Source organism: Butyricimonas sp. (assembly GCF_019423355.1).
In the GTDB taxonomy this organism is placed as follows: Bacteria; Bacteroidota; Bacteroidia; order Bacteroidales; family Marinifilaceae; genus Butyricimonas; species Butyricimonas faecihominis.
In genome coordinates this window covers 1-57,671 of sequence record NZ_JAHZBP010000014.1, presented here as the reverse complement: position 1 = coordinate 57,671, position 57,671 = coordinate 1, and the positions used below count along the sequence as shown (strand labels likewise).

Below are 57,671 nucleotides of genomic sequence, written 5' to 3'. Positions count from 1 at the left end.
TTCAAAATGTTTGCTGACGGCCAGCGTGGAAAGTAATACCATGAGGACTACGGCGAAGAGATCTTCCACGACAAGAATTCCGAAGACGACTCCCGCGAAACGCTGATTACGGAGACCCATGTCGTCAAACGCTTTGAAAATGATGGTGGTGGATGACATCGAGAGCATTCCCCCGAGGAAGAGGCTATTCATGTGGCCCCATCCGAGTGACAGCCCGGTGATGTAACCCAGCATCATCATGGCGCCCACGATGGTGAGGGCGCTGATCATGGCGGTTCCCCCGATGTTCATGAGTTTCTTGAAACTAAAGTCAAGTCCCAAGGCAAACAGGAGGAAAATGACCCCGATGTCAGCCCAGATATGAATATTCTCGGCATCCATGATCATGGGACCGCCAAACGTGTAGGGGCCTGCGATAATACCTGCCATGATATAGCCCAGCACGACAGGTTGTTTTAGCCATTTAAAGAGGATGGTTATCAATCCGGCGGAAAATAAGATAATCGCCAAATCCGATATTAGGACAGGAATGTCTGACATGATGTTTATTTTTGCGGGAGCAAAGTTAATGATTTTTGATTTGGATGAATAAATATCAATTATCTTTGTGTGGATATGAGAAAAAAAATCAACATTCAAAAAGAGTCCGTGTTGGGGGCCGTACTCACGACGATTGTCGCGGGGATGTTGCTTTCCGTGGTACAGGTTGTCGTGAAACCACCGTTGTTGTTGGGGGAGAGATTGTTGCCGGGAGGGGGATGGGTTCAACTTGTGTTGGCTGCTCTTTTTGGGGGATGGTTATATTTGCAGATGTTCGACCGGAAACGACGGGGTGTGTGGCGGAGACGTATTTGGCTACTCTTCTCGATCGTGTTCTTTAGCCAGTTATTTTTAGGGATTTTCGTGGATAGTGTGTTTCTGATGTCGGGAAAACTTCATTTTCCCATCCCCGGACTGATCCCGGCAGGGGTATTTTACCGGGGAGAGGTGTCATTCATGCCGTTCCTATTTCTAGTGACGATTCTATTGTCCGGGGGAGCGTGGTGCAGCCAGCTCTGTTATTTCGGGGCGTGGGATAGTCTGGCAGCGGGAAAAGATGGAAAATGGGAGGTTCCTTCTTCTAAAATGAGGTCCCGAACGCGTTGGACGGTATTGTTTGTATTTATAGGTGTTGCTTCCGCGTTGAGAGGTTTCGGGGTTCCGGTGATTTATTCCACGGGGATTGCTGTTTTTGCCGGGTGCGTGGGGATCATGATTATTTGGTTCGTGTCTAAAAGGCGTCATGTTGCCATGCATTGCTCTTCCTATTGTCCGGCGGGGACGTTGGTCATGTACTTGAAATACGTGTCTCCATGGCGATTGCATCTGAACGATCGTTGCCGGCATTGCATGGCTTGTATGCGGGTGTGTCGGTATGGGGCTCTGTCGAAAGCAGACGTGCTGAAAGGGCGTCCGGCAATCAACTGTACCTTGTGTGGGGATTGCCTTGCGGGGTGCCGTCACGATGCCTTAGAGTATCATTTCTGGGGAATTTCTCCTATATTGGCGGAACGTCTTTGGTTAGGGACTACACTGGTACTTTTCACGTGTTTCCTTTCTATTGCCCGGGTTTAAATATGTGGAAAAAAAGATTGTATATTTTGTTTTTTTTAACGTACATATCCGCGTAGGGATACTACATTTGTGTGCTAATCAATAAAAAATATGAAAATAGACCGATTTCTTCAATTATTTGTGGTAAAGGAAAAAAAGTTTTACCCTTTGTATATCGAGCAAGCCGCTAATATAGAGGCTGCAGCCAAACTTTTGGTGGAGTTATTACAAGAGCAAGACCCTGAAAAACAGAAAGCGCTGTACAAGGACATCAAGGAGTACGAGCATAGTGGAGATATGATCACCGCTAAGTTGTACGAGGAATTGAACAAGACGTTTGTTACCCCTTTCGATCGCGAGGACATCAATCTGTTGAGTGGACGTATGGATACGTTCCTCGATTTTATTCACGATGCAGCGAAACGAATGTTGATGTACCGTCCGAAGAGTGTGAACCAGTTGTTGATTGCAATGGGACAATGTATAGTGGAAGATGCTCGTATCTTGAAGGATATTATGAATGGATTGGAGTATATCCAGAAAAAACCGCAGGAGATTAACGAGAAATGTGTTCGAATCAAACAGATCGAGCATGACGTGGATGATTTGTATGAACAATTTATGAGTGATGTTTTCGCGAACGAGAAGGACGCTATCGAACTCGTGAAACTGAAGAATATCGGTCAGGTGTTGGAAGACGCTACCGACCGGGCAAAGGACGTGGGTGATATAGTGAGAGGTATTATTATTAAATTTGCCTGATCGCTATGTTGACAATCGTTCTTTTAGCTATTGTGATCGCTCTTCTTTTCGACTTTTTGAACGGAATGAATGATGCGGCCAATTCGATCGCTACGATCGTGGCGACACGTGTATTTTCTCCCACGATGGCTGTTTGCTGGGCAGCATTCTGGAACTTTGCCGCTATCTTTATTTTTGGGGTGAGCGTGGCTCACACGATGGGCGAAGGAATCGTGGATCCCTCGAAAATCAATGAATATCTTATTCTGGCAGCTTTAATCGGTTCGGTGATCTGGGTTTGGTTGTGTACTCATTTCGGTATGCCGATCAGTGTGTCTCACGCTTTGATCGGGGGATTGATCGGTCCGGTATGGTTCACGTTCGGGGGTGATGCTCTGGTTGCTTCCGGGATATTCAAGATTGCCATCTTTATCGTGCTGTCCCCTTTGATCGGTATGATACTGGGATTCTTCATGATGTGTCTCACGATGCTCGTGTTTCATAAAAAACACCCGATGAAAGTGGAAGGGCTGTTTAAGGGATTGCAGTTGTTTTCTTCCGCTATATTCAGTTTGGGCCATGGTGCTAACGACGCGCAGAAAACGATGGGTATCATTGCCATTCTGTTATATAGTGTTGCTGGAAGTAATACTTTCGTGAGTGATTACTTGTACGAGAATACAGGAGAGTTTCATGTTCCCGCTTGGTTGATTGTTACTTGTTATTCGGTGATCGCTTTAGGTACGATTATCGGGGGAAAGAAGGTGATCAAGACTTTGGGTGACGGGTTGGCCCGGTTGAAACCGGTGCAGGGATTCTGCGCCGAGACGTCCGGAGCCTTGACATTGATGGGAACGGCCGTGCTGGGAATACCCGTGAGTACGACTCACACGATTACCGGCTCTATTATCGGGGTTGGAATCACGAAAGGGGTTGCTTCTGTTCGGTGGGCTACGGCCACGAATATCGTGGCTGCTTGGATTCTTACGATTCCGGCAACCATCGTGATGTCCGGTCTTGTTTACTGGGTGATGGGGTTGTTCCTGACCTTGCCGGAATAAGTATATAAAGTTTGTAAAGTCTATAAAGTTCATAAGGTTCTACTTTATGAACTTTTTTATGCATAATATCATAACTTTTTGGGGCTCTATCAAGTTTAAATAGATAGATTAACCTAAATTTTATAAGTTATGATGTTTATATGGTATATTTTGATTGGTATTCTTGCCGGGTATCTGGCAGGAAAAATTGTCCGGGGAGGTGGAATGGGTTTGTTGGTGAACCTGATTGTGGGAATCATTGGTGGCGTGTTGGGAGGCTGGCTTTTCGGCATCATGGGAATATGGACGACGGGTGTTATCGGGAGTTTGATCACGGCGACCGTGGGGGCGATTGTTTTGTTGGCGATTGTTTCGCTGTTCAGTAAAAGAAATTCGTAGATAATGAAAGAGAAGGTCCGAGGTATTTATATACTTTTATGCTTTTGCGTGTTTACGCCCTTGGTGTTGCAAGCCCAGACAGACGAGGAAAAGAAGATATTGCAAGAACGGGAGGAGATGAGCAAGCAGAAAAAAGGCGGTTCCGTGGTGGTTGATGAGAGGACTGCATTGGAGTTGTTTGATAACACACCGAGTTTTGGTATTTTCCGGGATAATTATTTCGTTACGGGGGTGCCTACGAACCGGAAGATTGACAAGCACAGTGCGGATGCCAAGTTTCAGATCAGTATCCGGCAACGCCTGACGAAAAGTATTTTACCTTTCAAGACCTTCTTGTATTTAACTTACACGCAGCGTTCGTTTTGGGATATTTACGGGAAGTCCAGTCCATTTCTGGATAATAATTTTAATCCGGGTCTTAGTTTGAGCAAAGCGTTGATCTATCGTAATCAATTGATGGGAATAGCGGTTCTTTCTTTTGAACACGAGTCGAACGGCCGGGATTCGTTGGCCTCTCGCAGTTGGAATTACATTTCTCTTTCGGGTTCGTGGTTTATTGATTACCGCTTTTCTGCCCAGATGAAATTATGGGCTGGATGGGTCGATAAAGAAGGAAATCCCGATTTGTTGAAGTATAAAGGCTATGGATTCATGGCGTTTAACTACCAGAGTGCCGACGAGCGCCTATGGTGTTCGGCCCTGATTAATCCCCGCCGGAAGTTTATTAACATGAACACGACGTTGGAGATCAATTTCAAGCCTTCACCGAAAGCTAACGAGTATTTCTTTTTACAATACTATAACGGGTATGCGGAGAATCTTCTGGAATACGATCGTTACGTGTCAATAGTGCGAGTGGGTATTTGTATCAAGCCGGTTTTGAGAAATTACTACTAAGTTCATAAAGTCCTTACTGATTTTAGATTTCCACTCACAAGCCCACGCTTTTCCAACTTTTTCTTCCCGTTTTCGTATATTCTATTAACAATTAAATAATAAAGCGTTATGTACAAGTTAATATTGGTACGGCATGGAGAAAGTGTCTGGAACAAGGAAAACAGGTTTACCGGGTGGACGGATGTCGACTTGAGTGAACGGGGCGAAGAGGAAGCACGCCGGGCGGGAGAACTGATTAAGAAACATGATCTTTTCTTTGATGTAGCTTATTCTTCCGTGTTGAAACGTGCGATTCGTACGCAGCATATTTTGGCAGAAGTTGTCGATCGGGTGTGGGTACCCGAAGTTCATCACTGGCGTTTGAACGAGCGACATTACGGGGCATTACAGGGATTAAATAAAGCGGATACGGCAAAGAAATACGGGGAGGAACAAGTGCATATATGGCGAAGGAGTTTTGATGTGACACCGCCATTGTTGGAGCCGGATGATTCTCGTTGCGCCGTTTTCGAGGATAAGTACAGGGATGTTGATCCGGCCGTTCTTCCTTTGGGGGAATCATTGGCATTGACGATCACGCGGGTCCTCCCGTTCTGGCAGGATTATATCGCACCTTCGTTGCTTTCTGGGAAGACGGTTCTGGTAACGGCCCACGGGAATAGCCTGCGGGCGTTGATCAAATATCTGGATGATATTAGCGACGAGGAGATCGTCAAGTTGGAAATACCGACGGGTATACCCCAATTGTATGAGCTGGATGAGCAATTGCATCCATTGTCTCGTAAATATCTGGAATAGATTTCCACGTGTGAAGTGAACCCTAAAAGTAATACCCGGCTTTTGGGGTTCACTTCTTTTTTGTAAGTTTGAGGCAAATTGTAAAATGAATCGTATGAAAATTATAACTTATAACGTGAATGGGTTACGGGCCGCTTTGTCCAAAGGTTTTACACAATGGCTGGAGGAAGAACAGCCGGATGTCGTGTGTTTACAGGAAACGAAGGCCCAGCCGGATCAGATACCTACACTGGAATTCGAGGCGTTAGGTTACAAGTCGTACTTTTTTTCAGCCAAGAAAAAGGGGTATAGTGGGGTTGCCATCCTGACCCGGGTGGCACCCGACCACGTGGAGTACGGGATGGGTATTCCGGCTTATGATGACGAGGGGCGTTTTATCCGTGCCGATTACGGTGATCTTTCTGTCGTGAGCGTGTACCATCCGTCCGGGACTACCGGCGACGAACGGCAGGCATTTAAGATGAAATGGTTAGAGGATTTTCAGCATTATATCGGGGAGCTGAAAAAGGTACGGCCGAATCTGATCTTGTGCGGGGACTACAATATATGTCACCGGCCGATAGATATTCACGATCCGGTGCGGAATGCCACGAATAGCGGGTTCTTACCGGAAGAACGGGAATGGATCGGGGGATTTATTGATACCGGTTTTATCGACACGTTCCGTTACTTCCACCCCGAAGAGGCCGGGAAGTATTCTTGGTGGAGTTACCGGTTTAACGCCCGGGCAAATAACAAGGGATGGCGAATTGATTACTGCATGGCGAGCGAAAGTCTTAAATCCCGGCTGAAAGATGCTTATATTTTGCCGGAAGTGCATCACTCGGATCATTGTCCTTGCGTGCTGGTGATAGGGGAGGTTAAAAGTTAAAAGCTAAAAACTAAAAGCTAAAAGTTTAGAGTTTGGAATGAATGAAAAAAGGGCTGATCACTGATCAGCCCTTGTAAATGAATACCCTTGGTTAAGAAGGTGTATGTGAGGATCGGCGTTTGTTACAACCGAAGGGTATTCAAGGATAGCCCTTTAATTTTTTTAGAAGAATGCCCCCGGTTAGAAGGTGTATGTGAGGATCGGCGTTTGTTACAACCGGGGACATTCAAGGATAGCCTTTTAATTTTTTAGAAGAATGCCCCCGGTAAGAGGTGTATGTGGGGATCGGCGTTTGTTATACCGGGGGGCATTCAGGAATTATTTTTAGTCTGGTTTAGTCATAGTTTTAATTTCTTTATTTAATCACCTTGTACGTGATCTTGTAATCCACTCGTCTCAATTCCGGGAAGAAATGTTTCATCATGTACCTGTATGGTTTCCCGTTGTTCAAATCCATGAGGCGCTTCTCTCTTCCCTCGAACACGCTGTAGTTTTCCATAATCGAGAGTACTTGCTCTTCATTTGGCATCCCGTACAGGAGAATCAATCTCTTTAATCCGATCCAGTCTTCCCCTCGCCAATCCACGTGGTAAAGGTTTTCCGGGAATGAATACCTGCGGAGCAAGTAATTCCTCAGCGCTCTCGTGCGATCTCTGGATAACACCTCGTTCTGCGCGTATGATCCCTCTGGTGACGCGTAGCCGGTGAGGTAAATTCCCGTGATCTCGTAGTCGGGATTGCTCGTGATAGAATCTAGCGTTACCCTGATTTTGTCCAGCTCCTTCTGATTTCTTCTGAAATCGGGGAGAATGTAAGTTTGGTTTAGCGGGAAGTCCAGGTATGCTGAACCTTCCTTGTAATATATGTTTTTCTCATCTTCTTCCTTTTCGATAGAAACTATCTTCACGGTTGTTTCCTCTTGGTTTTCCAGCTTGATAGTCTGCGCTAGCATCTTGATGGAAATTAGTCGTTTTTCCCCACCACATTCACAGAAGTTCTCCCGTAAATTCAGTTTAGCGTCCTTCATCCACGTCTCATAAGGAACAACCACGTTATAGGCAATTCTCTCCCGGCTCCATTGATTAACGATAACCGTCGTGTAAATCGGGAAAGGGGGTTGTCCGTGATTGAAAGCCAGCGCCCGTTGATAGGCTTTTTCCCGTCTTTTCCCGTTAATCACGATGGACGGGAGTTCCTCGGATGCTTTTTCAGTTTCAACCACCGGGGTCAGGATGAAAGATTGGTTTTTATGCACGGGTAAACCGTTCAAATTCACGTTCATCTCGATATAAACGCTGTCTCCCCGTTGCTCGAAACGGTTTTGTATAATTTTCACCTCTCCCAAATATACTTCCTGAGCCTTGAGTTCCGTGAAGAACAACCCGACAGTCAACAAGAATATAGTATATATAAACGCTCTTTTCATCACCTTACTTATTTTATAATATATATAAAATTGATCCCTACTTTCGTGGGGCCGATATAATCTTTCGTACCCTTTTTAATATATGGTCCACAGGTTTGGTATTCATACTTGTCGTATTCGATACGTGCATAGCCTACCCCGATCGTGGCTTCTAAGTTCCATCGTTTCCCGAGAATCCATTGGTGGCCGTACGCGATTCCGGCCCCGTAGAGAGTCCCTTCGTAACGGTATTTTCTCAGTCCCAGCATCTTGATTCCGCCCATGTTGAACTCGCCGTAAAAAGCGTGTAGTCCCCAAAAATGGCCGTTGAAGCGTTCGCAGGTCCAGTAGCGAAACTCCGGTTGTATCAGCCAATGCTTTACTTTTTTATTATCTCCAAAACTCCAAGGATTGTAAGTCCCTAGTAAATCCACCGTCGTTTTTCGCCCCAGCCCGATTTCTGCCCCGACGTTAATGGTCGTCGTCAACCAGTAAATGGCATTTGTTTTCACTCCGACTAGAGGAGCGTCGTAAAACTTTTTTTCTTGTCCGTGAGATCTGCCTATCACCATAAATAGAATCAGACCTGCTACGATTATTACTTTCCTCATCATATCCCTGCTTACTTTGTTTTTTGTTATTACAAAAGTATCTGATGAAACGTTTGGATTGGTGACCATAAAGGTGTATTTTAGAAGTAAATCTTTTCTAATGAAGGAATTACATTTTTATTTTGACTTGTTTTCCGAGATTTTTATTAAATTTGTAAGATATTTATTTCGTATTTCGCAACAGAAATAAATACAGACTCGTATAATAAATCAAATAGTTGTATTAATCAAAACTCAAATCATGACAACTTATAATTACAATAGCGAGTTAATCAAAGCTATGAATGAAAAATTACCGAATGGTACTAATTTGGCGAATACGCTAATAGATATGTTATATTTAGGTAAAGAGGCCGTGTATCGTAGATTACGAGGGGAAGTACCCTTCACGTTGGCAGAGGCTGCCGCGATCTCCCAGAAAATGGGAGTGTCGCTGGATAAGCTGGCCGGGACGAACGTGGATTCGAATGCTATATTTGATCTGAATATTATACGTCAGACCGATCCGTTGGAGACCTATTACTCTATCGTGGATAATTACGTGAAAATTTTCCGGGACTTGAACCATGACCCCGCCTCGGAGCTTTGTACTTCCTCGAATATGATTCCTCAGACTTTTTATTTAAAATATGAACTCTTGTCTAAATTCCGGATGTTTAAATGGATATATCAATTTGAAAAGATTGATATAGAGAAACATTTCGAGGATATAGAGATCGTCGACAAATTGTTGGAAAAGCAGCGGGAGTTCGTGCGGGAATCTCAGGAGTTTCAGCACACGGAGTATATATGGGATAGTAAATTATTCATTTACCTGATCAATGATATCAAGTATTTTGCCAGTGTGCATTTGATCTCTCAGGAATATGTTCAGAAATTGAAAAAGGAATTACTCCAGTTGCTCGATGAGCTGGAAGAGATTGCCACGAGAGGGACGTTCAGGACGGGACAGGAGGTATGTATATATATATCTAATATAAACTTCGAGGCTACCTATAGTTATATAGCGTCTCCTGCCTACCATATCAGTTTGGTTCGGGTTTTCGCGATCAACTCTTTCGCGACGCGTGACGAGCAAGTTTTTAACAGTGTGAAAGAATGGATTCATTCGTTGAAGAAATTTTCTACCTTGATATCCCAAAGTGGGGAAATGCAACGTATCAAATTCTTTAAAATGCAGCGGGAAATCGTCGAGGGATTGTGTGTTTAGGCTGGTTCAATTTTTGAAAGTGTATTTTTGTCTCCGTTTCGATTAGTGAAATGATGATCGGGGATTAGAATTGTTTATTGCACAAAATAAATTAAAATGTAAAACATAGTACGATATTAGAAAATTAGTATATCGTTGATACCCTGAATGTAGCACAGAATTGTGAAGAATATACTTCATATTTGTACTGTTGAGTGAGCGAGATGCCACTTGTATGGTATGAATTTTAAACGTGCGAATCAATGGGACAAAAATACAATTATAATTCGAACCGCGTCGGGTGAGTAATCACCGGACGCGGTTTCGTGATATGTGGCAATAAACTCTATTTATTAATTAAAAACCATTTACAATGAACAAACGAGAATTAATTGAAAAAGTGGCCGAGAAAAACGGAACCAGTAAAGTAGAAGCAGCTAAGGCTGTAAACGCTGTAATCGGAACCATGGCTGAGACGTTAAAAAAAGGTGAAAAAATATCCTTGTTAGAATTAGGATCTTTCGCTATCAGAGAACGTAAAGAACGTAACGGTTATAACCCGAATAGCAAGGAAAACATGGTGATTCCGGCTAAGAAAGTAGTTAAATTTTCTATAGGTAAATACTTTTTTGATTAAGGAATAATACCCCTATGAAGAATGCCGTGGTAAATGAATTAATCAGCACGATGCGCGAGGTTACCCCTAAAGAGGGTAATCTTGCTAATGTCCTCATGGATATATTGTGCATGAGTAAGGAGGCGATTTACCGGAGATTAAGGGGGGAGGTTGCTTTTACGTTCAGTGAAGTTGCGATCATCGCCGGTCAATTGGGCATATCGTTAGATAAGATTATCGGTAACAGTATGTCCAGTGGGGCGATGTTCGATCTGAACGTGCTTAATCTGGCGGATCCCATGGATACCTATTACGAGATTCTGGTGCGTTACCAGAGGCTTTTTCGTTATGTGAAGACGGATCCGACGACGGAGGTAGTGACCGCGTCGAACACGATTCCTTATACATTTTACGCCCCTTACGAACATTTGTCAAAGTTCCGGATTGGCAGATGGTTATATCAGAACGAACGCTTGAGAACTCCCGCATCCTTGTCCGATATCGTTCTTCCGGAAAAATTGTTGAAAGTTCAGAAAGAATTGCTTGAGGATGTAAGGCTTGTCAGGAAGACTTGCTTTATTCTGGATGAGAATCTTTTCAGTTCATTCGTGAAAGAGATTAAGTATTTCTCGGAATTGGGACTGGTTTCGACAACAGACGTGGAGGACATGAAGAAGGAGTTACACCAGCTTTTACGCGAGTTGGAAGTATTGTCTGAAAAAGGGTCATTCCACAATGGAAACGGCTTGTCGGTTTATCTTTCTAACGTGAATTTTGAAGCGACATACAGTTACGTGGAAAAGGCCGGATTCCAGATATGTTTTTTGCGGGTTTACTCGATCAACTCGATGGATTCGCGAGACAGTAAAATATGTGATTACCAGAAGAAATGGATTCATTCGTTGAAGAGACATTCTACGCTGATTTCGCAAAGTGGCGAGATCCAACGGATGATGTTTTTTAATGAGCAAAAGAAAATAGTAGACGCGTTATAGTGTGAACGTGTAAATTTTAGGATGGAATCCGGGGTGACTCCCGGGTTCTTTTTTTGTTCCTCGTTTTTCGGATAAAAATGTATCTTTGTGTAGGAAAATGAAAGATTAAATTATGAGTAAGAGTAGGATCGTTCGGGTTTGGATTGCTGTCGCGTGTTTATCGCTAGTAATCTCCGCTTGTTCTTCTTCCCCTAAAAAACAGGGAAAAGAGGAACCTAAAAATACAGAAATCAAATCATTTCAGGCACCGGAAATTCCACCTGTTTACACCGACCAGCGGGAGCGGGCGAAATACTTGGTGACTCATTACTGGGATAAGTTTAATTTTGCCGATACTTCCTTGATCCGGATGCCAGAGATCACGGAACAGGCTTTCGTGGACTTCTTGCAGGTGTTGCCTTATGTCTCGTATACCGATGCCGAGAAAGAGATTTCCGGGATGTTGGATAAGGCATTTTCGGCTGATACGCTGATGTTTGCTTATTTTACGGTGTTGTATGATAAATATCTTTATAACCCGAATTCCCCGATGTTGAACGAGGAATTTTATATTCCCGTGCTGAAATATATTGTGAATTCCGAACGGGTGGGAGAGATAGATAAAATGCGTCCCGCTTTTCGGCTGGAGATGGCGCTAAAGAATCGGGTGGGGAATCCGGCAACCGATTTCACCTATACATTACCTTCCGGGAAGAAAGGGAAGTTGTCGGGCATAAACGCGGATTACACGATTCTCTTCTTCAATAATCCCGATTGTAATGCCTGCCGGGCCATTAAGGCCGAGGTGGAGGCATCCGGGGTGGTGAAGAACTTGTTGAATGTCAAAGTACAGGGAAACCGGAAGAAACTGGTATTCTTATCTGTTTTCCCTGATCCCGAGCTGGAAGTATGGCGGCGAATGTTGCCGGAACAACCGAAAGAATGGATGTGTACTTATGATGACGGTCAAGTGATCACGAAGGAACGTCTCTATGATTTGCGGGCAATCCCGACATTCTATTTGCTGGATCGAGAGAAACGGGTTTTGTTGAAGGATGCTCCCTTCCGGGTAATCGAGGCCTATTTGGGGGAGAGGTTGTAAAGTTCGTAAGGTTTATAAAGTTTATAAAGTGTCGGGTGTCCTTCGGACAAGTTTAATGGCAGCTTAAGCTGCCATAGACAAAGCGCCTGCAGGGTCCATAGACCTTATAGACTTTATGAACCTTATAAACCTTATAAACTTTTTATTCCTTCAGCGCTGCAATCACTTCCGGCATCATGGTCCAGATCGTGTTTTCCGTTTGAGCGGTGTAGAAATTGCCGTCGATCTCGGATTTCTCGTCGGTGGCTTTTGCATGTTGGATAGCCGGTTTGGCGAGGGGGTGAACGGCTACTTTCTTTCCGGTGGCGATGCCCACGGAGTCGAACATCATGGCGGCGGCGCAGTGGCCGATCATAATTTTATCCTTATCCCCGAAAGCTTTGATCACGGCCAACATATCTTGGTTGTAAGGCTTTCCGGCGTTTTCCCCGAATTTAGGTACAGCGTCACCACAGCCGAATACAAGAGCGTCGAACTCGTCCTCGTGTCCTTTCAAGTGAGCAATCACGTCATCTGCCACGAGGGCAATGCCGGAATTCGTCTTGATTTCTTTCGTTTCTGCCACTGCAAATACTTTATAGGAAATGCCATTTTCGAAAAATGTTTCCAGATACTGGAACAAACCGAACCCGTTTACCGGGTTAACTGCCAATACGGCTACTTTTTTTGCCATGGGTAAATTTTTTTAGTTAAACAATAGTTCTTTAAAGTAAGTTTATTACTTTTGTTTAGCAAATATAAGCTATTTGATTTGCATAAACAAGAACGAACTTATAGATAAGATAGTTACACGGAGATAACTATTGTTGATACTAAACCATATATAGGGAAGAAAAAAATGGAAAATTTTTACACGAACGATAATTGTCCCATTCGTGATGTTTTGAGTCGCTTGGGTGACAAATGGTCAATGCTCGTCCTCGTGACGTTGAATGCGAACGGAACCATGCGATTCTGTGATGTTCATAAAGCGATTGCCGACATTTCCCAGCGTATGCTGACGGTCACCCTGCGGACGTTGGAGGCCGACGGGCTAATTTCGCGGAAGGTATATGCCGAGGTACCGCCGCGGGTGGAATATCGGCTCACGGAGCTGGGTGAAAGCTTGATGCCGCGGGTGCAGATGCTGGTGGATTGGGCATTGGAACACATGGGTGAAATCATGAAACATCGGGAAGTGATGGTAAAATAATCAACTATGGAGTGTCAGCTCGAATGAACGCGCATGGGATGATCTTGGGATCATGTTCATGTGCGTTCTGTTTTTTGCAATTTAGTTGCACGAAATGAATCGTAATTTTACGGAAAATTAAAACAGTAGAATGATGAAAAAATATAGTGCAGAATTGATTTCTTTCGGGTTGCTGGTTTGCGGAATCGGTTTATCTTGGGGGAATGTCGCTTGGTTTCAGACGGAAATCGTGCGATTTGTATGGTATTTGGTCGCTTTTATTCCGGTAGGGTTTCCCGTGTTGAAAGAGGCCGTGGAGTGCTTGCGGGAAAAGGAGTACTTTAACGAATTCATGTTGATGTCACTGGCAGCCATCGGGGCCTTTTATATCGGGGAGTACCCGGAAGGCGTGGCCGTGATGTTATTTTATTCCATCGGTGAGAAATTCCAAGATAGTGCGGTGAGCCGGGTCCGGTCGAATATCCGGGCTTTACTTGATGTACGTCCGGAGCAGGCGACGGTTATTCGTGACGGGCAAGAAAAGATCGAGAAACCGGAACAAGTTCGTGTCGGGGAGATCATCGAGATCAAGGTAGGGGAACGGGTACCCTTGGACGGGATCATGCTGGGTGACGTGGCGGCTTTTAACACGGCGGCTTTGACCGGGGAGAGCGTGCCTCGGAACATCCGCACGGGAGAGGATGTGCTGGCGGGAATGATCGTGACCGACCGGGTTGTGCGGGTGAAGGTGACGAAGCCCTATGATCAGAGTGCTCTGGCCCGGATTCTGGAAATGGTACAGAACGCCTCCGAGCGTAAAGCTCCCGCGGAACTTTTTATCCGGAAGTTTGCCCGGATCTACACGCCCGTGGTCACGGGGTTGGCCGTGTTGATCGTGCTGGTTCCTTGGATCGTGTCGTGGGTACAACCGGACTTCTCTTTCGTGCTGAATGATTGGTTGTACCGGGCGCTCGTGTTTCTGGTAATATCCTGCCCGTGCGCGCTGGTGGTCAGTATCCCGCTGGGGTATTTCGGGGGAATCGGGGCGGCATCCCGGCAGGGAATTCTCTTTAAAGGGGGAAACTACTTGGATGCAATCACGAAGATTAACACGGTTGTATTCGATAAGACCGGGACGTTGACGAAGGGAGTGTTCGAGGTGCAGCAAGTACACGTCCGGGAGGGTTTTACCGAAGAGGAGGTTGTGCGAACAATTGCCTCTGTCGAGAGCCGGAGCAATCACCCGATAGCCAAGGCGGTCGAGCAGTATGCTAAATCCCGGCAAATCTCCATCCGGCGTGACGTGGAGGTCTCCGAGCTGGCAGGCTACGGATTGAAGACACTCGTTGATGGGCAGGAGGTACTGGTGGGAAATACTCGTTTGTTGGAGAAGTACGGGATCTCGTTCCCGTCCGAGCTGACCGGGGTTCCCGAAACGCTTGTCGTGTGTGCGGTAAATGGCGAGTACGTCGGTCACTTGTTGCTGGCGGACACCGTGAAAGAAGATGCTAAAGAAGCCGTTGCAGCATTAAAAAAATTAAATATTGATAATATTCAGATATTATCGGGAGATAAACAAACAATTGTTTCTAAATTAGCAGGGTATTTGGGCGTGGACGAGGCCTACGGGGATTTGTTGCCCGAGGACAAAGTGGCGCACGTGGAGGCATTGAAGAGCGATCCGGGAAGGCGTGTTGCTTTCGTGGGTGACGGGATTAATGATGCCCCGGTGCTTGCCCTGAGCGACGTGGGAGTTGCCATGGGGGGCTTGGGAAGTGACGCTGCGATTGAGATTGCGGATGTGGTTCTCCAGACGGATCAGCCCGGTCGGTTGGCCATGGCGATCCGGATCGGGAAAGAGACCCGCCGGATCATCTGGCAGAACATCACGCTGGCTTTCGGGGTGAAACTGATCGTGTTAGTACTGGGTGCCGGGGGACTCGCCACCATGTGGGAGGCCGTGTTTGCCGATGTAGGGGTAGCCTTGTTGGCAATTTTGAACGCGATAAGAATACAGAAACGAGCAAGATAGAGTGTTATGGACGAGAAGGTATATTTGGAAAAACTGGAAAAGCGGGAGATCAAGCCGACGGCCATGCGGCTGTTGATTCTGAAGGCGATGACTCGTTTTACCCGGGCGTTTAGCCTACTGGATCTAGAGACGGAATTGGATACCGTGGATAAATCGACGATATTCCGGACGATTAATCTGTTTTTGGATCATCACTTGATTCACGTGATTGATGACGGTTCCGGTTCGTTGAAATATTCGGTATGCAGTAATGAATGTACCTGTTCTATCGATGATCTTCACGCTCATTTCTATTGCCGGAATTGCCACAAGACTTTTTGTTTAAGAAAAATTCACGTGCCCACGGTGGCCTTGCCCGGCGATTTTACGTTAGAAAGTATAAACTACGTGTTGAAGGGGTTATGTGCCGAGTGTTCTTCACGGGTGGAATCGTAATTAAAAACAAGAAGGATATGAAAACAAGTAAATTCAAAACCACCGCTAAATGTGGCGGATGCGTTGCCAAGATCGGTGAAACGCTGGATAAAGTAGTCGCTCGTGACCAATGGAATATCGATCTCTCCACTCCCGACCGGGTGTTGACGATTACTTCCGATTTGTCAGATGACCGGGTAATCGAGCTGGTGAAAGAGGCCGGGTTTAAGGCTGAGAAATTGGGATAAGATTTTGTGCTGAAAAATTACTCCGCCATTTTTATTAACAAATAAGGAGGGCGGGGTTTTCAAATACACTTATTCCACCTTCACGCTTTGTCCCAAAGCGGTGATGATTTCTCCTTTGGTGATTTTAGCCCGTTTGCGGAATTCGGGTTCTCCATTGCGGGTAACTTCTCCATTTTCCACGAGAATCTTGGCCATGGCACCGCTGTCAGCGATGCGGGTGGCCTTTAGCAGCTTGATTAATTCAATGTATTCGGTGTCTATTTCAAACGTGATCATGGTGTCTGTATTTTGGACGCAAAGGTAACCAATTTTTGTTGCATACCGTAAAGTAGAAACAACTTAAGAAGTTGAATGTTATTTTTGCGCCTTAAAATTTAGAAAATAATGATTAGATTGTTTTAATGATTTGATCGTTAAGTAATAATGTAAAAAAGATTCTATGAAGAGATTAGTCATTGTAGTATTGGCTTCTATTTTGAGCATGACGGTTTTTGCCGAAGGATACCAAGTCAATTTGTTAAGCACGAAACAGACCGGAATGGGACACGTGGGGACCGGGATGAAATTGGGTGCGGAGAGTATGCATTTTAACCCGGCAGGACTGGTGTTTTTGCGTACCAATATGGATTTTTCACTAGGTATATCAGCTATCATGGCCAAGGCTAAATATAGTTACGACGGGTATTCGGCCAAGACGGATAACCCGGTAGGAACGCCGTTATACGCTTACGCCGGGTTCAAGATTTACGATAATTTGGCTGCCGGAATCAGCTTGACCACTCCTTACGGGAACTCCTTGAAGTGGCCGAAGAACTGGGCCGGGGCAGGGTTGATTCAGGATATTAGCCTGAAATCATACGTGATTCAACCAACGCTTTCTTACAAGATCACGGATCGTTTGAGTATCGGTGTCGGTTTGCAACTGGCTTGGGGAAACGTGAATCTTTCTAGGGCATTAATGGGGGCGAGCGATTTGCAGGGAATAGGAACGAAATTCGAGAGTTTACTGCCAATGTTGGCAGGTGTTCCTTCGAGTATAATCCCGGATGAGGATAAAAAAGCTATGCAGGAAATGGTTGCATTGATGAAAGGGACGGAGGTTCCACCGGCTTATGCTCGTTTGGAAGGAAATGCGCACATGAGAGTGGGTTTTAACGTGGGAATCATGTACGATATTTGTGACAAAGTGACCGTTGGTTTGTCTTATCGTTCCAAGATCAAGATGCGGGTGAAAGAAGGTGAGGCTTCGTTGACTTACGCTAATCGTCGTATTGAAGACTTGTTCGCTAACATGGAGGCATTACTTGCAAAATACGGGCCGGTGGTAGGACAAATGGGAATAACGATCCCGAATATCTCTATCCCGAAGTATGATCAAGGAACATTCCATGCAGAATTGCCTTTACCTTCTAACACGACGTTGGGCGTGAGCTATCGTCCCACGGATCGTTGGGAGTTGGCGTTGGATTTGCAATACGTGGGATGGAATGCTTACGATTCTTTGAACGTGTATTTTAACGAGGCGGAATTGGGAATCGCACCGATTAAAGCGGAGAAAGATTATAAGAATTCAATGACTTACCGTATCGGGGCAAGCTACAAGACAACCGATCGTTTGGTGTTACGTGCCGGAGTATATTATGACCAAAGCCCGATTCGTAAGAAGTTGTATAACCCGGAAACTCCGGGAATGGACAAATTAGGGCTTTCTGCCGGATTGACTTTTGAGCCTTACAAGGGATTGCAATTTGACGTGGCTTTCCTTTACATTCAAGGGTTCAGCCAACACGGAAAGTACCCGTACAAGAACGTGGTCACGGGAGCGGATGAAATGTTCGAGGGAAAATATAAATCCACGGCATTCTCGCCATCAATAGGTATTTCTTACCGATTTTAATATAAGGGGCTGTTAAAAAGTCAATTTTAAACAACTACCCCCACTAACTCCCCCTTACACAGGGGGAGCTGGAGGGGGTAGTTGGCAAATACAGGCAGGACTTTTTGGACAACCCCTTTGTTTATAAACCTTATCGACTTTATGAACTTTTATTTTTAACCGGGAACGGAACGATTCAATGAAATATCACGTATAACTGAAGATAAAAGTTATTACGTGTATGGAAACAATGAGCAATATTCCTAGTAAAGGAACCAAAAAACGAGTTGTTATTGTGGGTGGTGGCTTTGGAGGGTTGAAATTGGCTCGTCGGTTGAATGACCGGGATTTTCAAGTTATATTATTAGATCGAAATAATTATCACCTTTTCCAGCCTTTGCTGTATCAGGTGGCAACATCGGGAATTGAGCCGAGTGCGATCTCTTTTCCTTTCCGAAAGATTTTCAAGAGACGACATGATTTTCATGTGCGGATATGCACGGCAGAGAGGGTGATCCCGCAGGAGAATCGTTTGGAGACTTCCATCGGGGATGTTTCTTATGATTATTTGGTAATTGCCACAGGGGCAGGAACGAACTATTTCGGGGATCAAACGTTGGCACAACGGACGATGCAGTTGAAGACGACATCGGACGCCTTGTTCAACCGGAACCGGATGATTGAGAGTTTCGAGTGGGCGCTGAACACGTCGAATGCAGAGGAACGGAGACATTGGCTGACGTTCGTGATTGTGGGAGGTGGGGCCACGGGGATCGAGTTGGCAGGTGCTTTGGCAGAAATGAGGAAGTTCGTGTTACCGAAGGATTACCCGGAACTGGATTGGAACGAGATGCGGATTCTCTTGGTAGACGGGGGAGAACGGTTGCTGAACGCTTTTTCACAGAAATCTTCGGAGGACGTTATTCGGAATTTGAAGGATATGAAGGTAGAGGTGCTGTTGAAAAAGTTCGTGAAAGAGTATGACGGAAAAAAATTGACGTTCGTGGATGGTGAACAGGTTGTTACGAACAACGTGTTCTGGGTAGCTGGGGTGAAGGCGAACAGTCTGGAAGGGTTACCTCAAGATATCTACGGTCGGGGAAATCGTCTTCTCGTGGACGAGTTCAACCGGGTACAGGGGATGGCGGATATATTCGCGTTGGGGGATACCGCCTTGATGGTGGCGGAGAACTACCCGAACGGTCACCCGCAAGTTGTGCAGCCTTCCATACAGCAGGCAAGTTTGTTGGCGAAGAATTTACGACACATGATCAAGGGGAAACCCTTGCGTCCTTTTAAATACATGAACAAGGGGTCCATGGCCACGATCGGGAGGAATGATGCCGTGGCAGAGATTTCCGGTATTCGTTTCAGTGGATTTTTTGCATGGTTATTGTGGCTGTTGGTTCACTTGATGAGTATCGTGGGGGTGAAGAACCGGTTGTTTATATTTATCAACTGGATGTGGAGTTACGTGACGTACGATCAGTCATTGCGGTTGTTGATAAAGCCCGAGGTGAAAAAAAGCGACCCGTTTTGAGTCGCTTTCTTAATCATTTATTCTCCCGCGGGAGCGGTTCCCACGGCCACGCTTTTACTGCGTTCAACAGATTGCAGGGCCAAGTAATTGGCTCCGAATTTCTCCAAGTTGTCCAGTTCTGTTTCATACTGATCTTGGTGAACTTCTTCTTCGGCAACAAGCGTTTCGAATAGTTTCTTGGATACGGCATCCGCATTGGCAGCACATTCTTGAGCCCAAGCGTTATAGTCGTTTACACTACCTTCTTCCATGGCCGTGGCCAATTCCAGCATTTCTTTCGGTTCGTGGATTTTCTGAACATCCCCGGAGGTTTTCATTTCCACTTCTCCTTTCAAGAATAAGATACGTTCTGAAAGCTGTTCCACGTGCATCATCTCTTGGATGGCGGTACGTTTGAATAACCCGGACAACAGGTCGTAGCCCATATCGTCACAACGGAAATGAAAATACATGTACTGGTGTACGGCAAGCAATTCGTCAGCAACTGCTTTGTTTAATAATTCAATGCTTTTTTCCTTTCTACTCATAATAGCTAAATGTTAGTAGTTTTACGATTCGCTAAATTAAGAAATAAAAGTGGCATATCCTAAATTTTGTCTTGGAATTAAAAAAGTGTACATTTGTTTAATCATAAATTCAAGATAATGAATGTTTCCCCTAAGGTGTTGCTGGTGACACCACCGTTTACGCAGTTGAATACACCTTACCCGGCGATGATGTATTTGAAAGGTTTTTTGAACACGAAAGGAGTTGATTCCGTGCAGGTTGATTTGAGCTTGGAAGTGATTCTGGAAATATTTTCATCCCGGGGGCTGCATGAGCTTTTTCAACAGGTGGCAGCCCGGGAAATCCGCTTGTCGGACAATGCCCGGCGTATTTTTGCTTTGCAGGAGGAGTACGAGCGCACAATTGATGCGGTCATGGCTTTCCTGCAAGGAAGGAACCGGACGCTGGCTTACTCGATTTGCGAATCCTATTTCCTGCCCCGGGCAAGTCGTTTCGAACAGGAGGAAGATACGGAATGGGCCTTCGGGGTGATGGGGTTGGAGGATAAAGCTCGTTACCTTTCTACCTTGTACTTGGAAGATTTGTCTGATTTCTTGCAAGAGACCGTGGATGAGCATTTCGGGTTTAGTCGCTACGCGGAGCATCTGGGGCGTTCGGCCTCTTCTTTTGATGAGTTGAATGCAGAGCTGGCAAAGCCTTTGACTTTCACGGATCATTACCTGATACGGCTACTTGCGGGCCGGATGAAAGAATATCGTCCGGAGGTGGTGGCTATCACTGTCCCGTTCCCCGGGAATCTTTATAGTGCTTTGCGTTGCGGGGAGTGGATCAAGGTTAATTACCCGGAAGTCACGGTGGTGATGGGTGGGGGATTTGCCAATACGGAATTGCGGTCATTGACAGACGTGCGTTTCTTCCACTTTACCGATTACTTGTTGTTGGATGACGGTGAGTTGCCGTTAGTGCGTTTGCTTGAACACGTGACGGGGCAGATCGGGGATTCCGATTTGGTACGCGCATTTTGCTTACGAGACGGGAAGGTCGAGTTTTTGAATGATGAGTCGGCCGTGATTATTCCGCAGAAGGAAGTCGGCGTACCCGATTATTCCGGATTGTTGTTAGACAGGTATGTTTCGGTGATCGAGATCGTAAACCCGATGCATAAGTTGTGGAGTGACGGACGATGGAATAAACTGACTCTGGCTCACGGGTGTTATTGGGGAAAGTGTAGTTTTTGTGACGGGAGTCTGGACTATATCCGGCGTTATGAACCGAATGAGGTGAAAACGCTTGTTGACCGTATGGAACAAGTGATGGCACAGACGGGGGAAGGTGGTTTCCATTTTGTTGATGAGGCTGCGCCTCCCGCTTTATTGAAAGAGCTGGCTCTGGAAATATTGCGCCGACGACTGACGGTTGTCTGGTGGGGGAATATCCGTTTTGAACGGGCTTATACACGAGACCTGTGCCGTTTACTGAAGGCATCCGGCTGCATTGCCGTGTCGGGCGGGGTAGAGGTGGCGTCTGACCGGGTGTTGGGCTTGATCAATAAAGGGGTCACTCTGGAGCAACTAACCCGTTCGGCCAATCATTTCACGGGGACGGGAATCATGGTTCACGCTTACTTGATGTATGGTTTCCCGACGGAGACAACACAGGAAACTGTTGATTCGCTTGAAGTGGTGCGCCAGTTATTCGAGCTGGGATATATCCATTCCGGTTTTTGGCATCGTTTTGCCATGACGGCACATAGTCCGGTGGGTTTGTGTCCCGAACGATTCGGAACCCGGGTAACTGAACCGCCTTTCGGGGGCTTTGCCCGGAATGATGTGGCGTTCGAGGATTTGCAAGGTGGTGATCATGACGAACTGGGGGATGGATTAAGTCGTTCACTATATAATTATATGCGGGGAGTGGGGTTTGATTTGCCTTTACAAAAGTGGTTTGACTGCAAGATTCCGGCAACCACGATTCCGCCTCGCTTTGTCGCACACATGGCGGAAGAACAGGAACCCGTGGAAAAATTACATTCCCGGCGCCTATACTGGTTAGGAGGTCGGGTGGAGTTGGGGCCGGAGAGCGTGAAAAAAGGAAAATATTCGATCGTTTTATTGCTACATACGAATAGCCGGGAGATGGCGATCAAAATGAGAGGTGACTGGGCTCATTTTATCCACGAGTCGCTGATGCAGGTGGGAGTGGATGCCGTGAATCCTTATCTGCTGGAAGACTTTAGTCGGAATTACGAGATCCTGTTTAACGATGACTTCCTGCCTTTCTGGTATAGCAAAGAGATGCAGGCGATCCGGGATCATGGTTTGTTACTGCTTTAACCACATCCCCATGAATAGGGGTTGGCGGGGGTAAATTTAATCATATATAGGGATTTTCCGGTATTGTCGGGTGCGCTATCTTTGTCATGTACAAAATAAAATAATACATCGAGATGAAGAAAGTTGGAATATTTTATGGCTCCACGACGGGAGCAACCGAAGGAGTAGCTGAAACGATTGCGGCTCGTTTGGGTGTTGCAAGTGAAGATATACATAACGTGGGAACTACAAAAGTGGACGAGGTCGACAAGTACGATGTTTTGTTGCTGGGTAGTTCTACATGGGGAATCGGAGAGTTGCAGGATGATTGGAACGATTTCTTGGATAAGCTGAAAGCGAAGAATTTGTCGGGTAAGACCGTGGCAATCTTCGGATGCGGGGATTCTGCCTCTTTTGGCGGGTCTTTCTGCGATGCTATCGGAATAATTTATAACGAGCTACAAGGAAGTGGGTGTCAATTTGCCGGTTCGGTGGATACCGATGGGTATAGTTACGACTCTTCCGAGGCTTGTGTGGATGGTCTGTTCGTGGGACTTCCCTTGGATGAATCCAATGAATCTGACCAGACTGATAAGAGAATAGATGCTTGGATTAGTGGTTTAAAGCAAGTGATCTGTTGAGTCTAGTTGTTGTTTTTGATTTAAGAAAGCGTGTTAAAAGGCATTTTAACACGCTTTCTGCTTGTAAAGTCTATACTCTCCCTCTCTTTTCCTCCTCGTATAGCAACCGGATGATCCCGTCAGATAATCCGAGTTTTGGGACGATGATTTCATTTATCTTGCATATTTTTCCCACGGTGAGGAATATTTTCATGGCGGGTATGATCACGTCGGCCCGGTAGGTGTTCAGTTTCATGATCCGTTCCCGTTCTTCGAGGTTGAAGGATTTCATGTATTCGTAAAGAATATCCAGTTCCTGATATGTGATTCGTTCCCGTTCCTTTTTATTCAGTAATTTATGAATCTTGTTGATATTTCCGCCCGACCCGATAATGGCATCCGGGGTATATTTTTCCGTGATGTTTTTCAACCATTTTTTGAAGTGTTTCATCTCCTCTTTGTCCACGGCGTCATTTAACATACGCACGGTTCCCAGCGGAAAAGAGCAAGCCTCGACCTTGACGGATTTGCTATAAACAATTACCTCGGTGCTACCGCCACCGACATCCACGTATAAGTAGGTTTTGTCATCATCCACCACCTCGTTCATGCCTCCGGCGAAAATGGTTTCTGCCTCTTTGGTCCCGCTGATGATTTCAATGTTCAGGTCACACTCTTTTTGTATCTGTTCGGCCACGGATTTACCGTTTCGAGCCTCTCGCATGGCACAGGTCGCGTATGCCTTGTAGCTTTCCACGTTGAATGCAGACATGATATACGAGAATCCCTGCATGGTTTCGCATAGGCGTTTTCTTTTCTGTTGCCCTATTTCTCCTGTTGTGAATACGTCTTCTCCTAACCGGATGGGTACTCGCAGAAAGGCTATTTTTTTGAACAGGGTTTCCGTGGGGTATTCTTCCACGTTGGATATGAAAAGTCGGATTGCATTCGTGCCGATATCGATAGCGGCCAGTGTTTTCGTGTTTATGGTCATTTTTGTGTCTCGTTTTGTGATGCGTAAAAATTGTATAGTGCCACTTGTGAGCGAGTTTGCAGGTCTGTTTCATCCGGTGAGGAAGGTGACACCCGCTGATTTATGACCTCTAAATTCAGGTTCCGGGCTTTTACCTTGTCTTTCCACTGGATGGAAAATGTATTTTTTAGCGTGTTCAGTATGGTTTTATCTTGAATCGGGATACCGACTTCCACTCTGCGGCTTAGGTTGCGGGTCATCCAGTCTGCGCTGAGAATAAATGCCTTTTCTTTTCCCCCGTTGTAAAACAAGATCAGGCGGGCGTGTTCAAGGTATTTATCCACGATACTGATAGCCCTGATGTTGTCGCTTAGGCCTTTTACTTCGGGCATCAAGCAACAGGCTCCCCGCACGATTAAGCGTACACGTACCCCGGCTTTACTGGCCTTGTAGAGTAGTCCGATCATCCGTTCGTCCGTGAGGCTGTTACATTTTACGTAAATGTAAGCCTTTTTTCCGTCTTTAGCGTTTTTGATTTCGTTGTCGATCAAGGATTCGAAACGTTCCCGCATGTTGTAGGGGGAGACCAGTAGTAGGTCCGTATCGAGTTGTTTGTAATTATTTTGTAGGAACTCGAAGACACGTTCCGCATCTTCCGCCACGGTCCGGTTGGCGGTGAACAGGCTGAAATCACTGTATATTTTGGCGGTGTCCTCATTGAAATTTCCGGTTCCCACGTGTACATATCCCTTTAATTGAGAGCCTTCCCGACGTTTGACCAAGGCGAGTTTGCAATGGACTTTCAGTCCCGGTATCCCGTAAATTACTTTTACCCCGGCTTGTCTTAATGCCTCGGCATTGTCGATATTTCTGGCTTCGTCGAATCGGGCCAGTAATTCCAGTAACACGACGACCTTTTTCCCGTTCTTGGCGGCATTGATTAGCGTGTTGATGATTTTTGACCTTTCGGCCGTGCGGTATAGCGTGATGTAAATTGAATCCGTGTGCGGGTCCATGGCGGCTTCCCGCATAAAGTCGATGAAATGGTTGAACGTGTGATAGGGATAATTTAACAAAATGTCCTGTTTCCGGATCACGTCGATCACGCTGGAAAAAGGTTTAAAGGCTGGATGGCGTAACGGGGAAACCTCTTCGTATTCTAATTTTGGATTAATTTTAGGAAATTTCATCAGATCTCGCATCAGATGATAGCGCCCGCCGGGAGTAAGATTACCACTTTTACTTAGTCCTAACTTGTCGGTGAGGATGTTGAGCAGATCTCCGGGCATCGCTTCGTCGTAGACGAGACGAACGGGACGACCGTAAAGTCTTTTATTCAATCCCTGCTCCATTTTTTCAACAAGGCTTTTCGATACGTCGTCATCTAGTGTCAGCTCTGCATCCCGCATGAATTTGAAAGTGTAGGCCGAGATCTCGTCATACGAGAACATGAAAAATATATCATCCAGACAAAGACGGATGATGTCATCAATGAAGATGATCCGGGTATTGTCGTTTGGGGAAGGCAGTACGATGAACCGGGGTGAGAGGCTGTTGTGTGGTATTTCGATGATGGCGTATCGGTTGTTCTTGGTAGAATTCTTGTTGACCATTTTAACGGCATGATAGATGCGCTCGTCTTGCAGGTAGGGGAGCCGGACGCTTTTTCTTAACATCAGCGGAACGAGTAACGGACTGATTTTCTCCGAGAAGTATTGTCTGCAGAATTGTTTTTCGTTTTCATCTAGAGCATTTTCATGAACCACGTAAATATGATGGCTGACCATTTCGTCCAGAATTTGCGTGTAGGTGTTCTCGAATTCTTTTTGGGATTCACAGACTTTTTCCGACACTTTGCGTTGTAGTTCCAGCGAGGTTAGGTTTCCGGAGAGTTTTTTATCCTTTTCTTTCTTTTTCTTGTCCAGCCGTTCTAGGTTGGCAACTCTCACCTTGAAAAATTCATCTTGATTGTTGGAATAGATTCCGAGGAAACGGAGGCGTTGTATAAGCGGGACGCTCTTATCCTGGGCTTCCTGCATGACACGTTCGTTAAACGAAAGCCAACTTAATTCTCTATTGTATAACATACTTCATCTGGTATAACATTCTGTTTTTTACGAGTACAAAGTAGGTGCAGAATTGTTACATTCGAATGAAAATAATGTTGCAATAAAGTTACTTTTGCTTGGATGGGGCCGTGTCGGGTGTTTCCGGGTGGATCTCGATGATTTTTCCCTTCTCCCGGATATATTCGTACAAGGCCTTGTAAAACGGATGGGAGGTGAGTGTGGTGGCGTCTCCCAGAATGATGAGTTTCATGCGGGCTCGGGTGATGGCCACGTTCATGCGGCGCAGGTCATTCAGGAATCCAATGTTTCCCTCGCTGTTGGCCCGTACGAGACTGATTAGGATAACATCCCGTTCTTGGCCTTGGAACCCGTCCACGGTGTGAATCGTGATGAGTTTCCGCAAGGGGATAAAGAAGCGGTTCCGTTTGATAATTTGCCGGATATATTGTACTTGCACCCGGTAAGGGGATATCAACCCGAAATCGATTCTTTCATCCAGCACTCGTTCGATTCCGATTTTCTCAATATATTCCTGTAATTGTTTTACCAACAATTCGGCTTCAGGCTTGTTGATTCGTCCATACGTTTCGTTAACACAATCTTCCGAGAACTCGCAGAGAGCCGTGTCGAACCATTCGATGGGAGTGTCGTATTCGAGAATATTACGGTGGCGTACTTCCGGAGATGCCTGCAAACGGCCTTTGTAGAACCATTTCGAGGGAAAGTACATGATGTCTTCGTGCATCCGGTACTGTGTTTCGAGCATGGAAACAGTTTCGGGTTTACGCTGGATAATCTTTTGGAGTAGCGTGCGATCCAACCCACCTTTCGCTGCTTCGTAACATTTGATGGTGGGAGGTAACTGGCAGTGATCCCCGGCAAGTATTACCCGGTAGGCCTTGGATATGGCAATCCAGCAAGCAGCCTCTAAAGCTTGTGCGGCCTCGTCGATAAACAAGGTGGAGAACATTTTCCCGTTTAATTGTTTATTGGCGGAACCGACCAGCGTACAGGCAATCACGCGGGCCTCCCCGAAGAGTTGGGCATCAATCTTGATTTCCAATTTGATGGCTTGGTCCCGTAAATCATGCAGCATCCGGCGGGCGGATTCCCGTTTGGCTCCTTTCAAGCGTTTCAGGCGTCCGGAGAGTTCCCGGATGGATGCTCTCGCGGCTCGCAACGTGGGGTAGGCAGGATGGGATTCGAATTTGCGTTCGTACGTGAATGACAGCATCTTGTCGTTTACCCGTGTGGGATTCCCGATTCGTAGTACATTGACTCCCCGGTCCAGTAGTTTTTCTGCGATCCAGTCAACGGCAGTATTGCTTTGGGCGCAAACCATTACTTGATTCTCCCGTCGCAGTGTTTCGTAGACGGCCTCGACGAGCGTGGTTGTTTTTCCGGTTCCGGGAGGGCCGTGAACAACTGCAACCTCTTTGGCTGCCAGTACTCGGTTTACCGCTTGTTCCTGTGAATGGTTCAGCCACATCAAGTGAATCGGTTGAAGTTTCCGTTGTTCCACCATCTCGTTTCCCAGTATGGCTTCCCGTAAGCGGGCAAGGCGGTTATTCTTGGCCTCCATGACTTCCGTTAGGGCGGCAAACATGGTTTTATAGGAGGTCCCGTCAAAGTAGAGTTGCACGCCTAGATCCGGGCATCCTTGAATATCCAGAAGGCTGTTGGAGTTAGGCAACACGACAAGCATCGTGTTTTCATGAACGTAACTGATGGTTGCCGCGAAACTGAAATAACGCAGATCCCCCGTTTGGTCAAAACGGAAAAAGCAAACCGGACGACCGTATTCGAAATTATGATCCGTGTCATCATTCTCATCCCGTTTGATCTCGATGATGAGCTGGTTTAACGAGTTGTAGTAACTTTTATTCGCTGACACGGGATACCAACAAACGCCTTGCTGAATCCGTTTAGGGATTCCTGCACGTTGTGTTTGTTGGTAGAATGTCTCTTTTTCAAACTCGAATTCCTCTTGCAATAGTTTGTATTGCCGCAGGAGATCAACCAAGGGGGAAGGTATTTGTTCGCTAGCCATGTTAAACGGGTTACCAGGTTAATATTTCGTTCCCGGTTTCCGTGATTAATATGGTGTTTTCCCATTGAGCGGAAGGTTGTTCGTCTTCGGTAATAACCGTCCAATCATTATCTTCATCGATGAATATATCCCGTTCTCCCATGTTAATCATCGGTTCGATCGTGAAGATCATGCCCGGAACGAGCAGCATTCCCGTACCCCGTCTTCCCACGTGTTCTACTTCCGGAATCTCGTGGAATTTCAAGCCGACCCCGTGTCCGCAGAATTCCCGGACAACCGAGTACCCGTTACTTTCGGCATGTTCTTGAATAACAGCGCCTACGTCTCCGAGAAAACGCCAAGGTTGTGCGGCCTCGATGCCTTTTTCCAGACATTCTTTCGTGACACGCACCAGTTTTTGGCGATCTTCCGCAACTTCCCCGATCATGAACATACGGGATGCATCTGAAAAGTAACCGTTGTATATAGTGGAAACATCAACATTGATAATGTCTCCACTTCTTAAAATGATATTCTTGTCCGGTATTCCGTGACATACCTCTTCGTTAATGGAAGTACATACACTTTTGGGGAAGCCCTCGTAATTCAACGGTGCGGGGATAGCCCCGTGTGCCAAGGTAAAATCATATACCAACGTGTTAATATCCTCGGTTGACATTCCTTCCCGGATGTTAGCCGCCACGTGATCCAACACGGCCGTGTTTATTTTTGCACTTTCACGGATGCCTTCTATCTGTTCCGCGTTCTTGATAATCTTTCGGGGGGGAACAATGTGACCCTGACGACGATAGAGTTTTATTTTTTCCTCGATGGAGGATGCCGGTTTGTTTTCGTTTTTACTGAATAGCATATTGCTGTCTCCTTATTGTAATAAGGTACTAAGGTAGTGTTTTTAGAGACAGGTTATTCCGTTATTTTGAAAATTGATAGTTACCGAGTTTGTCCACGGAGATATTTAACTCCTTTAAATCCTTGATAAATAGATTATACCCTGTTTCAAGATTCTTCCAAAAATCTAATATGTTAGGATAGGCACGATAGGTTTCGCTGTAATTTTTATTCTTTTCGTCCGAGAATTTAAAAGGAAAGATGTACACGGGTATCTTTTCCTGACCGGATTGACGGGCTTGTATGGCATAGATGTATATTTCCTTGATCTTGTCGTCTGTCATGGGAAGACAGCCTACCGTTACGCAATTTCCATGAATGCAGATATTGCCTCCGAGGTGGGAGGCTTTGCTTTTCAGCTTATCTGAATGGTTTGGGTAGTTAATCATCAAAGAGAGATGATAGTTACTTGTGGGATTAAAGTGGTTGATGTGGTAGAAACCTTCCGGGATTTGTAAGTCTCCTTGATGACGTTTGGGGCCGAGAGAGCCGGAACGGGCACATATCTTATACGTTGTAATCTTTTTATACACCTTGTCTTCCCGTTTCTTGGCATAGATGTCCATGACACATTCTGTTTTATACGCCATGATAAGAATATTCAGGTTGTCCAACGAAAGGTTGTGTTCTTTTAATCTTCGGGTCAGTAATGCCTCTTTTTCGTGGTAGGCGTTTCGTACCCGGGGATATTTCTTTTGCTGGCTGACGAAGTCCGGTTCATTGCTAGCGATAACACATAACAAGGTGAGCAAGGCTATTTTCATGAGTCCGTGTAATTAGGTTATTACAAATAACGGTAAAATAAAGGGAAAAAACAAACGGGCATGAAAAAAGGCGTCCGGGAGGACCCCGAACACCTTACCTGTGTGTGTTGTGTGTATATGAGTGTGTGAATCTAAGGCTACTCGTTGATCATCACTACCAAGTACTTCGTTTGTTTCCAGAATGCACTCGGGTTGTTAATCTTCAAAGTCTGCATACCGTCATCCCCGGTTTCCAGTGCGTATGATTCGCTAGGGTGAACAGAAAGTATTTTGGCTTTTTTAGTGTTTAACGGGATGGATGTCAATTCACGCATATCGGCATCCACGAATTTTGCGTTTTGAGCTTGAGAGGAAACGATCGGCGGGCAGAAGATTCCTTGTCTTGAAATCACGTTAGCCTCTTTTAAACTCTTTCTGGAACCTAACAAGTAGTGGATCGTGTTGAGTGATTTGTCTTGACTGGAAATCGTTTCCTTTTGGGAAGTTGATTCCTCTTGTAAATTACTCACGTTTTGGTTAAGTTCTGCTATTTGTTGAGTCTTGATACCTAGTTCCTTTTCTTTGGCTGCTAAAATCTGGTTGATTTCGTTGATCTTTTGATCTCTGATGGCTAACTCTTCGTTTAATCCGGCAATTAATTTCTTGAATTCAGCGGATTGTCTTTTGTTAGTCCCTTCCAGTTTAGCAATTTTTTCTTTGTAACCGGCGATAGCGTCAGAAAGCGCTTGCACGTCATTTTTTAAAGCGGTAATCTGGCTTTTACTCTTGCTGTTTTTCGTGTCACTCTGTGATTCGATGGCCAGAATGTGTTCGGCCTCGCGGATAGATTGCATTCCGGCGGAAATGTCATTCAGATCTGCTAAAAGTTTATCCATTTCGTCACTTTGTCCGTTGCTAACGGCTTGTAGAGAATCTGCTTTTGCTTGTAAAGCTTTATATTTTTGTGAACTTTCCACGCAACTTCCGAGGGAGGCGATGAAAAACAAACTGACTGCTAAAAAAATAAACGTTCTCATAGTTTTTTGTTTTGATGTTTTATTCTATGCCTAAATAAAGGCAATGCCCGTGCCATTCGTGTTGTAAAATGATAACGTGTTGAAAAACAGTTTGTACGTGTGTTTATCTGAATTCCACGATTGGGGAAAATTTTGCCCCAGTTGTGGAATTTCTCCCCAAGTTACCTGTGGAAGGGACTTTTCTCCAAATGATGCCTGTGTTGGAGATGGTATGGTCGTCCCGGATTTTTTTAGTAGCTTTGCCTTGATACCAATAATTGAACCCATGTACCAAGAATATCCCCCTCATCCCGTGTTATCTCCTTATATAGACAAATATTGGGAGGTGAAAGGTTCACCGGAAATGGGCGAGAAGATGAAAATTTTGCCTGATGGTTGTACCGATTTCATTTTTAACTTGGATGATGCGCGTAACCTAGAGGATAAAAATCGGTTTGGCGTTGATCCTTTACACGGTTATTTCGTGGGAGCGATGAAGACTTACTCGGAGTTGTCGGTTTGTGCCGGATCACTACACATGATCGGGGTCAGATTTACTCCCTGCGGGTTGACTATTTTCACGAAAAAGCCTTTAGGGGAGCTGAGTGGGCAGAGACTTCATTTGAGGGACGTGGGATTTCTTTTTCATGAAGAGTTCGCCTCTCTTTTAAGGGAGAAAAGTACGCTGGCGGAAAGGTTGCAAGTGATCGAAACTTTTCTGATATCCCGGTTAAAATATGCCGAAGAGGTTGACAAGCAAATCGTGTGGACAACCGGGGTGATCCGTCAGGCCGGGGGATTGTTGCCTGTTCGGGAGTTGATGAGTCGGGTGTGTATATGTCAACGTCATTTTGAACGTCGTTTTAAACATGCCACGGGTTACACGCCAAAAGAGTATAGCCGGGTCGTGAAATTTCGTCGGGCAATGGATGTACTTCGTCAGGTTTCCGGGAATAACCTCTTTTCCGTGGCGGTCGATTGTGGGTATTATGATTCTTCTCACTTGGTGAAAGAGTTCAAGAAATTATCGGGTAGTTCGCCGATGGTTTTCACGTCCTTGCCGGCAGATACTCCGATCACTTATTTGGGGGAATAAAAGTCGATTTTTTACAAAAGATTCTTTTCCCGGAACTCTACTTTTGTATTTATAATTAAATAAGATGGATATATGGAAGAATTGAAACGAAAAGCGGAATTATTATTGGAGCAATGCGAAAGTGTGGTACTGACTTCTATTGATGAAAACGGTTTTCCCCGTCCTGTGCCGATGTCAAAGGTGAAAACGGAAGGGATAACTACTATCTGGTTTGCTACCGGAACGTATTCCGAGAAAACGGAACACTTTCGGGTGAATCCTAAAGCGGGAGTGTGTTTCCAGAAGGAGATTAACAGTGTCGTGTTGACCGGGTACATCGAGATTGTTACCGACGAGGCGGAAAAGAAAGCCTTGTGGCAGGATTGGTTTATCGAGCATTTCCCGGGCGGGGTGAACGACCCGACTTATTGTGTTTTGAAATTCACGGCAAAGCGGGCAACTTACTGGCTGGACTTTCAATTTGTGAAGGGGGAGGTGTAGAGAACCTTACAAACTAATTTAGCAAGATCGGAAAAGTCTCTCCCAATTCAGGGTCTTACCTTTGTCTCGAAATACAAAAGAATATGGAACAGAAATTGACAACGAAAGAAGAGTACTTGAAAAGGATCAACGTGATCGTGGAATATATCAACAATCATCTGGATGAGAATATCGATCTCGGGATGTTAGCCGAGATGTCTGGTTTCTCTCCTTGGCATTTCCACCGGATCGTGCGGGCCTTTCTGGGAGAGCCTGTCGGGGCTTTCATCACCCGGGTACGTGTCGAGACTGCAGCTCGCTTGTTACGCTATTCCGATTTGTCCGTGCAGGACATTGCTTATCGGGTCGGGTATGACGTGCCTTCTTCTTTGTCGAAAAGTTTCAAGCAATTCTATGGTATTTCGCCGAATGGATACCGTAATAATAAAAATTACACGATTATGAAACCAGTAGAAGTAAGACCCGATTTGAAACTAGAATTTGAAGAACAGGTGTTGGCCCCGAAACAAGTGATTTACGTTTGGCTGACAGGTGCATATAACCAGTTGGATTATTGTGCCGCATGGCAAAAACTGTGGAATTACGTGCGGGAGGAAAATCTTTTTGCCCCGGACGTGGAGTTCCTCTGCGTGTACCATGATGATCCGAAAGTGACGGAACAGGATAAATTGCGCACGTCCGTGTGCCTCGTGTTACCCCGTGTCGGGAAACCGAAAGGAGAAGTGGGAGTAAAAGAAATCCCCGGCGGGAAATATGCGATCTTCCGCTACCAAGGACCGTATGAAAACCTTCATGCCGTCTACGATACGATTTATGCAAAATGGATTCCCGAAAAAGGGTATAAGCTGGGAGATACCCCCGGTTTCGAAAAGTACTTGAATCATCCGGACCATACTACACCGGAAAATTTGATCACTGAAATTTGTATTCCGGTACAATGATTGGGGGGACAAGGAATGTAATTTCCTGAAATTGGTTTATAGTAAACTTTTTTCAGGACAATACAATTTTTTAAATATGGAATGATAATGTATTCATTGAAAGATGGTTTCTGAAGAAAAGTGGCACAAATGTCTGGCCTAATGTATGGAGGGTTTTACGAACTTTGATTTTTACAACTATATTTTTGCAGATAATATTGGAATCGATATATTTGTGAGATTTAAGAGAGTTGTGATGGAATACAGGCAATTTTTAGATGGGGTTAATCGTAAAGAGGATAAAGCTTGGGTTGAGCTATATGATTATTTTTATGCTCCACTATGTTGCTATGCGGCAAAAATTATGGGGAATGATCAAATGGTGGAGGATGTGGTGCAGGGATGTTTCGTGAAATTGTGGCTTTCAACTGTCTGTTTTGAAGATATAAAAGTGATAACTGCTTATCTGTACCGTGCCGTGTACAATGCTGCGCTTAATTTTGTTCGAGATCAGAAGAGAAGTAAGAAGGCACATGAGGTGTGGATGGGACAAGTCATTAGTGATGAATGTGATGCTGTAGAAATGGCTTTGGAGGAAGAAGCCATTACCCGTTTTTACACCGTGATTATCCGTTTGCCTGAACAACAGCGAGATATTTTATTACGAAGTATGAAAGGGGAAAAGGTGAAGGATATGGCCGAAAAGTTGGGAGTTTCTGAAAATACTATAAAAACACAAAAAAAGAGGGCTTATGCTTTTGTACGTGAGCAATTAGGGGATGTCTGGATGGTAATTGCCGGATTATTTTTCGTGTAGGATAACTAATTTTTTTTATTTTTTTGTCACCCGTTTTTTCATATTGAGTGTCTGTTGTCAAAATAAAGGCAGAAATAATATGAAATGGGAAGAGATATATGATCGGTCACGTATGGTTGTAGATAAAGCGATGGGACATCTGTTGGCAGAGGTGAAGGACGTGGAGGAGGATAAAGATGGTATCGTGGAGAAGTTACTGGATGCGGAGTATGTGAGCGAGAAGTTAGAAAAACGGAAATATTATTCAGGAAAAGATGCTTTTTTACGGATGAAACGTCAGGTGGAGAGGAAAAAGCGTGTGCGGATGATTATGTGGGTGGCTAGTGCGGCGTGTGTAGCTATTGTTTGTATCATATTGTTACAGTGGAAACAAGTCGAAGTATTATTACCGGGAACGAATATGATCGCAAAGCAGGAAAACATTCTTCCGGCAGAGATGAAAGCGATATTAGTGAGAGCGGATGGGGAACAAGTCGTGTTGGGGAAAGGGCATTGTAGTTTGGAAGAGGCCGGGAATGTATTGATTGCTGCAGACTCAACAGGATTGGAATATAATCGTTTGAAACGGACAATGCCAGATACCACTGTTTTTAATCAATTGATAGTTCCTCGGGGTGGTTTATATTTGTTAGTATTGTCAGACGGTACACGAGTATGGATGAATTCGGATTCACATTTGAAATATCCGATTATGTTTGCCGGTGATAAGCGGGAAGTCATTTTAAGTGGTGAAGCGTATTTTGACGTGGTGAAAGATGAGTCTGCTCCTTTTATCGTAAAAACGGAATCTGGAAAGATTGAGGTATTAGGAACAGAATTTAATATAAAATGTTATTCGGATGAGTCTGCTTTGGTCACAACCTTGGTGAACGGTAAAGTGAAATTTGATGATGGGATGAATCCATCAGTAATTTTGAAACCGGAAGAACAGTTGATATTTGAAAAAGAAAATTGCCAGTCGATAGTTCGGAAAATAAATGTAAACCATTATATCGGTTGGAAAGATAACCGATTATCTTTCCAAGGAGAAAGATTGGATATGATTATGAAGACATTATCACGATGGTATAATGTAGAGGTCGTGTTTGAAGATAGTACATTGAAGGCATTAGAGTTTTCTGGAAATCTGGATAAATTTACCAATATACAGGAATTTCTTTCTCTTTTTGAGCTTGGCGTGAATGTGAAGTTTGAAATAAAGGATCGAACGGTATATATACGGAAAGGAAATTAATAAAAGAGGGTATAGCAAGCTACCAACTATTTATACCCTCTAGTTTTCATATTATTCATTTAATACAAATAAAATGTTTGACAAATTTATGAAGAAAAAACGATTGGATGATTATACATCGTCCCTTTGTTGGAGAAAAAAATTCTTAGTTATGCGTTTAGCTTATATCCTGATGGTTGGGCTGGTTGTTTTAGTTCCAACCTCGGTAAGTGCGCAAGGCAAAATGGTTTCTTTGGACATCAGGTCGGAGACGCTAAGTGGCGTGTTGATGAAGATCAAAGATCAGACAGGGGTAAACATCCTTTATAATGAAAATGTACTGAGAGATGTTCCTTGTAAGGATATGAAGTTGGAAAAAGTTACGGTGGAAGATGCGCTGAATCGAATTTTTGAAGGAACACGTTTCAGTTATGAGGTAAGTCGGGGTGTAATTGTGGTAAGAGAGCGGAAAGCTAATGAATCCCAACAAAAATCCGTGAAGATGTCCGGGGTGGTCACTGATGAAAAAGGAGAGCCTTTACCGGGTGTGACCGTGTTGATAAAAGGAACTTCTATTGGTGCCGCGACAGATATCGATGGGAAATTCTCCTTTTCAATTCCGGCAGGGAAACACACGTTGCAGTTTTCCATGGTTGGAATGGAATCTAAAGAAATTATGGTTGATGGTAACAAAGAGATGGCAAAACTTACAGTTGTGTTAAAACCTGCTGAGAATGAGTTGGAAGATGTTGTCGTGACTGGTATTTTTAAAAAATCACGGGAAAGTTTTACGGGTGCGGTTTCAACAATTACAGAAAAAGAACTAAAATCATTTAGAGGACGTAATTTGTTATCAACGCTGAAGAATATTGATCCGACATTTAATATCATTGAGGACAATACGTATGGGTCGGACCCGAATCATTTACCGGAAGTGCAAATTCGTGGAACGTCAAGTTTGCCTACCGTAGAAGACTTAAAAAACGAAACGAAGACAAGTAGTTTGAACACACCTTTAATCATTTTGGATGGTTTTGAAATCTCGTTACAGCGAATGCTGGATTTGAATGATGAGGATATTAGTTCAGTGACGTTATTAAAGGATGGATCCGCAACGGCTATTTATGGTTCCCGTGGAGCCAATGGGGTTGTTGTGATTGAATCTAAGCGTCCAGAAGTCGGAAAATTGCGTTTGTCTTATCGGGGAAGTCTGAACGTGGAGATCCCGGATCTGACAGATTATGATTTGCTGGATGCACGGGAAAAATTACAATTGGAGGTAGATGCAGGACTTTATGAAGGAAATTTTTCTAACGAGACGATGCGTTTACAAGAACGTTATACGAAAGTGAAAGAGGCCGTGGAGAGCGGGGTTGATACCTACTGGTTATCCAAGCCTTTGCGTACAGGAGTTGGTCACAAACACAATCTTCGTTTAGAAGGAGGTGGGGAAGGTGGTTTCCGTTATTCCGCATCTGTACAGTATAATGATGTTAAGGGTGTAATGAAAGGCTCTAACCGTGAAACTTTCAACGGGAATGTAGATTTGGTTTATGAATTGGGATCTTTATTATTCCGAAATAGTCTGGAGGTAGGATTAAGTGAATCCAATGAATCTTCTTATGGTTCATTTGACCAATACGTGAAATTAAATCCTTACTGGACGGGGGTAGACGAAAACGGGAAAGTTGTAAAAGAATTGGAAGAGACAAACGATTTGTTCAATCCTGGACCGGCTAATCCCTTGTACGATGCAACATTGGATTTGGTAAATCAAACAACGACAACAACGATTACAGATAACTTTGCTATTGAGTGGAGACCGTTGAAAAATATGACGTTACGTTCACGAATCGGATTGACCAAAACATTAAGTAACGGGGATAATTTCAAACCGGCGGAGCATTCTGATTTTAAAGATTACACGGATGATCAGATTTTCAGAAAAGGAAAGTACATCTATTCTTCTGATAAAGGATTTAGTTATGATTGGGATATAACGTTGAGTTATTCAAAAACTTTTGGCGATAAACATGAGTTGTATGCCGGGTTGAACTATAATCTAGCTCAGTCAGAATCAAAATCTTATACTTTCACGATGGAAGGATTTCCACAGGCAAATCTGAAAATGTTGTCAATGGCCTTACAGTATGAAAAGGATGGAAAACCATCGGGGTCAGAATCTGTAAAAAGGCGTCTTGGGGTTACTGGAAACGTGAACTACATCTATGATAAACGTTATTTTGCTGATATTTCTTATCGTGTTGACGGGGCTTCGGATTTTGGTAGTGATAAACGGTTTGCTCCTTTTTATTCCTTTGGTTTAGGTTGGAATATTAATCAAGAGAAATTTATGGAAGGGATTGCTTGGTTGGACCGTTTAAAATTACGTGCATCCTATGCTGTGACGGGAGCTGTAAATTTTAGTGCTTATCAGGCATTAGCCAGTTATGAGTATTTTACGGGTGATCGCTATCGGTATTGGTTTGGTAGTGAATTGATGGGATTGGCAAATGAGGATTTGACATGGCAGCAAACTGACAAATGGAATGTGGGACTTGAATTGGCTTTCTTGAATAACCGTTTGAGAGTAACGGCTGATTATTATCGAAATACAACAGATAATTTGTTGTCAGAGATGTATCTCCCGTTAGCGAATGGATTCTCTAGTTATACCGCAAATATTGGTGAAGTGAGAAATACCGGGGTGGAATTGTCAGCATCGGGATTCTTGATTCGGAATACGGAGAAAAATATAATTTGGTCCTTATCTGCTAGCATGATTCATGAAAAGAATGAAATCGTGAAGATTTCGGATGCTTTGAAGGCAGAAAACGAAGAATTGGAAGCAGCTGGAGGTTCAAATCCGAACTTCCTTTATCGGGAAGGGGAGGCATTACGTACGCTATATGTGGTTCCTTCGTTGGGAATCGACCCGAGTACGGGTAAAGAATTGTATGTGAATCGTTTTGGCGAATTGACTTATGTATGGGATGCTCGTGATAAACAGGCCTGTGGGGTGCAGGATCCCAAATTCCGGGGAAATATCAATACCATGTTTACTTGGAAGGATCTTAGCGTGAATCTTTCGTTTGCTTACCGTTTTGGTGGATATGCTTATAATTCGACATTAATTGATCGGGTTGAAAATGCAGATGTAAAATATAATGTTGATCGTAGGGTATATAAGGATCGTTGGAGAGAACCGGGAGACCATACCTTTTTCAAGGACGTGAAAGATAAGACTGCGACACAAATGACTTCTCGTTTTGTACAGAAAGAAAATACGTTGGAATGCCAAAGTGCGCAAGTAAAATATGATTTTTCTCAGAATTGGATAAAACAATATTTGGGAATGCAGCATTTTTCAGTTGCATTTAATATGGATAATTTATTCCGGATATCAACAATCAAACAAGAACGTGGTATTGCATATCCGTTTTCCCGTAGATTTAGTTTTTCTCTTTCTGCAATTTTTTAATGGAATAGTAATATGAAAAGAATTATATATTATATACTTAGTGGTTGTCTCCTGTTGGGAACGGGATGCAGTAACTGGTTGGATGTGAAACCGTCGACCCGGGTGGAACAGGAAGAAATGTTTTCTACTGAAGATGGTTTTAAAAATACATTGACAGGGGTTTATATCAAGCTGAAGAGTAATTCTCTTTACGGGAAAACTTTGACCATGGAGTTGACCGAATATCTGGCACAACATTGGAAATCGAATGCTTCGGAATTATCCGGGTATATCAGTGCTTACGATTATGAAAATAGTAACGTCCAATCCATAATTGATGGGGTGTATACAGATTTTTATAATGCAATTGTTAATGTCAATAACCTTTTGGATTTTGTTGATAATGGTGTCTTGTCGGAAGATATGTATAAACTGATCAAGGGAGAGGCATTAGGATTAAGAGCTTTTTGTCATTTGGATTTGTTGCGGTTGTATGGTCCGATTCCGGGAAAACAGACAGATAAGAAGATCTTGTCTTATGCGAGAGAGGTATCCCGGCAGAATATGCCCGTGAATACATGGGCAGAGTATATCGCTTTTTTGGAAAAAGATTTAAATGAGGCAGAGACCTTATTAGAAGAGGTAGAGAAAAAAGGGATAGATGATGATTATTTTACTTATCGTCAGAATCGGATGAATTACTGGGCTGTCATGGCAGTGAAGGCACGTTTTTATTTGTGGATTCAAAACAAAGAGAAAGCGGCAGAATATGCGAAGAAAGTGATTGACGGGGTAGGAGAGCAGTTTAAGTTAAGTCAGCCTGAGAATTTTACAAACAAGGACTATATTGCTAGCTCTGAACACTTGTTTTCTGTGCATGTATACGATTTGGAAGATATTACAGAAACATTTATTTATCGTTCCGGGGGTGTTGAACAGACAAAAAGTTTAATTGCAGAATTATTTGAGGGAGATGTTACGGACGTTCGGGGTGATGGGAAATTGTGGCAGCAGTTACAGGGAGTAACTACCGGAAACCGTTACGTCTTGATGAAATACAAACAGAGTGAGGCTCAGGTTGCTACACGGGAGCAGATACCTCTTGTCAGATTATATGAAATGTATCTGATTGCTATTGAATGTAGTGATAATTCTGCGGTTTATCAACCATTGATTAATCAGTTATTAACAGCACGAAGTATATCTTTGGATATGGATAATGCTGGGGTAGATCAAAAGAATCAGTTTGTTTCCATGGAGTATCACAAAGAGTTCTACGGGGAAGGGCAAGCGTTCTATCAATATAAACGTCGGAATGATGAAATGATCATGTGGTCAAACACGCCGGGAAGTACAAGCGTGTACGTGTTGCCAGTGCCTAAGAGTGAAATTAAATATGAAGAATAATTACAAAATGTAAGTTCAATGAAACTAAGATATTTATTAGGAATAACACTTGCCGTGGGATTGTGCGGTGGTTGTTCATCAGATTATATGAATTTCAAAGGAGGAAATTTTGTCCAGTTTTCTTCGTCATTAGATGAGGTGTATACCTTTGCTTACTTTTCAAGTGATAAAGAAATCGACACGTTGAATATTGGAATCATGTCTGTTGGAGAAGTTGTGGATTATCCGCGGACGATTCGTTTTGAGCAGGTGACAAAAGAGTGGGAATATACTTACGATACAGAAGATCCCAGTAAGGTGGTAGACTCTGTTTATGTGGATATGAAGTATCCGGCAAAGGAAGGAGTGCATTTTGAGGCCTTTGGTGGGGAAAATCATGAGTTGGTTTTACCGGCTAACCAGAATGGAGTCACCGTGAAGATTGTTGTGAAGCGTGAGGATGAAAGTTTGCAGGAGAATGCTCGTAAATTGGAGTTGCGTTTGTTGCCTTCTGATGATTTCGAGACCGGAGTACCTAAATACGTTGTAAAAAAGATCACGATTTCCGATAAATTGGAGCGTCCGACAGTTTGGAAAGACACTGATTATGATTGTGCAACTTATTTAGGAAATTGGTCGGAGGTAAAACATCGTTTTATGATCAATGCCACGGGTGAAAAATGGGATAATGATTGTATAAAGCTTTATATTAAAGCGGGACCAACGGCTGAAGGTTTATATCTTTTGAAAAAGATAAAAAAAGAATTAGAAAAGTATAATGCAGACCCGGCTAACAATCCTCCTTTGATGGATGAAAATGGTCATGAAGTGGTATTCCCTTAAATAATATGGTTATGAGAAATTTATATTTATTTTTATTGATATTACTTCCCTTGTTTTGTATTTCTTGTTATGACGACAAGGGGAATTATGACTATCATGCTTTAAATCAAGCTGAAGTAGCGGGTATTGATAGTATGTACACGGCTATTTTTATGGAAAAGTTGGTTATTACTCCGACGATTCAATCTGAGGATAAAGAACGGGTATACGATTATATATGGATGTGTTATGATAAGAATGATTTCAGGAAAAGTATAGATACTTTGTCTTTAGAGAAAGATTTGGATTATACGGTTTCGTTGTCATTGTCTTCCTATCAGTTGATTTTTGCGTACCGTGACCGGGAAACTGAAATAACGAAGTATGTATATTCTAGTTTGAGCGTGGAATCGCAAAATTCCAGAGGTTGGTATGTATTGAAGGAGAAAGAAGGGGGTACTGATCTTGATTTCTTCTGGAAAGGAAAAGAGAATACGGATTTGTTACAACAAACACAGGGAAAAATGTTGACAGGAAAGCCTCGATCTTTGGGATTTGTGGGTAATTATACATGGGCGAATGAAGAGGAGGATAAAGTAGAAACAGGTAATCAATGCCTTTTATTGGCTTCGGAAGGAGATGTTTCATTGGTGCGGATTTCGGATATGAAACAGCTGGGTGATTTTAATTCACTATTCTTTGAAAATGCGCCAACTGTTGCTCCACAGAAATGGTATGAGGGATCGGAAGAAAGTGGCTTTATCAATGATGGATATCTATATACCTATTCAGGATATGATGATGCTTTTGGTCTGAATAAATTGTCGTACCCGAAAGAGGGAGATTATAAATTATCGAGTGTCTTTACGAAAAATGGTACAATGTGTCCTTTGCTATTTGACTTGAAATCAGGACAATTTTGTACATCGGCAAGGAATGTTACTTCTCTTTCTTATTTTAAAAATGATGAAAATTCTGCCTATTCTCTTGCTTATCCGGATATGGAACCTATTTATGCCGGATTTTTGGATGAAGGAATGTGGGAAGGAGGTAAAGGGTATGTGGTGATGAATAATAAAAAGGATGGTAGCCGTGCTATATTTTATTTTGATCTGAAATGTTTGGTTAATTTCGAAAATGATTACTTGAAAAATAGAATCACAGATATACAGACTGTAGAGGCTGGAAGTAAATTAGCTGCGGCAAGCTGTTTCGGGATGCATCGTAAAGATCAAATGCTTTATTTTGGAGTAAATGATAAGTTATATTATTATGATTTAGTCAATAAAAAAGAACAGGAGGTTGTACGGGATAACGGTTCCTTGGCTATTCCAAGTGGAGAAAATATAGTGTTGATAAAACACTGGATATTTGATTATACTGATTATATGGATGAGACAATTACTGATAAAATAAATAAATTGGCAGTAGCTACCAGTGATGGGAATAATTACAAATTGTATTTATTTGAAATTACAGCAAATAAATTGAAAGATAACCCAGAAGTGTATAATGGAACAGGAATTCCATCCGAAGTAATGTACATGAGTCCATATATGAATAATGTTTATATGTGTTATTAATATGATCAGATTATTATATTTTCTCTTTTGTATTTTGCAGGTGGGAAGCCTTCAGGCTGAAGGTTTTGCCACAGTAAAAGGACGTGTATCGGGAGAGCAGCAACCTTTGAATATACAATTGATGAGAGTAGAAAATGGAGTACCGGTAGAATATGCCGGTACTTCCATTGCTTCCGGGGGAAGTTTTGCTTTCATGTTGGAGCCGGAAGAAAATCAACCTTATTATTATTTGTATGATGGGAAGGGGTATTGTCGGCTTTATCTGCAGGCTGGTGTGGAAACAGAGGTTGTGTGGGAAGATCAGAATTTTCGTGTAATACAATCCGGGAGTGAAGAAAACCGTTTATTGGAAACGTGGCGGGAGATGGAGAGAGAGTTAAAAGGGGATCAGAAGAGTGATACTTATGGTGCATTTTTCCCCCGTTTTGAGTCTGTCAGAAAGAATGTGAACAACTGGTTGAGTGAGGTGGAGCGGATACTTCCGAATTATGTTACGGAATTGAAGGAAATCGTGGAGCTGGATTTGCTGAATCATTTTGTCATGTATGTCGCTAAAAGACAACAGAATTATGAGTCAGAAGAGCAAGAGAGTGCCTACTACCAGCAGATCATGAAAAGTTTTCCTGAAAAGGATAGTCGATTATTGAAACAACCTTATGGCATGGAGTTGTTGAATAATTACTTTACTTATAAGCAGACATTCATTTTCCGCGATCGGGAGTATACTATGGAGGAACGTTTGGCAGAATTGAATGTTCCGGAATTGAAGGCTGAGTATATATTGGCAAAAATACCGACAACCGATTATCGTCGTTATTGCGAATATGAGCGTTATTATATGCCGTTATTGCCGGAAAGCTATCGGCAGCGTATGCGTCATTTACAAGAACGTCCGGTTTCAATTCTCCAGCCGGGAGAGTTGGCTCCTAATCTGATGTATCCCGATACAAACGGGCAATTGCATTCTATGGCTGATTTCAAGGGCAAGTACAAGTACATCGATATTTGGGCCACGTGGTGTGTTCCCTGTAAAAAAGAAATTCCTTCTCTACAAAGTCTGGAAAAGGAACTTGAGGGGCAGGATATTGTATTTATCAGCATTTCTATTGATAAAAACCGGAAAGCTTGGAAAGATTTTGTTCGAGTGAGACAATTAGGTGGAACCCAGTTGTGGGCGGGTGATTGGACCGAATTACCTCATGAATTGAAATTAGGTTCTGTCCCACGGTTTATGCTGATAGATCCAGAGGGACGATGGGTGGATGTAAATGCGTCTCGTCCGTCTGATCCTAAATTAAAAGAAATATTGAAGAAATTACTGGGTAAATAATGAACATTAGACAACTGGTTATTGTTTTCCTGATGGGCCTCTGCTTGTTGGGAAAAGGAGGAGAATTGTGTGCAACAGAAAAAGAGGACAGAAATTACCATGAGTTTGAGATCTGGCATAAACTTTTGGAGTATGATCTCTCTCCTGATGGTGAGTGGGGAATGTGGCGTATCCAGTATGCCATGGGGATCGATTCTTTGCATATCTGTCATCTCCGTTCAGGTAAAGAGTATAAATATGCTTCGGCTTCAATGGCTGTATTTGCAGCGAATTCTCGTTGGATAGCGTTTTCAATGCCGGGGAATCATGATGTCTCTGCCGGGGTAGCTTATCAGACCTGTTTGCTTGATTTAGGATCAGGAACGGAAAAGATATTTAAGGGTGCAGAAAGTTTTTCCTTTACGAAAGATAGTCATTATCTTGTATTGAAAGGTCGTGCTGAAAAAGCAATGGAGTTGAATCTTTATCATTTAGAGAAAAAGTTCATCAAAACAATTGCAAATATTAATTCTTACGTGTTAGATCCCACGCATCAATATTTGGCTTATTTGTGTCGAAGTGCAGGAAGTGATGAAAGTCATTTAGAAATTATAAATCTTTCGGATTTCTGCACGATATTCCCAGAGATAGAACAAGCTGCATACGAGAATTTGAAATGGGATACATGGGGACTGACATTGGTAAGAGTATGTGCTGATAGTATTCCTGCACATCGTAATAGGGACATTAAAGTGCTTCGGAATATTGGAGGTAAATTGCGCCATTATTCATTGTCAGAAGATATGAAAAATAACTTGCCGGAGAATATGAAGGTAAGCGAGTTTTATACTCCACGTTGGTCTGCGGATGGAAAAGTACTGTTTTTTGGTTTGACTTCCAAGGCTCAAGTCAAGTCTGCTGGTCCCAAGGTGGCTGTCGACATTTGGCATTGGCGAGATGGCGAGGTACAATCCAGGCAGAAAGACCGTTATTATGAAAATCGAATGAAAGCATTCCTATGTGCTTGGTGGCCGGAAGAAAAACGTTGGAAACAAGTTATTGACACTACCTTTTCTGGTGTGGCAGCCATTGCACCTAATGGAGATTATGTATTGGCTGTAGATGACAAGCCCTATCGACCTCATTATCGGGAGGCACATCGTGATTGGTACTTGGTACATACCGTTACGGGGCAACGTATTCTTTTGTTAGAGAATACCATATTGTCGTTATCTTTTTCTCGTGAAGGGAAATATGTTTATTATTTCAAGGATAAAAATTGGTGGGCATATCATATTGCACGGGGAAAATTAATTAATTTGACGGATCAGCTTCCAGAAGAGTTGAGTGATGCATATTATGATGGTCCTATTGATATTGCACCTTCTTTCGGGGTAGCCGGATGGCTTACGGGAGATAAAGAATTCTGGTGCTATGATGAGTATGATATCTGGAGTATTGATCCCGTCACGTTAAAGACAAAACGACTTACGCAAGGACGTGAGCAAGGTATTGTTTTTCGGTCCATGCAGCGGGGAAATCCGACGATTGATAAGGAGTTTTTATTGCGGGTTAAAGGTCGTGACGGACAAACGGGTGTATTTCGTTATGATCCGAAAGGACAACATCAACAATTATTGTATGGACCTTATAGCTATTCTCGTTTAGTAAAGGCTGGGGCTAAAGGAGGTTACCTGTTTGCTCGGGAAGATAATATTACTTCTTCAGAATTGTTTTATACAGATAAGGAGTTCCGTGTGGTACGATCTGTAGTTTCAACCCAAAGGCAAAGTGATTCACTACGTTTTAGAAAAAGTGAGTTGATTCATTATCGGAATTCTCGAGGTCAGGAATTGCAAGGTGCTTTGTATTATCCCGTGAATTATCAGGAAGGACAACAGTATCCGATGATCGTTCATCTTTATGAATTGTTATCTCATCGTCTGAATGTTTTCACGCATCCTTCCGCCCGGGAGACTTATAATATGATGAATTTCGTGTTGCAGGGTTATTTCGTCTTCCAACCGGACATTCGTTATGAGATAAATCATCCCGGAGAATCTGCGGCTGATTGTGTCATTGCTGCTGTTCAGGAGGTATTGAAACGTGGGGATATAGATTCGATGCGTTTAGGATTGCTTGGACATAGTTGGGGGGCTTATCAGACCGCTTATATTATTTCTCAGACTCCGATGTTTACTGCAGCCGTGGCTGGTGCTCCTCTTACGAATATGGTTAGTATGTACAATAGTATATACTGGGAAAATGGGCGTTCGAATCAGGAGATGTTTGAAACTGGACAGGCTCGTTTTCGTTTGCCTTGGTGGGAAATAGGGGAGGAGTATGTTAAAAATTCCCCGATATTTCAAGCACAAAGTATTCAGACTCCTTTGTTAATGTCATTTGGTACGGATGATCGGGCTGTTGATTGGCGTCAAGGGTTGGAATTATATATCACGATGCGTCGCTTGGGAAAACCGTGTATATTGTTGGCTTATAAAGGAGAGGGACATACCATTGGCTTGCTCGAGAATATGTTGGATCAAACGTCTCGTGTGATGGATTATTTTAACTACTATTTGAAAGGCGAACGACCGAAGAGTTGGATCTTGGAAGGTAAAAAATATTCCTTGGAAAACTAGGGGTGTTATGTGCAGTTACTTGAATTTCTAGTTGAGGAAAATTATATCGAAGGTGGGATAACGTCCAGTTCTCAAATCGGGAACTGGACGTTATGATTGAAGAAGATTTGGATTTACTTGATGCAGGTAAAAAATGACTGAAACCATTTTTAATATGATACAGTTAAAAATTGTAATAGTTTCGGTAAAAAACGCCTACTCTTCCTAGAAATTTCATCTTAAAAGGTTTATGGTAAACAGAATTAACTTTTGTTGAAATTGAATCATACCTGAAGTTCAGCTTTCCAGTTTATGTAGAGAACCAAGTGTAATCTAACCGTGAAGTAATCGAGAAACTACCTCTCGTTCGTTGCTTATTCAGAGCTTAACCGGAGCTTATTCTATCCGGGCTGCATGAGCCACGAGTAAGCTCTGAATCAGTTTCGAAAAAGAGGTATCTTCTCTCCTAATTCTCGGTAGGATTACCATTACTTCTTTTATTTTAACGCACACACGAAGGGGCCTATAATAATTTGGTTTACATCTTGGTTTACACGGGGGGTGTTTTGCTTACATCATTGCTTACATGAGGGGGTAAAAACCATGAAAATAGCCTGAAATGAAAAAAGCACCTACAATCGTAAGTGCTTTAAAATGAGAGCGGAAAACGGGACTCAAACCCGCGACCCCCAGCTTGGAAGGCTAGTGCTCTATCGACTGAGCTATTTCCGCGAATAAGTGGGGAGAGCAGGATTCGAACCTACGAAGACGATGTCAGCTGAGTTACAGTCAGCCCCAGTTGGCCACTTTGGTATCTCCCCTTTGTTCAAAGAACAATTATTTCGGGTGCAAATATACTGCTTTTTGGTTTTGGCGCAATAGTTTTTGGTGATTTTTTGCGTGTCGATATTTAATTTCTTTAATAATGTAAAGGAGTTCAGAGGATTGTTTAGCGGAGTTTATGGCGTAAATAGTATTCTTACGTTTGATAATTGTATGTATGGAATAATAACTACATTTGTAATGTATTATAAATATTATAATTATGCAAGATTTAATAAACGGACGCTGCGGTTGGTGCGGAACGGACGAACTGTATGTAAAATATCATGATCAAGAGTGGGGAAAATTGGTGACCGACGACAAGAAATTATTCGAGTTTCTAGTGTTGGAGAGCGCTCAAGCCGGATTGAGTTGGATAACTATTCTTAGGAAACGGGAGGGATACCGCAAAGCCTTTTGTGATTTTGATGTCGAGCGGGTAGCACGAATGACAGATGAAGATGTTGAACGGTTGATGCAGTTTGATAGTATCGTGAAAAATCGTCTAAAAATCAAATCAACAATTACGAATGCAAGACTATTTATTGATATTCAAAAGGAATTCGGTAGTTTTTATGACTACACGCTGTCGTTTTTCCCCAACAGGAAGCCGATTGTCAATATTGTTCGGTCTTTAAGCGAGATTCCGGCATCTTCTCCTGAATCTGATGCCATGAGTAAGGACATGAAAAAGCGGGGTTTTAAATTCTTCGGAACCACGATTTGCTACGCCCATTTGCAGGCTGCGGGGTTCATTAACGATCATTTGACAGATTGTATTTGTCGGAGGGATAAATAATATTTTTTTAAGAGGGGAAAAAGAAAACCGCCCGAAGGCGGTTTTAATCATTTCTTTTTGTATCCCACGGGTTGCGTGTAGATAACGAAGTGTTTCGCCGGGAGTCCGATGACTTTGGCTAATTCTTCCTTATCCACGGAACCGATGACCACGGTTGCCATATCTTTTGCTGCACATACCAAATAAACGGATTGTGCCATGTAGCCGGCATGGTGGTAAGAGTATTCTTTCTGGTGTTCCGGGTTCGTGATTCGCCCTTCCTTGTTATGGTCGGCCGTGTAGATAAAACACACGGGAGCGACACCCATGAAAGGTTGTGGACCACACTCTTTACGGAAATCTCCTTTCTTCACGAGTTCCAATTCGTGTTTCTCCGCGTTATAGCGGTAGATTCCATCTGCCGTGGCCACGTAAAGCACCATTTCTTGCCAGTTGGTGGCGGTGGGAACTGTTCGTTTGCCGCTTTCCGGACGGTTAATACCGTTTGCGGCCCACACTAGGTCGGAAAGGTCTTGTAAGGATAGTTGTTTCGAGTCGAAATTACGGTCTGTTTGCCGTTCGTTCAAACAGTCCATGAGTGCTTTCCCCCCGCTCTTTTTCGGGGCGGGTAATTTGATGTTTTGGGCGCTGACCGCGCCACCTAATACTGTTAGTACCAGCATTGTGATAATTGTTTTCATTAATTTACAACATTAGTGGGTGTACCATTAAAGAAGTTCAGGATGTTATCAACAGCTTCCTGCCCGGTGGCAATGCGCGTGTCGATAGTGCCTGTAGCGTTGTGAGGGGCAAGGATCACGTTATCCAAGCCGTAGAGCATTTCAGTAACATGGGGTTCATCCTCGAACACGTCCAAGGCGGCCCCGGCAATCGTTTTATTTTGTAGACAGATAGCTAATTCTTTCTCGTTGATGACTGCCCCGCGAGCGGTATTTACCAGAATAGCGGTCGGCTTCATCAATTCGATTTCCCGTTTCCCGATCATATGGCGGGTTTCGTCCGTCAGCGGGGTATGGATGGAAACAAAATCCGATCTTTTCAGTAACGTGTCAAGATCGACTTTCTCGTATCCTTCTACTGTACTCCGACGATTGTAGTAAATAACATTCATACGGAATGCTTCTGCCAGTTTAGCCACTGTTTTACCGATATTTCCCATGCCGATAATTCCCAACGTTCGCCCTTCCAGCGTGAAACCGAGATTTTTCATAACGCCCCATATGCTTTCTTTTTCAACCCGGATGCGGCGGTCACATTCGGTAATTCTGCGTGCGGCGCTCAACATGAGCCCCATGGCCATTTCTGCTGTCGGGAAACATACTGCTTTCGGGGTGTTACAAACGGCAACTCCTTTGGAACGGGCGAATTTGATGTCGATATTGTTGTAACCGACACCGAAATTACTAATTACTTTTAGTTTTTTCCCGGCCTCGATAACGGCGTTATCGATTGGACGGGTGAAAATGCCTAGAATAACATCGTAGTCCGGAACAAGTTTGATTAATTCTTCCGTGGTGAAATACTCGCCTTCCGGCATTGTGATCGTGTGTTCTTTTCCCAGTTTGGCGAATGATTCGCGGGGAATGTTGTAAGTAACTAGAACTTTCATATTTTTAATTTTAAACTTTAAACTCTAAACTTTTCTCAAACTCATGCGGGCATCTGCCGGGGCTTCCAAGCCGATAAACTGTGATGCCAAGTATTTATAATATCCCGTAACGGCAACCATCCCCGCATTATCCAGCGAGAAACCCAACCGGGGGATGAAAACTTCCCAACCGAGGCGGGCGCCTTCGTCATACACGGCTTTTTGTAACCCGGAGTTGGCTGATACCCCGCCTCCAATGGCGATTTGTTTGATCCCGGTTTGTTTAGCGGCTTTTTTCAATTTGGCCATGAGAATATCAACGATCGTTTTTTGCAGTGAGGCACAAAGATCGTTGAGGTTATGTTGTATGAAATCCGGGTCGTTTTTGATTTCATCCCGGATAAAGTACAGGAACGAGGTTTTCAGCCCGCTAAAACTATAATCCAATCCGGGGATATTCGGTTTGTTGAACGTGAATCTTTCCGGGTTACCTTCTTTTGCCAAACGGTCGATTACCGGTCCTCCGGGATAAGAGAGGCCCATTACCTTGGCGCATTTGTCGTATGCTTCTCCCGCCGCGTCATCAATGGTCTGCCCGATAACTTCCATGTCTAGGTAGTCCCGTACGATGATAATCTGCGAGTTTCCCCCGGACACGAGTAGGGTTAGGAACGGGAATTTTGGGTGACGGGATTCCACACCCGGTTCTTTGATGAAGTTCGCGAGAATGTGTGCCTGCAAATGGTTCACCTCGATCATGGGTATTTGTTTGGCAATAGCGAATCCTTTGGCAAAGGACGTTCCCACAAGGAGAGAGCCCAGTAATCCGGGGCCTCTGGTAAAAGCCACTGCATTTACTTCATCTTCTGAGACTCCGGCTTGTTTTAAAGCTTGCGCTACCACCGGGATAATGTTTTGCTGGTGTGCCCGGGATGCTAATTCTGGTACGACTCCTCCGTAGGCCTCGTGAACCTTTTGACTGGCAATAACATTCGATAGCACAACCCCGTCTTTTAGTATAGCGGCCGAGGTGTCGTCGCAAGAAGATTCAATACCGAGAATTACAATGCCCATTTTAATTTTAGATTTAATGATTTTAGATTTTAAATTGAACTCCTCCGTCGGTTTTGCTGCGATTTTTTTGCTTCCTTTCTGTTTCTTTTTTAACTTTATAAGCGTTCACCTGCGGTAAGTTACAATTTTTTTCCATTTTCAACTTTCCATTTTTAATTTTCAATTATTAAGATGAAATGTCCTGCAATATTAATAAATTTGCGTGCAAACTAAAATAATGACAGCATAAAAAAAATAATCTCCATATTATCTCGGTGTGTGATAGGATTGATCTTTTTGGTCTTTGCTGCATACATGGCTTTAATGACCCCGTTTGTACAGACGAGGTTAGTGGATTATTTTACCCGTATTTTAGAGGAACGGACGGGAACCACGATTTCTATCGGACGGGTGGAATTCCGCCCGATAGAGTCATTGATTTTAAATGATGTGTTTGTTCGGGATTGTCGTCAAGATACGCTTGTGTTTTGCGAGCGACTGGTGATGAAGGTGGATTCCGTGAGTTTCGTGAAAAGACGTTTCACGATTACGGAGGCTGCTTTCGAAAAAGCCAAGTTTAATTTATGGATCGAACGTAGGCAAGATGGAGGGGAGAGTCTTACAAACGTGGAACAGCTCATTAATTCTTTTTCATCTTCCAAGGTCGATACCGTGCCTCAAACCTCTTCGGGGTGGAACGTGAATCTGACTCAGGTAATATTGAAAGATTGTCGTTTCCGGTATATCGAGAGCGATTATGAACCGACAGATTACGGGATTAATTGGACGGACGTGGAGTGTCAGAATCTGAACGTGCGTATTTCAGGTATTGATTTTTCGAACAAGCAATATCGAGCTAAAGTTGCGGGACTTCGTTTCAGGGAAAAGTCCGGTTTCGAGGTGACCAATATGGGAGGGGAAGTCGTGGCGAGTGATGATAATTTGTTGGTAACAAACACGTTTATACAGACAGAACGAAGTAAGGTTTATTTGGATACGTTGGAGTATAACTGGGTTCCGGAACACGATTACTGGCGTAATTTTACCACGAGGATGCAACAGCGTTACGTGTTTACCGATTCTAGGGTAAGTTTTGATGATCTGTCGTATTTTAACGGGAAGTTATTGGGAATGCATAATACCGTTTTCGGTAGCGGGGTTGTTTTTAACACGATAAATAATCTGGAAGGGCGTGATTTAGAGATTTATTTGGGGGATAAAAGCGTGCTGCATGGTTCATTTGCATCGCACGGGTTACCTGCTTTTTTCGAAACGGATTTCAATATTGATTTCACGGATACGAAGGTGTCTCCACCGGAATTGGAGGCTATTTATATGCCTTGGCTTAGAAGTCATTACGTGAAAATACCGGAAATCTTGCATAAATATGATGTCTTTACTTTTGACGGGAATTTTCAGGGAAAGATTGAGGACTTTGCTGTTAAGGCTCGTACCACGACTCCCGGAATGGTGGGAAGCGTGCTTTTTAATTGCGTGATGGACAGTATCGGGGATATTCGTTACGATGGTTGGTTCGGTTTAGGACAGGTGCAATTCGGATTTCTCACGGAACAATCCTTTTTGGGTAGAGGGTCATTTTTCGGGAAGTTTGATGGGGTGTTGGGTGATACAATTTCTCGATTTAATTTGTCGAGTAATGTACGTCGTTTGCAGTTATATGATAAGGAAATTCGGGATATTCGCTTGACATTGGGAACGGAAGGTGAACACTTGTATTTACTTTCTTCCGTGAAAAATGATAGTTTGCAGGCTGATGTTCTTTTGGATTATATTATGGGCGACACGTTGAGTTTGGCAAAGACTCAAGGCTATGTGAACGTGCGTCGGTGGGATTCGTGGGCTCCCTCTGTTTTTGGGGAGAGAGAGTCTGTTGAATTTGATTTTAGCGGTACTTTGAAGCAAAGTGAGGATAATTGCTGGGTGGAATTGCTGGTGCCGGGGTTGAAGTACGAGAACAGTAGGGGAACGTGGAGTACCGATTCCTTAAAATTTTCCACGACTATACTGGGAGAGTACAGTTTCACTCAATTGCAGTCGGATGTGGCGGACGTGACGATGGAAGGTTTCTTCCATTCCTTGGAAGTGACGGATTTGTGGAATAGTTTTTTGGTAAGTTATTTGCCCGACTATAAGTATGCTGTTGACAAGGCTTTGCCGGAGGGTACGAGCCTGATGCTGGATGTGCATTTAAATGACATTAATCCTTTTTTGAAGGTGGCTTACCCGCAACTGAAATTGTCCCGGGGTGGGAACTTGGCCTGTGAGTATCATTATGCCGATCGTCAAGTAGAGTTGTCTTTGGAGGCAGATACAATTTCCTATGGTGATTTTAAATTACGTGATTCCCGAATGAAACTGAATGGGGACGGGATAAACTTGCACTGCACGTATTCTGCTGATGAATTGAGATATATGAATTTCGGGAAGTTGTATAATGTGCGGAACGTGATAGAAGTAAACACGAATAACGTGAGCGAGCGTCTGACTTGGTGTAATTGGGAGAGGGAGAGTTATAGCGGGTCGTTTGCAGCTAACTTGCGTTTGTTGAAATACGGAGACCGCCATTTAACCCAAGTGTTTATTCATCCGAGTACGTTTGTTATGGCGGATAGTACATGGCACGTGGCACGTTCCATGATTTTGAAGGAGGACAATAATATTTTCGTGAATAATTTTGAAATCAACCGGGGCGAACAGCGTTTTCGTTTATGGGGACGGGTGACGGATAATCCTCGTGATGTTCTTTCTTTGGAGTTTCATGATTTCAGTTTGACCGAGTTTAACAAGATCCTTTTTGATAATAAATTACAACTTTTCGGTCAGGTGAATGGTGAAGTGAAGATTCGAGATTTGTATAATGATAATTTGATATATGCCAACGTGAATGTGGATCAGTGGGGAGTTAACCGGGATACATTAGGGGTACTGGATTTGAATTCTCGTTGGGACGCGTTGAATAGTGCTTTGGAGATAAGCATGGTTAACCGGATGAAGGAGAGAACCCCGATCGGGGTATTCGGGTATTATAAGCCTTCTACGGATAGTTTGAACGTGAATCTGGAGCTTTCCCAGATCGAGGTGAATTATCTGGCCGGTTATTTCCCCGATATGTTGAAAGGTGGTGAGGGTACGATCTCGGGTAATCTGGTTATGAAGGGGACAACACAAAAAGCCTCGGTTGACGGTTTTCTGGAAATGGATTCCGTGGCGCTTACGGTAGCCGGATTGAACACGGCGTTTAAAGTCGATGAGCGTTTACCCGTGAAGAATAATCGGGTCGTGCTGGATAATTTCAAGATATATGATGCCAAGGGACATGCGTCGGTTTGTTCGGGGTATTACGATCTGAATTCGAATTTATACGACGTGTCGCTTAAATTTAATAATTTCCGGGTGTTGAATACCAAGGCAAACCAGAATGAAGCATTTTACGGGCAACTGTATATCACGGGACAAACCCGGATGAATAATTTGTCCGGGGACGGGGCTTTATCCGTGAATCTAAAACCGGAAGCGCATTCCGTACTTTACATTCCATTGACTTCCGCGTTGACGGAGGAAGATGGGAGTTTCCTACATTTTATAAATAATCGTCAGGCAGATGAGGGACGGCGTGCGGAAGAAGAGCGTTCTTCACTGGTTTCTAATTTTGATTTGAATGCTAATATCGAGATCAATAATAATCTGGAGGTTCAGATTATTTTCGACCCCACGATCGGGGATATTTTGAAAACGGTGGGAAGTGGTAATCTGCGTTTCGGTTTGGGGAAAGATAACGAGTTGGATATGTTCGGGGAGTATAAGATCGAGAAAGGGGATTACTTGTTCACGTTGAGTAATTTGATTAATAAGAAGTTCGTGCTTAACCCCGGGGGAAGTATCAGGTGGAATGGCTCGCCGTATGATGCCACAATCGACGTGAGTGCTATATATAATTTACGTACTTCTTTGAGTGATTTGCTTGCTGGAACTACGACGACGGTGGATAAGACAACGAAAGTGCCTGTTGAGTGCGAGTTGAAGTTGGGGGAGAATCTGATGAACCCGAACGTGCAGTTCGGCATTAATTTCCCTTCTCTCGACGTGCAGATGCGAAGCCTGATGCAGAGCTTTTTTTCCAGTCAGGACGAGATTAATAAACAGATGTTTTCTTTGTTGATATTGAACAAGTTCTATACTCCGGATTATATTGATAAGGATGCCGAACTGGAGGAACGGAATGCGGGTTACCAGATGGGAGTGACGACAGCGAGTGAGTTGTTGTCAAATCAACTATCTCGTTGGTTATCGCAGATCAGTAATAATTTTGATATTGGTTTTTCTTACCGTCCGGGTGATCAGGTGACGACAAACGAGTTCGAGCTGGCCTTGTCGACCCAGATCTGGAATAACCGGGTGACGATTTCTGCCAATGGTAATATGATGGAGAAAGCAAAGACTAATTCCAACACGTCAATCACGGGTGATTTTGACGTGGATGTGAAATTAAATCGTCAGGGGACGCTGCATCTGAAGGCCTATTCGCATACAGACGAGAAGATTACCTATAATGCGACCGAGACCGTGCAAGGTGTCGGTGTCTCTTATCAAGAGACTTTTGATACCTTCCGAGAGTTATTCCGTAAATACTTGGCTATTTTTAAGCGGAAAAAACAATCGACGTCTCCCGTGCAATCTTCTGATAATAAGCAGTAATTTTCATTTCCAATTTTTCATTTTTAATTTTCCATTCTTTGTCATTGTTTTTTTGATTTTTTTTCATCAAATTGTGCTCGTTACGTGAAAACGTCGAACCTAACTAAAATTATATCATGAAAAAAATGACCGAACAAGAGTACATGGACCGCGAGGCCCAATACGGTGCTCACAATTACCATCCACTTCCCGTGGTGTTAGAAAAAGGAGAAGGTATTTACGTGTGGGATGTTAACGGAAAGCGTTATTTCGATTTCCTGTCGGCTTATTCTGCCGTGAATCAAGGACACTGCCACCCGAAGATTGTAGAGGCAATGACGGAGCAAGCCAAAAAGTTGGCTTTGACTTCCCGGGCTTTCTATAATAACGTGCTGGGTGAATGGGAAGAATATATCACCAAATATTTCGGGTACGATAAGGTGCTACCGATGAATAGTGGTGCTGAGGCTGACGAGACTGCTTTGAAATTATGCCGTCGTTGGGGATATGACGTGAAGGGAATCCCTGCCGATCAAGCTAAGATTATTGTTTGTGATAATAATTTCCATGGGCGTACGATCACGATTGTCACGCTTTCTAACGATCCTTCTTCTTATGCTGGATTCGGACCTTTCACTCCCGGATTCGTGAGAATACCGTATGATGATATTCCTGCTTTGGAAGAGGCGTTGAAAGACCCGAACGTGGCCGGATTCCTGTTAGAACCGATTCAAGGCGAGGCTGGTGTTTATGTACCGCATGAAGGATATTTGAAAAAAGCGTATGATTTGTGTAAGGCTCATAACGTGTTGTTTATGGCTGACGAAGTGCAGACCGGTATTGCCCGCACGGGTAGAATGCTGGCGTGTGATCACGAGGGGGTGCGTCCGGACGTTTTGATCCTAGGTAAAGCCATTTCCGGAGGATTAATGCCTGTTTCCTGCGTGTTGGCAGATGACGAGATCATGTTGACCATTAAGCCGGGAGAACATGGTTCGACTTACGGGGGAAATCCCATCGCGGCCAAAGTGTCTATGGCTGCTTTACAGGTAATCAAGGATGAGAAACTGGAAGAGAATGCCGAAAGATTGGGTAAGATTTTCCGGGAGAGAATGAAAGCGATTAAATCCGATATGGTGGAACTTGTCCGCGGTAAAGGTTTGCTGAATGCGGTGGTAATTACCCCGAAGAATGGTAAAACGGCTTGGGATGTATGTTTGAAGTTACGTGACAACGGTTTGTTAGCTAAACCGACTCACGAGCATATTATTCGTTTCGCCCCGCCTTTGGTTATCAATGAAGAGCAATTGATTGAAGCGATAGGTATCATCGAGAAAACATTAAAAGAGTTCGAGTAGGCGGATTTGAATTTATTATTAGGCATCTTTTCATGATCACGAGTTTGATCTTGGAAAGATGCTTTTTTATATAGTCCAACAATAGCGTATATTATTTCTTTAAATTGTGAAAAGTTTATTTTTCCGCGTATATTTGTTTTATTAAATATCCCTCTTATATGTCAATAGATTTCGATTCATTATTGGAAGGCGTTAATAAAAAAGATATGCGGGCGTGGGAAGAGCTTTATGCAAGGTATTATGCCGTGTTGTGTTCTTACGTGAACAATATCTTGCGGGATCGGGATCAGGCTCAGGACATTGTACAGGATGTTTTGGTGGCTATCTGGAAATCTTCCAAGCAGTTTGGGGATATGAAGGAACTGACTTCTTATTTATATCGTTCTTGTTATAACAATGCGTTGATTTATAAGCGTAATGTTCAAATCCGTAAGGGTATAGAACAAAAGATCGTATTGGAGGCTGAGGTGGAATTTTCTGACGAGATCTTTGCTATTACCGTGAGGGATGAGTTATTGAGACAGTTGTATTGTTATATCAAGGAATTACCGGATGGTGCAAGGGAAATAATGGAATTAAGTATTTTGGGGTTGTCCGGGCCTGAAATTGCAGAAAAGTTAGGGATCACGATTCACACCGTGAAAACACAGAAAAGTAGGAGCTTCAAGTATTTACGAAAGAAATTGAAAGATTCTGTGCTGTTATTTTTAATTTGACTGAAATTTTTTATCGTTTTTGTCATACTCTTTATGACTTCATGTATTATACAATTAAACGATCGTTTCTTAATAGAAATGACGGATAAGTCAATATTAGATTATGAAAAAAGTAACTATTTGGTTGTGAGAAGTATGAGAAAAGGCAAGAAACGAAATATTAAGCGTTTTGTTGACAATAAAAAACGATCCATTATTGATATTTCGAGTTTTTTCTCGAAGTCGTGGTAAATGCTTG

The 57,671-nt window shown here is 43.5% G+C and carries 49 protein-coding genes and 2 tRNA genes (1 of these 51 running past the window's edge); 34 read left to right on the top strand and 17 right to left on the bottom strand.

Going from position 1 to position 57,671, the window contains the following annotated elements:
* Positions 1 to 540 carry the 5' end (the start) of a monovalent cation:proton antiporter family protein gene (locus tag QVC79_RS16525; protein ID WP_270594907.1) on the bottom strand. 1,725 nt of this gene lie to the left of the window's left edge, so the window shows 540 of its 2,265 coding nt (coding positions 1-540); its start codon is at positions 538 to 540; its stop codon lies off the left edge, out of view.
* A 75-nt stretch (positions 541 to 615) separates the two neighbouring features.
* Here QVC79_RS16525 and QVC79_RS16520 point away from each other — a divergent pair, with 75 nt between their 5' ends.
* The 7 genes from QVC79_RS16520 to QVC79_RS16490 all read left to right on the top strand — a co-directional run bounded on the left by QVC79_RS16520 (position 616) and on the right by QVC79_RS16490 (position 6,339).
* The gene (locus QVC79_RS16520; RefSeq protein ID WP_270594905.1) at positions 616 to 1,614 is read left to right on the top strand and encodes a 4Fe-4S binding protein; all 999 of its coding nucleotides are present in this window, start codon (positions 616 to 618) and stop codon (positions 1,612 to 1,614) included.
* 90 nt (positions 1,615 to 1,704) lie between these two features.
* Complete coding sequence (locus tag QVC79_RS16515; protein WP_124317500.1) at positions 1,705 to 2,355, top strand: DUF47 domain-containing protein; 651 nt, start codon at positions 1,705 to 1,707, stop codon at positions 2,353 to 2,355.
* A gap of 5 nt (positions 2,356 to 2,360) precedes the next feature.
* Positions 2,361 to 3,395, top strand: a complete 1,035-nt coding sequence (locus QVC79_RS16510; protein WP_118259692.1) for an inorganic phosphate transporter — start codon at positions 2,361 to 2,363, stop codon at positions 3,393 to 3,395.
* A 129-nt stretch (positions 3,396 to 3,524) separates the two neighbouring features.
* Positions 3,525 to 3,773, top strand: coding sequence for a GlsB/YeaQ/YmgE family stress response membrane protein (locus tag QVC79_RS16505; RefSeq protein WP_027199968.1), 249 nt, complete (start codon positions 3,525 to 3,527; stop codon positions 3,771 to 3,773).
* A gap of 3 nt (positions 3,774 to 3,776) precedes the next feature.
* Positions 3,777 to 4,670, top strand: a complete 894-nt coding sequence (locus QVC79_RS16500) for a phospholipase A (protein WP_270594903.1) — start codon at positions 3,777 to 3,779, stop codon at positions 4,668 to 4,670.
* A gap of 108 nt (positions 4,671 to 4,778) precedes the next feature.
* Positions 4,779 to 5,468 carry a 2,3-diphosphoglycerate-dependent phosphoglycerate mutase gene (gpmA, locus tag QVC79_RS16495; RefSeq protein WP_270594901.1) on the top strand — a complete coding sequence of 230 codons (690 nt, stop codon included), beginning with the start codon at positions 4,779 to 4,781 and terminating at the stop codon, positions 5,466 to 5,468.
* Positions 5,469 to 5,562: 94 nt separating this feature from the next.
* On the top strand, positions 5,563 to 6,339 hold the full coding sequence (locus tag QVC79_RS16490; protein ID WP_270594899.1) for an exodeoxyribonuclease III: 777 nt from the start codon (positions 5,563 to 5,565) through the stop codon (positions 6,337 to 6,339).
* A gap of 355 nt (positions 6,340 to 6,694) precedes the next feature.
* On the opposite strand, the gene QVC79_RS16485 is transcribed toward QVC79_RS16490, so the two are convergent.
* Positions 6,695 to 7,765 (bottom strand): DUF3868 domain-containing protein, encoded by a 1,071-nt coding sequence (locus tag QVC79_RS16485; RefSeq protein ID WP_270594898.1) that lies wholly within the window; start codon positions 7,763 to 7,765, stop codon positions 6,695 to 6,697.
* 8 nt (positions 7,766 to 7,773) lie between these two features.
* Positions 7,774 to 8,358 (bottom strand): DUF3575 domain-containing protein, encoded by a 585-nt coding sequence (locus QVC79_RS16480; protein ID WP_416336083.1) that lies wholly within the window; start codon positions 8,356 to 8,358, stop codon positions 7,774 to 7,776.
* A 238-nt stretch (positions 8,359 to 8,596) separates the two neighbouring features.
* Between QVC79_RS16480 and QVC79_RS16475 the strand changes: the two genes are divergently transcribed.
* The 4 genes from QVC79_RS16475 to QVC79_RS16460 all read left to right on the top strand — a co-directional run bounded on the left by QVC79_RS16475 (position 8,597) and on the right by QVC79_RS16460 (position 12,236).
* Positions 8,597 to 9,565 carry a helix-turn-helix domain-containing protein gene (locus QVC79_RS16475; RefSeq protein WP_151412114.1) on the top strand — a complete coding sequence of 323 codons (969 nt, stop codon included), beginning with the start codon at positions 8,597 to 8,599 and terminating at the stop codon, positions 9,563 to 9,565.
* 352 nt (positions 9,566 to 9,917) lie between these two features.
* Entirely contained in the window at positions 9,918 to 10,181 is a 264-nt protein-coding gene (locus QVC79_RS16470; RefSeq protein WP_087421833.1) for an HU family DNA-binding protein, read from the top strand.
* Positions 10,182 to 10,195: 14 nt separating this feature from the next.
* The gene (locus QVC79_RS16465; RefSeq protein WP_164719709.1) at positions 10,196 to 11,155 is read left to right on the top strand and encodes a helix-turn-helix domain-containing protein; all 960 of its coding nucleotides are present in this window, start codon (positions 10,196 to 10,198) and stop codon (positions 11,153 to 11,155) included.
* A gap of 112 nt (positions 11,156 to 11,267) precedes the next feature.
* Entirely contained in the window at positions 11,268 to 12,236 is a 969-nt protein-coding gene (locus tag QVC79_RS16460) for a DUF5106 domain-containing protein (protein WP_241241705.1), read from the top strand.
* Positions 12,237 to 12,378: 142 nt separating this feature from the next.
* Here the strand turns inward: QVC79_RS16460 and QVC79_RS16455 are convergent, their stop codons facing one another.
* Entirely contained in the window at positions 12,379 to 12,909 is a 531-nt protein-coding gene (locus QVC79_RS16455) for a DJ-1/PfpI family protein (RefSeq protein WP_270594896.1), read from the bottom strand.
* Positions 12,910 to 13,074: 165 nt separating this feature from the next.
* Here QVC79_RS16455 and QVC79_RS16450 point away from each other — a divergent pair, with 165 nt between their 5' ends.
* From QVC79_RS16450 to QVC79_RS16435, 4 genes are all read left to right on the top strand, one after another.
* Positions 13,075 to 13,428: a winged helix-turn-helix transcriptional regulator gene (locus QVC79_RS16450; RefSeq protein ID WP_124317325.1), complete on the top strand. Its 354-nt coding sequence runs from the start codon at positions 13,075 to 13,077 to the stop codon at positions 13,426 to 13,428.
* Between the two features lie 133 nt (positions 13,429 to 13,561).
* Entirely contained in the window at positions 13,562 to 15,439 is a 1,878-nt protein-coding gene (locus QVC79_RS16445; RefSeq protein WP_270594895.1) for a heavy metal translocating P-type ATPase, read from the top strand.
* Positions 15,440 to 15,445: 6 nt separating this feature from the next.
* On the top strand, positions 15,446 to 15,874 hold the full coding sequence (locus QVC79_RS16440) for a Fur family transcriptional regulator (protein ID WP_027200034.1): 429 nt from the start codon (positions 15,446 to 15,448) through the stop codon (positions 15,872 to 15,874).
* Positions 15,875 to 15,891: 17 nt separating this feature from the next.
* Positions 15,892 to 16,101: a heavy-metal-associated domain-containing protein gene (locus QVC79_RS16435; protein ID WP_087421837.1), complete on the top strand. Its 210-nt coding sequence runs from the start codon at positions 15,892 to 15,894 to the stop codon at positions 16,099 to 16,101.
* A 69-nt stretch (positions 16,102 to 16,170) separates the two neighbouring features.
* On the opposite strand, the gene QVC79_RS16430 is transcribed toward QVC79_RS16435, so the two are convergent.
* Entirely contained in the window at positions 16,171 to 16,377 is a 207-nt protein-coding gene (locus QVC79_RS16430; protein WP_270594894.1) for an RNA-binding S4 domain-containing protein, read from the bottom strand.
* A 163-nt stretch (positions 16,378 to 16,540) separates the two neighbouring features.
* Here QVC79_RS16430 and QVC79_RS16425 point away from each other — a divergent pair, with 163 nt between their 5' ends.
* Positions 16,541 to 17,998: an OmpP1/FadL family transporter gene (locus QVC79_RS16425; protein WP_270594892.1), complete on the top strand. Its 1,458-nt coding sequence runs from the start codon at positions 16,541 to 16,543 to the stop codon at positions 17,996 to 17,998.
* Positions 17,999 to 18,218: 220 nt separating this feature from the next.
* The gene (locus tag QVC79_RS16420; RefSeq protein ID WP_270594891.1) at positions 18,219 to 19,517 is read left to right on the top strand and encodes an NAD(P)/FAD-dependent oxidoreductase; all 1,299 of its coding nucleotides are present in this window, start codon (positions 18,219 to 18,221) and stop codon (positions 19,515 to 19,517) included.
* Between the two features lie 17 nt (positions 19,518 to 19,534).
* Here the strand turns inward: QVC79_RS16420 and QVC79_RS16415 are convergent, their stop codons facing one another.
* Positions 19,535 to 20,044, bottom strand: coding sequence for a bacterioferritin (locus QVC79_RS16415; RefSeq protein ID WP_027200056.1), 510 nt, complete (start codon positions 20,042 to 20,044; stop codon positions 19,535 to 19,537).
* 117 nt (positions 20,045 to 20,161) lie between these two features.
* On the opposite strand from QVC79_RS16415, the gene QVC79_RS16410 reads away from it, so the two are divergent.
* On the top strand, positions 20,162 to 22,357 hold the full coding sequence (locus QVC79_RS16410; RefSeq protein ID WP_270594890.1) for a B12-binding domain-containing radical SAM protein: 2,196 nt from the start codon (positions 20,162 to 20,164) through the stop codon (positions 22,355 to 22,357).
* 113 nt (positions 22,358 to 22,470) lie between these two features.
* Positions 22,471 to 22,977: a flavodoxin FldA gene (gene fldA / locus QVC79_RS16405; protein ID WP_270594888.1), complete on the top strand. Its 507-nt coding sequence runs from the start codon at positions 22,471 to 22,473 to the stop codon at positions 22,975 to 22,977.
* Between the two features lie 70 nt (positions 22,978 to 23,047).
* On the opposite strand, the gene QVC79_RS16400 is transcribed toward fldA, so the two are convergent.
* The 6 genes from QVC79_RS16400 to QVC79_RS16375 form a co-directional block, all read right to left on the bottom strand.
* On the bottom strand, positions 23,048 to 23,950 hold the full coding sequence (locus QVC79_RS16400; RefSeq protein ID WP_221230346.1) for a Ppx/GppA phosphatase family protein: 903 nt from the start codon (positions 23,948 to 23,950) through the stop codon (positions 23,048 to 23,050).
* The gene (gene ppk1 / locus QVC79_RS16395) at positions 23,947 to 26,016 is read right to left on the bottom strand and encodes a polyphosphate kinase 1 (protein ID WP_124315835.1); all 2,070 of its coding nucleotides are present in this window, start codon (positions 26,014 to 26,016) and stop codon (positions 23,947 to 23,949) included. The genes QVC79_RS16400 and ppk1 overlap by 4 nt, the downstream gene beginning before the upstream one ends.
* A gap of 88 nt (positions 26,017 to 26,104) precedes the next feature.
* Positions 26,105 to 28,048, bottom strand: coding sequence for an AAA domain-containing protein (locus QVC79_RS16390; RefSeq protein WP_270594880.1), 1,944 nt, complete (start codon positions 28,046 to 28,048; stop codon positions 26,105 to 26,107).
* A gap of 10 nt (positions 28,049 to 28,058) precedes the next feature.
* Positions 28,059 to 28,898, bottom strand: coding sequence for a methionyl aminopeptidase (locus tag QVC79_RS16385; protein ID WP_124315837.1), 840 nt, complete (start codon positions 28,896 to 28,898; stop codon positions 28,059 to 28,061).
* Between the two features lie 61 nt (positions 28,899 to 28,959).
* Positions 28,960 to 29,700 carry a L,D-transpeptidase family protein gene (locus tag QVC79_RS16380; RefSeq protein ID WP_124315838.1) on the bottom strand — a complete coding sequence of 247 codons (741 nt, stop codon included), beginning with the start codon at positions 29,698 to 29,700 and terminating at the stop codon, positions 28,960 to 28,962.
* Positions 29,701 to 29,837: 137 nt separating this feature from the next.
* Positions 29,838 to 30,716 carry a Cbp1 family collagen-binding glycoprotein adhesin gene (locus QVC79_RS16375; RefSeq protein WP_270594877.1) on the bottom strand — a complete coding sequence of 293 codons (879 nt, stop codon included), beginning with the start codon at positions 30,714 to 30,716 and terminating at the stop codon, positions 29,838 to 29,840.
* Between the two features lie 79 nt (positions 30,717 to 30,795).
* On the opposite strand from QVC79_RS16375, the gene QVC79_RS16370 reads away from it, so the two are divergent.
* From QVC79_RS16370 to QVC79_RS16320, 11 genes are all read left to right on the top strand, one after another.
* Positions 30,796 to 31,791, top strand: coding sequence for a helix-turn-helix transcriptional regulator (locus tag QVC79_RS16370; protein WP_229128219.1), 996 nt, complete (start codon positions 30,796 to 30,798; stop codon positions 31,789 to 31,791).
* A gap of 72 nt (positions 31,792 to 31,863) precedes the next feature.
* Positions 31,864 to 32,271 (top strand): pyridoxamine 5'-phosphate oxidase family protein, encoded by a 408-nt coding sequence (locus tag QVC79_RS16365; protein ID WP_087421847.1) that lies wholly within the window; start codon positions 31,864 to 31,866, stop codon positions 32,269 to 32,271.
* Between the two features lie 83 nt (positions 32,272 to 32,354).
* The gene (locus QVC79_RS16360; protein ID WP_087421848.1) at positions 32,355 to 33,212 is read left to right on the top strand and encodes an AraC family transcriptional regulator; all 858 of its coding nucleotides are present in this window, start codon (positions 32,355 to 32,357) and stop codon (positions 33,210 to 33,212) included.
* 235 nt (positions 33,213 to 33,447) lie between these two features.
* Entirely contained in the window at positions 33,448 to 34,008 is a 561-nt protein-coding gene (locus QVC79_RS16355) for an RNA polymerase sigma factor (protein ID WP_167513938.1), read from the top strand.
* 79 nt (positions 34,009 to 34,087) lie between these two features.
* On the top strand, positions 34,088 to 35,242 hold the full coding sequence (locus tag QVC79_RS16350; RefSeq protein WP_124315842.1) for a FecR family protein: 1,155 nt from the start codon (positions 34,088 to 34,090) through the stop codon (positions 35,240 to 35,242).
* A gap of 151 nt (positions 35,243 to 35,393) precedes the next feature.
* Complete coding sequence (locus QVC79_RS16345) at positions 35,394 to 38,702, top strand: SusC/RagA family TonB-linked outer membrane protein (RefSeq protein ID WP_229783015.1); 3,309 nt, start codon at positions 35,394 to 35,396, stop codon at positions 38,700 to 38,702.
* A gap of 12 nt (positions 38,703 to 38,714) precedes the next feature.
* The gene (locus QVC79_RS16340; protein WP_151412123.1) at positions 38,715 to 40,088 is read left to right on the top strand and encodes a RagB/SusD family nutrient uptake outer membrane protein; all 1,374 of its coding nucleotides are present in this window, start codon (positions 38,715 to 38,717) and stop codon (positions 40,086 to 40,088) included.
* An 18-nt stretch (positions 40,089 to 40,106) separates the two neighbouring features.
* Positions 40,107 to 40,910 (top strand): DUF4843 domain-containing protein, encoded by an 804-nt coding sequence (locus tag QVC79_RS16335; protein ID WP_124317998.1) that lies wholly within the window; start codon positions 40,107 to 40,109, stop codon positions 40,908 to 40,910.
* An 11-nt stretch (positions 40,911 to 40,921) separates the two neighbouring features.
* A complete protein-coding gene (locus tag QVC79_RS16330) occupies positions 40,922 to 42,472 on the top strand; it encodes a PKD-like family lipoprotein (RefSeq protein WP_270594870.1) in 1,551 nt (516 codons plus the stop codon).
* A 1-nt stretch (position 42,473) separates the two neighbouring features.
* Entirely contained in the window at positions 42,474 to 43,802 is a 1,329-nt protein-coding gene (locus QVC79_RS16325; RefSeq protein ID WP_270594868.1) for a TlpA family protein disulfide reductase, read from the top strand.
* Positions 43,802 to 46,423, top strand: a complete 2,622-nt coding sequence (locus QVC79_RS16320; protein WP_270594866.1) for an alpha/beta hydrolase family protein — start codon at positions 43,802 to 43,804, stop codon at positions 46,421 to 46,423. The genes QVC79_RS16325 and QVC79_RS16320 overlap by 1 nt, the downstream gene beginning before the upstream one ends.
* A 638-nt stretch (positions 46,424 to 47,061) precedes the next feature.
* On the opposite strand, the gene QVC79_RS16315 is transcribed toward QVC79_RS16320, so the two are convergent.
* Positions 47,062 to 47,134: transfer RNA gene (locus tag QVC79_RS16315), tRNA-Gly, on the bottom strand.
* A gap of 7 nt (positions 47,135 to 47,141) precedes the next feature.
* Positions 47,142 to 47,223, bottom strand: a tRNA-Tyr gene (locus QVC79_RS16310).
* A gap of 224 nt (positions 47,224 to 47,447) precedes the next feature.
* Between QVC79_RS16310 and QVC79_RS16305 the strand changes: the two genes are divergently transcribed.
* Complete coding sequence (locus tag QVC79_RS16305) at positions 47,448 to 48,023, top strand: DNA-3-methyladenine glycosylase I (RefSeq protein ID WP_270594863.1); 576 nt, start codon at positions 47,448 to 47,450, stop codon at positions 48,021 to 48,023.
* A gap of 47 nt (positions 48,024 to 48,070) precedes the next feature.
* Here the strand turns inward: QVC79_RS16305 and QVC79_RS16300 are convergent, their stop codons facing one another.
* The 3 genes from QVC79_RS16300 to tsaD are packed head-to-tail and all read right to left on the bottom strand — an operon-like array spanning position 48,071 to position 50,685.
* Positions 48,071 to 48,703, bottom strand: a complete 633-nt coding sequence (locus tag QVC79_RS16300) for a SagB/ThcOx family dehydrogenase (RefSeq protein WP_270594862.1) — start codon at positions 48,701 to 48,703, stop codon at positions 48,071 to 48,073.
* Positions 48,703 to 49,632 (bottom strand): NAD(P)-dependent oxidoreductase, encoded by a 930-nt coding sequence (locus tag QVC79_RS16295; RefSeq protein ID WP_270594861.1) that lies wholly within the window; start codon positions 49,630 to 49,632, stop codon positions 48,703 to 48,705. Before QVC79_RS16295 ends, QVC79_RS16300 begins: the two co-directional genes overlap by 1 nt.
* Positions 49,633 to 49,656: 24 nt before the next feature.
* Positions 49,657 to 50,685 carry a tRNA (adenosine(37)-N6)-threonylcarbamoyltransferase complex transferase subunit TsaD gene (gene tsaD / locus QVC79_RS16290; RefSeq protein WP_118304294.1) on the bottom strand — a complete coding sequence of 343 codons (1,029 nt, stop codon included), beginning with the start codon at positions 50,683 to 50,685 and terminating at the stop codon, positions 49,657 to 49,659.
* A 258-nt stretch (positions 50,686 to 50,943) separates the two neighbouring features.
* On the opposite strand from tsaD, the gene QVC79_RS16285 reads away from it, so the two are divergent.
* From QVC79_RS16285 to QVC79_RS16275, 3 genes are all read left to right on the top strand, one after another.
* Positions 50,944 to 55,380 (top strand): translocation/assembly module TamB domain-containing protein, encoded by a 4,437-nt coding sequence (locus QVC79_RS16285; RefSeq protein ID WP_270594859.1) that lies wholly within the window; start codon positions 50,944 to 50,946, stop codon positions 55,378 to 55,380.
* Positions 55,381 to 55,505: 125 nt separating this feature from the next.
* A complete protein-coding gene (gene rocD, locus QVC79_RS16280; protein WP_124317336.1) occupies positions 55,506 to 56,717 on the top strand; it encodes an ornithine--oxo-acid transaminase in 1,212 nt (403 codons plus the stop codon).
* Between the two features lie 158 nt (positions 56,718 to 56,875).
* A complete protein-coding gene (locus QVC79_RS16275; protein WP_270594858.1) occupies positions 56,876 to 57,433 on the top strand; it encodes an RNA polymerase sigma factor in 558 nt (185 codons plus the stop codon).
* The last annotated feature ends 238 nt before the right edge of the window (positions 57,434 to 57,671 follow it).

Bases quoted from the DNA above. Each gene is read 5' to 3' on its own strand.
- QVC79_RS16520 (WP_270594905.1), top strand. From the start codon at position 616: ATGAGAAAAAAAATCAACATTCAAAAAGAGTCCGTGTTGGGGGCCGTA.
- QVC79_RS16515 (WP_124317500.1), top strand. From the start codon at position 1,705: ATGAAAATAGACCGATTTCTTCAATTATTTGTGGTAAAGGAAAAAAAG.
- QVC79_RS16510 (WP_118259692.1), top strand. From the start codon at position 2,361: ATGTTGACAATCGTTCTTTTAGCTATTGTGATCGCTCTTCTTTTCGAC.
- QVC79_RS16505 (WP_027199968.1), top strand. From the start codon at position 3,525: ATGATGTTTATATGGTATATTTTGATTGGTATTCTTGCCGGGTATCTG.
- QVC79_RS16500 (WP_270594903.1), top strand. From the start codon at position 3,777: ATGAAAGAGAAGGTCCGAGGTATTTATATACTTTTATGCTTTTGCGTG.
- gpmA (WP_270594901.1), top strand. From the start codon at position 4,779: ATGTACAAGTTAATATTGGTACGGCATGGAGAAAGTGTCTGGAACAAG.
- QVC79_RS16490 (WP_270594899.1), top strand. From the start codon at position 5,563: ATGAAAATTATAACTTATAACGTGAATGGGTTACGGGCCGCTTTGTCC.
- QVC79_RS16485 (WP_270594898.1), bottom strand. From the start codon at position 7,765: ATGAAAAGAGCGTTTATATATACTATATTCTTGTTGACTGTCGGGTTG.
- QVC79_RS16480 (WP_416336083.1), bottom strand. From the start codon at position 8,358: ATGATGAGGAAAGTAATAATCGTAGCAGGTCTGATTCTATTTATGGTG.
- QVC79_RS16475 (WP_151412114.1), top strand. From the start codon at position 8,597: ATGACAACTTATAATTACAATAGCGAGTTAATCAAAGCTATGAATGAA.
- QVC79_RS16470 (WP_087421833.1), top strand. From the start codon at position 9,918: ATGAACAAACGAGAATTAATTGAAAAAGTGGCCGAGAAAAACGGAACC.
- QVC79_RS16465 (WP_164719709.1), top strand. From the start codon at position 10,196: ATGAAGAATGCCGTGGTAAATGAATTAATCAGCACGATGCGCGAGGTT.
- QVC79_RS16460 (WP_241241705.1), top strand. From the start codon at position 11,268: ATGAGTAAGAGTAGGATCGTTCGGGTTTGGATTGCTGTCGCGTGTTTA.
- QVC79_RS16455 (WP_270594896.1), bottom strand. From the start codon at position 12,909: ATGGCAAAAAAAGTAGCCGTATTGGCAGTTAACCCGGTAAACGGGTTC.
- QVC79_RS16450 (WP_124317325.1), top strand. From the start codon at position 13,075: ATGGAAAATTTTTACACGAACGATAATTGTCCCATTCGTGATGTTTTG.
- QVC79_RS16445 (WP_270594895.1), top strand. From the start codon at position 13,562: ATGAAAAAATATAGTGCAGAATTGATTTCTTTCGGGTTGCTGGTTTGC.
- QVC79_RS16440 (WP_027200034.1), top strand. From the start codon at position 15,446: ATGGACGAGAAGGTATATTTGGAAAAACTGGAAAAGCGGGAGATCAAG.
- QVC79_RS16435 (WP_087421837.1), top strand. From the start codon at position 15,892: ATGAAAACAAGTAAATTCAAAACCACCGCTAAATGTGGCGGATGCGTT.
- QVC79_RS16430 (WP_270594894.1), bottom strand. From the start codon at position 16,377: ATGATCACGTTTGAAATAGACACCGAATACATTGAATTAATCAAGCTG.
- QVC79_RS16425 (WP_270594892.1), top strand. From the start codon at position 16,541: ATGAAGAGATTAGTCATTGTAGTATTGGCTTCTATTTTGAGCATGACG.
- QVC79_RS16420 (WP_270594891.1), top strand. From the start codon at position 18,219: ATGGAAACAATGAGCAATATTCCTAGTAAAGGAACCAAAAAACGAGTT.
- QVC79_RS16415 (WP_027200056.1), bottom strand. From the start codon at position 20,044: ATGAGTAGAAAGGAAAAAAGCATTGAATTATTAAACAAAGCAGTTGCT.
- QVC79_RS16410 (WP_270594890.1), top strand. From the start codon at position 20,162: ATGAATGTTTCCCCTAAGGTGTTGCTGGTGACACCACCGTTTACGCAG.
- fldA (WP_270594888.1), top strand. From the start codon at position 22,471: ATGAAGAAAGTTGGAATATTTTATGGCTCCACGACGGGAGCAACCGAA.
- QVC79_RS16400 (WP_221230346.1), bottom strand. From the start codon at position 23,950: ATGACCATAAACACGAAAACACTGGCCGCTATCGATATCGGCACGAAT.
- ppk1 (WP_124315835.1), bottom strand. From the start codon at position 26,016: ATGTTATACAATAGAGAATTAAGTTGGCTTTCGTTTAACGAACGTGTC.
- QVC79_RS16390 (WP_270594880.1), bottom strand. From the start codon at position 28,048: ATGGCTAGCGAACAAATACCTTCCCCCTTGGTTGATCTCCTGCGGCAA.
- QVC79_RS16385 (WP_124315837.1), bottom strand. From the start codon at position 28,898: ATGCTATTCAGTAAAAACGAAAACAAACCGGCATCCTCCATCGAGGAA.
- QVC79_RS16380 (WP_124315838.1), bottom strand. From the start codon at position 29,700: ATGAAAATAGCCTTGCTCACCTTGTTATGTGTTATCGCTAGCAATGAA.
- QVC79_RS16375 (WP_270594877.1), bottom strand. From the start codon at position 30,716: ATGAGAACGTTTATTTTTTTAGCAGTCAGTTTGTTTTTCATCGCCTCC.
- QVC79_RS16365 (WP_087421847.1), top strand. From the start codon at position 31,864: ATGGAAGAATTGAAACGAAAAGCGGAATTATTATTGGAGCAATGCGAA.
- QVC79_RS16360 (WP_087421848.1), top strand. From the start codon at position 32,355: ATGGAACAGAAATTGACAACGAAAGAAGAGTACTTGAAAAGGATCAAC.
- QVC79_RS16355 (WP_167513938.1), top strand. From the start codon at position 33,448: ATGGAATACAGGCAATTTTTAGATGGGGTTAATCGTAAAGAGGATAAA.
- QVC79_RS16350 (WP_124315842.1), top strand. From the start codon at position 34,088: ATGAAATGGGAAGAGATATATGATCGGTCACGTATGGTTGTAGATAAA.
- QVC79_RS16345 (WP_229783015.1), top strand. From the start codon at position 35,394: ATGCGTTTAGCTTATATCCTGATGGTTGGGCTGGTTGTTTTAGTTCCA.
- QVC79_RS16340 (WP_151412123.1), top strand. From the start codon at position 38,715: ATGAAAAGAATTATATATTATATACTTAGTGGTTGTCTCCTGTTGGGA.
- QVC79_RS16335 (WP_124317998.1), top strand. From the start codon at position 40,107: ATGAAACTAAGATATTTATTAGGAATAACACTTGCCGTGGGATTGTGC.
- QVC79_RS16330 (WP_270594870.1), top strand. From the start codon at position 40,922: ATGAGAAATTTATATTTATTTTTATTGATATTACTTCCCTTGTTTTGT.
- QVC79_RS16325 (WP_270594868.1), top strand. From the start codon at position 42,474: ATGATCAGATTATTATATTTTCTCTTTTGTATTTTGCAGGTGGGAAGC.
- QVC79_RS16320 (WP_270594866.1), top strand. From the start codon at position 43,802: ATGAACATTAGACAACTGGTTATTGTTTTCCTGATGGGCCTCTGCTTG.
- QVC79_RS16305 (WP_270594863.1), top strand. From the start codon at position 47,448: ATGCAAGATTTAATAAACGGACGCTGCGGTTGGTGCGGAACGGACGAA.
- QVC79_RS16300 (WP_270594862.1), bottom strand. From the start codon at position 48,703: ATGAAAACAATTATCACAATGCTGGTACTAACAGTATTAGGTGGCGCG.
- QVC79_RS16295 (WP_270594861.1), bottom strand. From the start codon at position 49,632: ATGAAAGTTCTAGTTACTTACAACATTCCCCGCGAATCATTCGCCAAA.
- tsaD (WP_118304294.1), bottom strand. From the start codon at position 50,685: ATGGGCATTGTAATTCTCGGTATTGAATCTTCTTGCGACGACACCTCG.
- rocD (WP_124317336.1), top strand. From the start codon at position 55,506: ATGACCGAACAAGAGTACATGGACCGCGAGGCCCAATACGGTGCTCAC.
- QVC79_RS16275 (WP_270594858.1), top strand. From the start codon at position 56,876: ATGTCAATAGATTTCGATTCATTATTGGAAGGCGTTAATAAAAAAGAT.